The 55684-nt window shown below is 71.0% G+C and carries 58 protein-coding genes (2 of these 58 running past the window's edge); 33 read left to right on the forward strand and 25 right to left on the reverse strand.

Going from position 1 to position 55684, the window contains the following annotated elements; all coding sequences use genetic code 11:
• Together ACWEIJ_RS22575 and ACWEIJ_RS22580 are read right to left on the reverse strand one after the other, a co-directional pair.
• Positions 1–211, reverse strand: partial view of an acyl-CoA dehydrogenase family protein gene (locus tag ACWEIJ_RS22575; RefSeq protein ID WP_449839168.1) — the beginning only. The gene continues 683 nt to the left of window position 1, outside the view; the window shows 211 of its 894 coding nt (coding positions 1–211); the start codon lies at positions 209–211; the stop codon falls past the left edge of the window.
• Positions 212–223: 12 nt separating this feature from the next.
• The gene (locus tag ACWEIJ_RS22580; RefSeq protein WP_449839169.1) at positions 224–1384 is read right to left on the reverse strand and encodes an acyl-CoA dehydrogenase family protein; all 1161 of its coding nucleotides are present in this window, start codon (positions 1382–1384) and stop codon (positions 224–226) included.
• Between the two features lie 45 nt (positions 1385–1429).
• On the opposite strand from ACWEIJ_RS22580, the gene ACWEIJ_RS22585 reads away from it, so the two are divergent.
• The 6 genes from ACWEIJ_RS22585 (at position 1430) to ACWEIJ_RS22610 (ending at position 7469) form a co-directional block, all read left to right on the forward strand.
• Entirely contained in the window at positions 1430–1621 is a 192-nt protein-coding gene (locus ACWEIJ_RS22585; RefSeq protein WP_449839170.1) for a ferredoxin, read from the forward strand.
• A 78-nt stretch (positions 1622–1699) separates the two neighbouring features.
• Entirely contained in the window at positions 1700–2785 is a 1086-nt protein-coding gene (locus tag ACWEIJ_RS22590) for a Zn-dependent alcohol dehydrogenase (RefSeq protein ID WP_449839171.1), read from the forward strand.
• Positions 2786–2807: 22 nt separating this feature from the next.
• Positions 2808–3656 (forward strand): 3-oxoacyl-ACP reductase, encoded by an 849-nt coding sequence (locus ACWEIJ_RS22595; RefSeq protein WP_449839172.1) that lies wholly within the window; start codon positions 2808–2810, stop codon positions 3654–3656.
• 8 nt (positions 3657–3664) lie between these two features.
• Entirely contained in the window at positions 3665–5170 is a 1506-nt protein-coding gene (locus ACWEIJ_RS22600) for an aldehyde dehydrogenase family protein (RefSeq protein WP_449839173.1), read from the forward strand.
• Entirely contained in the window at positions 5171–5917 is a 747-nt protein-coding gene (locus ACWEIJ_RS22605) for a glucose 1-dehydrogenase (protein ID WP_449839174.1), read from the forward strand.
• A 64-nt stretch (positions 5918–5981) separates the two neighbouring features.
• On the forward strand, positions 5982–7469 hold the full coding sequence (locus ACWEIJ_RS22610; RefSeq protein WP_449839175.1) for an alpha/beta fold hydrolase: 1488 nt from the start codon (positions 5982–5984) through the stop codon (positions 7467–7469).
• A gap of 52 nt (positions 7470–7521) precedes the next feature.
• On the opposite strand, the gene coaD is transcribed toward ACWEIJ_RS22610, so the two are convergent.
• Together coaD and ACWEIJ_RS22620 are read right to left on the reverse strand one after the other, a co-directional pair.
• A complete protein-coding gene (gene coaD, locus ACWEIJ_RS22615) occupies positions 7522–7932 on the reverse strand; it encodes a pantetheine-phosphate adenylyltransferase (protein ID WP_449839176.1) in 411 nt (136 codons plus the stop codon).
• 11 nt (positions 7933–7943) lie between these two features.
• Entirely contained in the window at positions 7944–8894 is a 951-nt protein-coding gene (locus ACWEIJ_RS22620) for an EamA family transporter (protein WP_449839177.1), read from the reverse strand.
• Between the two features lie 77 nt (positions 8895–8971).
• Between ACWEIJ_RS22620 and ACWEIJ_RS22625 the strand changes: the two genes are divergently transcribed.
• Positions 8972–9526 carry a CGNR zinc finger domain-containing protein gene (locus ACWEIJ_RS22625; protein WP_449839178.1) on the forward strand — a complete coding sequence of 185 codons (555 nt, stop codon included), beginning with the start codon at positions 8972–8974 and terminating at the stop codon, positions 9524–9526.
• A gap of 185 nt (positions 9527–9711) precedes the next feature.
• Here ACWEIJ_RS22625 and ACWEIJ_RS22630 read toward each other — a convergent pair whose 3' ends face one another.
• The 9 genes from ACWEIJ_RS22630 to ACWEIJ_RS22670 all read right to left on the reverse strand — a co-directional run bounded on the left by ACWEIJ_RS22630 (position 9712) and on the right by ACWEIJ_RS22670 (position 18447).
• Complete coding sequence (locus ACWEIJ_RS22630) at positions 9712–10284, reverse strand: GTP-binding protein (RefSeq protein WP_449839179.1); 573 nt, start codon at positions 10282–10284, stop codon at positions 9712–9714.
• Positions 10268–10618, reverse strand: coding sequence for a DUF742 domain-containing protein (locus ACWEIJ_RS22635; protein ID WP_449839180.1), 351 nt, complete (start codon positions 10616–10618; stop codon positions 10268–10270). Before ACWEIJ_RS22635 ends, ACWEIJ_RS22630 begins: the two co-directional genes overlap by 17 nt.
• A 3-nt stretch (positions 10619–10621) precedes the next feature.
• Positions 10622–11059, reverse strand: coding sequence for a roadblock/LC7 domain-containing protein (locus ACWEIJ_RS22640; protein WP_355452464.1), 438 nt, complete (start codon positions 11057–11059; stop codon positions 10622–10624).
• The gene (locus tag ACWEIJ_RS22645; RefSeq protein ID WP_449839181.1) at positions 11056–13368 is read right to left on the reverse strand and encodes a nitrate- and nitrite sensing domain-containing protein; all 2313 of its coding nucleotides are present in this window, start codon (positions 13366–13368) and stop codon (positions 11056–11058) included. The genes ACWEIJ_RS22640 and ACWEIJ_RS22645 overlap by 4 nt, the downstream gene beginning before the upstream one ends.
• Complete coding sequence (locus ACWEIJ_RS22650; protein ID WP_449839182.1) at positions 13365–14138, reverse strand: ABC transporter ATP-binding protein; 774 nt, start codon at positions 14136–14138, stop codon at positions 13365–13367. The genes ACWEIJ_RS22645 and ACWEIJ_RS22650 overlap by 4 nt, the downstream gene beginning before the upstream one ends.
• Positions 14135–14992, reverse strand: a complete 858-nt coding sequence (locus ACWEIJ_RS22655; RefSeq protein ID WP_449839183.1) for an ABC transporter permease — start codon at positions 14990–14992, stop codon at positions 14135–14137. The genes ACWEIJ_RS22650 and ACWEIJ_RS22655 overlap by 4 nt, the downstream gene beginning before the upstream one ends.
• Positions 14989–15981, reverse strand: a complete 993-nt coding sequence (locus ACWEIJ_RS22660; protein ID WP_449839184.1) for an ABC transporter substrate-binding protein — start codon at positions 15979–15981, stop codon at positions 14989–14991. The genes ACWEIJ_RS22655 and ACWEIJ_RS22660 overlap by 4 nt, the downstream gene beginning before the upstream one ends.
• A gap of 441 nt (positions 15982–16422) precedes the next feature.
• Entirely contained in the window at positions 16423–17940 is a 1518-nt protein-coding gene (locus tag ACWEIJ_RS22665) for an FAD-dependent oxidoreductase (RefSeq protein ID WP_449839185.1), read from the reverse strand.
• Between the two features lie 111 nt (positions 17941–18051).
• Complete coding sequence (locus ACWEIJ_RS22670) at positions 18052–18447, reverse strand: helix-turn-helix domain-containing protein (RefSeq protein ID WP_449839186.1); 396 nt, start codon at positions 18445–18447, stop codon at positions 18052–18054.
• A 398-nt stretch (positions 18448–18845) separates the two neighbouring features.
• Here ACWEIJ_RS22670 and ACWEIJ_RS22675 point away from each other — a divergent pair, with 398 nt between their 5' ends.
• The 5 genes from ACWEIJ_RS22675 (at position 18846) to ACWEIJ_RS22695 (ending at position 23362) form a co-directional block, all read left to right on the forward strand.
• Entirely contained in the window at positions 18846–20021 is a 1176-nt protein-coding gene (locus tag ACWEIJ_RS22675; protein WP_449839187.1) for a hypothetical protein, read from the forward strand.
• Between the two features lies 1 nt (position 20022).
• Complete coding sequence (locus tag ACWEIJ_RS22680; protein WP_449839188.1) at positions 20023–22095, forward strand: tetratricopeptide repeat protein; 2073 nt, start codon at positions 20023–20025, stop codon at positions 22093–22095.
• 67 nt (positions 22096–22162) lie between these two features.
• Positions 22163–22447, forward strand: a complete 285-nt coding sequence (locus tag ACWEIJ_RS22685; protein WP_449839189.1) for an alcohol dehydrogenase catalytic domain-containing protein — start codon at positions 22163–22165, stop codon at positions 22445–22447.
• Positions 22444–22851, forward strand: a complete 408-nt coding sequence (locus ACWEIJ_RS22690; RefSeq protein ID WP_449839190.1) for a hypothetical protein — start codon at positions 22444–22446, stop codon at positions 22849–22851. The genes ACWEIJ_RS22685 and ACWEIJ_RS22690 overlap by 4 nt, the downstream gene beginning before the upstream one ends.
• A gap of 124 nt (positions 22852–22975) precedes the next feature.
• Positions 22976–23362, forward strand: a complete 387-nt coding sequence (locus ACWEIJ_RS22695; RefSeq protein WP_449839191.1) for an ATP-binding protein — start codon at positions 22976–22978, stop codon at positions 23360–23362.
• Positions 23363–23370: 8 nt separating this feature from the next.
• Here the strand turns inward: ACWEIJ_RS22695 and ACWEIJ_RS22700 are convergent, their stop codons facing one another.
• Together ACWEIJ_RS22700 and ACWEIJ_RS22705 are read right to left on the reverse strand one after the other, a co-directional pair.
• Positions 23371–23754 (reverse strand): STAS domain-containing protein, encoded by a 384-nt coding sequence (locus tag ACWEIJ_RS22700; RefSeq protein ID WP_449839192.1) that lies wholly within the window; start codon positions 23752–23754, stop codon positions 23371–23373.
• Positions 23755–23859: 105 nt separating this feature from the next.
• Positions 23860–25041 carry a cytochrome P450 gene (locus ACWEIJ_RS22705; protein WP_449839193.1) on the reverse strand — a complete coding sequence of 394 codons (1182 nt, stop codon included), beginning with the start codon at positions 25039–25041 and terminating at the stop codon, positions 23860–23862.
• A gap of 112 nt (positions 25042–25153) precedes the next feature.
• Here ACWEIJ_RS22705 and ACWEIJ_RS22710 point away from each other — a divergent pair, with 112 nt between their 5' ends.
• Genes ACWEIJ_RS22710 through ACWEIJ_RS22725 form a run of 4 tightly spaced genes read left to right on the forward strand, consistent with a single transcriptional unit; the run spans position 25154 to position 27989 of the window.
• The gene (locus tag ACWEIJ_RS22710; protein WP_449839194.1) at positions 25154–25480 is read left to right on the forward strand and encodes a lycopene cyclase domain-containing protein; all 327 of its coding nucleotides are present in this window, start codon (positions 25154–25156) and stop codon (positions 25478–25480) included.
• Complete coding sequence (locus tag ACWEIJ_RS22715) at positions 25473–25790, forward strand: lycopene cyclase domain-containing protein (RefSeq protein ID WP_449839195.1); 318 nt, start codon at positions 25473–25475, stop codon at positions 25788–25790. The genes ACWEIJ_RS22710 and ACWEIJ_RS22715 overlap by 8 nt, the downstream gene beginning before the upstream one ends.
• A complete protein-coding gene (locus ACWEIJ_RS22720) occupies positions 25777–26469 on the forward strand; it encodes a class I SAM-dependent methyltransferase (RefSeq protein WP_449839196.1) in 693 nt (230 codons plus the stop codon). The genes ACWEIJ_RS22715 and ACWEIJ_RS22720 overlap by 14 nt, the downstream gene beginning before the upstream one ends.
• On the forward strand, positions 26466–27989 hold the full coding sequence (locus tag ACWEIJ_RS22725; protein WP_449839197.1) for an FAD-dependent oxidoreductase: 1524 nt from the start codon (positions 26466–26468) through the stop codon (positions 27987–27989). The genes ACWEIJ_RS22720 and ACWEIJ_RS22725 overlap by 4 nt, the downstream gene beginning before the upstream one ends.
• 13 nt (positions 27990–28002) lie before the next feature.
• On the opposite strand, the gene ACWEIJ_RS22730 is transcribed toward ACWEIJ_RS22725, so the two are convergent.
• The 4 genes from ACWEIJ_RS22730 to ACWEIJ_RS22745 form a co-directional block, all read right to left on the reverse strand.
• Positions 28003–28851 carry a MerR family transcriptional regulator gene (locus tag ACWEIJ_RS22730; RefSeq protein WP_449839198.1) on the reverse strand — a complete coding sequence of 283 codons (849 nt, stop codon included), beginning with the start codon at positions 28849–28851 and terminating at the stop codon, positions 28003–28005.
• Positions 28848–29135, reverse strand: a complete 288-nt coding sequence (locus ACWEIJ_RS22735; RefSeq protein ID WP_449839199.1) for a WhiB family transcriptional regulator — start codon at positions 29133–29135, stop codon at positions 28848–28850. Before ACWEIJ_RS22735 ends, ACWEIJ_RS22730 begins: the two co-directional genes overlap by 4 nt.
• A gap of 82 nt (positions 29136–29217) precedes the next feature.
• Positions 29218–30177 (reverse strand): DUF5914 domain-containing protein, encoded by a 960-nt coding sequence (locus tag ACWEIJ_RS22740; RefSeq protein WP_449839200.1) that lies wholly within the window; start codon positions 30175–30177, stop codon positions 29218–29220.
• Positions 30178–30241: 64 nt separating this feature from the next.
• A complete protein-coding gene (locus ACWEIJ_RS22745; protein ID WP_449839201.1) occupies positions 30242–31168 on the reverse strand; it encodes a phytoene/squalene synthase family protein in 927 nt (308 codons plus the stop codon).
• A 113-nt stretch (positions 31169–31281) separates the two neighbouring features.
• Here ACWEIJ_RS22745 and ACWEIJ_RS22750 point away from each other — a divergent pair, with 113 nt between their 5' ends.
• The 3 genes from ACWEIJ_RS22750 (at position 31282) to ACWEIJ_RS22760 (ending at position 35497) form a co-directional block, all read left to right on the forward strand.
• Entirely contained in the window at positions 31282–32340 is a 1059-nt protein-coding gene (locus tag ACWEIJ_RS22750) for a polyprenyl synthetase family protein (protein ID WP_449839202.1), read from the forward strand.
• Between the two features lie 6 nt (positions 32341–32346).
• Complete coding sequence (gene crtI / locus ACWEIJ_RS22755) at positions 32347–33807, forward strand: phytoene desaturase family protein (RefSeq protein WP_449839237.1); 1461 nt, start codon at positions 32347–32349, stop codon at positions 33805–33807.
• Between the two features lie 211 nt (positions 33808–34018).
• Positions 34019–35497, forward strand: coding sequence for a non-reducing end alpha-L-arabinofuranosidase family hydrolase (locus ACWEIJ_RS22760; protein WP_449839203.1), 1479 nt, complete (start codon positions 34019–34021; stop codon positions 35495–35497).
• On the opposite strand, the gene ACWEIJ_RS22765 is transcribed toward ACWEIJ_RS22760, so the two are convergent.
• Positions 35494–36687, reverse strand: coding sequence for an MFS transporter (locus ACWEIJ_RS22765; protein WP_449839204.1), 1194 nt, complete (start codon positions 36685–36687; stop codon positions 35494–35496). The genes ACWEIJ_RS22760 and ACWEIJ_RS22765 overlap by 4 nt on opposite strands.
• A 73-nt stretch (positions 36688–36760) precedes the next feature.
• Between ACWEIJ_RS22765 and ACWEIJ_RS22770 the strand changes: the two genes are divergently transcribed.
• Together ACWEIJ_RS22770 and ACWEIJ_RS22775 are read left to right on the forward strand one after the other, a co-directional pair.
• Positions 36761–37078 (forward strand): ArsR/SmtB family transcription factor, encoded by a 318-nt coding sequence (locus ACWEIJ_RS22770; RefSeq protein ID WP_449839205.1) that lies wholly within the window; start codon positions 36761–36763, stop codon positions 37076–37078.
• Positions 37079–37179: 101 nt separating this feature from the next.
• Complete coding sequence (locus ACWEIJ_RS22775; RefSeq protein ID WP_449839206.1) at positions 37180–39216, forward strand: phosphocholine-specific phospholipase C; 2037 nt, start codon at positions 37180–37182, stop codon at positions 39214–39216.
• Here ACWEIJ_RS22775 and ACWEIJ_RS22780 read toward each other — a convergent pair.
• Positions 39188–40399 (reverse strand): MFS transporter, encoded by a 1212-nt coding sequence (locus ACWEIJ_RS22780; RefSeq protein ID WP_449839207.1) that lies wholly within the window; start codon positions 40397–40399, stop codon positions 39188–39190. The two genes, ACWEIJ_RS22775 and ACWEIJ_RS22780, sit on opposite strands and share 29 nt — an antisense overlap.
• A 47-nt stretch (positions 40400–40446) precedes the next feature.
• Positions 40447–40710, reverse strand: coding sequence for a phosphopantetheine-binding protein (locus ACWEIJ_RS22785; RefSeq protein ID WP_449839208.1), 264 nt, complete (start codon positions 40708–40710; stop codon positions 40447–40449).
• Between the two features lie 179 nt (positions 40711–40889).
• Here ACWEIJ_RS22785 and ACWEIJ_RS22790 point away from each other — a divergent pair, with 179 nt between their 5' ends.
• From ACWEIJ_RS22790 to ACWEIJ_RS22800, 3 genes are read left to right on the forward strand one after another with little or no spacing between them, the layout of a single operon-like run.
• A complete protein-coding gene (locus ACWEIJ_RS22790; protein ID WP_449839209.1) occupies positions 40890–41891 on the forward strand; it encodes an NAD-dependent epimerase/dehydratase family protein in 1002 nt (333 codons plus the stop codon).
• Positions 41885–43183, forward strand: a complete 1299-nt coding sequence (locus ACWEIJ_RS22795; RefSeq protein ID WP_449839210.1) for a DegT/DnrJ/EryC1/StrS family aminotransferase — start codon at positions 41885–41887, stop codon at positions 43181–43183. Before ACWEIJ_RS22790 ends, ACWEIJ_RS22795 begins: the two co-directional genes overlap by 7 nt.
• Complete coding sequence (locus tag ACWEIJ_RS22800; RefSeq protein WP_449839211.1) at positions 43180–44538, forward strand: serine hydrolase domain-containing protein; 1359 nt, start codon at positions 43180–43182, stop codon at positions 44536–44538. Before ACWEIJ_RS22795 ends, ACWEIJ_RS22800 begins: the two co-directional genes overlap by 4 nt.
• Before the next feature lie 18 nt (positions 44539–44556).
• On the opposite strand, the gene ACWEIJ_RS22805 is transcribed toward ACWEIJ_RS22800, so the two are convergent.
• From ACWEIJ_RS22805 to ACWEIJ_RS22815, 3 genes are read right to left on the reverse strand one after another with little or no spacing between them, the layout of a single operon-like run.
• The gene (locus tag ACWEIJ_RS22805; protein WP_449839212.1) at positions 44557–46092 is read right to left on the reverse strand and encodes an MFS transporter; all 1536 of its coding nucleotides are present in this window, start codon (positions 46090–46092) and stop codon (positions 44557–44559) included.
• Positions 46083–47048 carry a helix-turn-helix transcriptional regulator gene (locus ACWEIJ_RS22810; RefSeq protein ID WP_449839213.1) on the reverse strand — a complete coding sequence of 322 codons (966 nt, stop codon included), beginning with the start codon at positions 47046–47048 and terminating at the stop codon, positions 46083–46085. Before ACWEIJ_RS22810 ends, ACWEIJ_RS22805 begins: the two co-directional genes overlap by 10 nt.
• Positions 47049–47100: 52 nt before the next feature.
• On the reverse strand, positions 47101–47580 hold the full coding sequence (locus ACWEIJ_RS22815; RefSeq protein WP_449839214.1) for a flavin reductase family protein: 480 nt from the start codon (positions 47578–47580) through the stop codon (positions 47101–47103).
• A 189-nt stretch (positions 47581–47769) separates the two neighbouring features.
• Between ACWEIJ_RS22815 and ACWEIJ_RS22820 the strand changes: the two genes are divergently transcribed.
• The 9 genes in view from ACWEIJ_RS22820 to ACWEIJ_RS22860 are tightly spaced (at most 3 nt apart) and all read left to right on the forward strand, a layout consistent with a single transcriptional unit that may run on beyond the window.
• Complete coding sequence (locus ACWEIJ_RS22820) at positions 47770–48615, forward strand: hypothetical protein (RefSeq protein WP_449839215.1); 846 nt, start codon at positions 47770–47772, stop codon at positions 48613–48615.
• Positions 48612–48842 carry an acyl carrier protein gene (locus tag ACWEIJ_RS22825; protein ID WP_449839216.1) on the forward strand — a complete coding sequence of 77 codons (231 nt, stop codon included), beginning with the start codon at positions 48612–48614 and terminating at the stop codon, positions 48840–48842. The genes ACWEIJ_RS22820 and ACWEIJ_RS22825 overlap by 4 nt, the downstream gene beginning before the upstream one ends.
• A 3-nt stretch (positions 48843–48845) precedes the next feature.
• Entirely contained in the window at positions 48846–50315 is a 1470-nt protein-coding gene (locus ACWEIJ_RS22830) for a class I adenylate-forming enzyme family protein (RefSeq protein ID WP_449839217.1), read from the forward strand.
• Entirely contained in the window at positions 50308–51555 is a 1248-nt protein-coding gene (locus ACWEIJ_RS22835; protein ID WP_449839218.1) for a type III PLP-dependent enzyme, read from the forward strand. The genes ACWEIJ_RS22830 and ACWEIJ_RS22835 overlap by 8 nt, the downstream gene beginning before the upstream one ends.
• Complete coding sequence (locus ACWEIJ_RS22840; RefSeq protein WP_449839219.1) at positions 51552–52709, forward strand: acyl-CoA dehydrogenase family protein; 1158 nt, start codon at positions 51552–51554, stop codon at positions 52707–52709. The genes ACWEIJ_RS22835 and ACWEIJ_RS22840 overlap by 4 nt, the downstream gene beginning before the upstream one ends.
• Position 52710: 1 nt before the next feature.
• Positions 52711–53706, forward strand: a complete 996-nt coding sequence (locus ACWEIJ_RS22845; RefSeq protein ID WP_449839238.1) for an acyl-CoA dehydrogenase family protein — start codon at positions 52711–52713, stop codon at positions 53704–53706.
• A complete protein-coding gene (locus ACWEIJ_RS22850) occupies positions 53703–54185 on the forward strand; it encodes a 4'-phosphopantetheinyl transferase family protein (RefSeq protein WP_449839220.1) in 483 nt (160 codons plus the stop codon). The genes ACWEIJ_RS22845 and ACWEIJ_RS22850 overlap by 4 nt, the downstream gene beginning before the upstream one ends.
• Positions 54182–55543, forward strand: coding sequence for an AMP-binding protein (locus tag ACWEIJ_RS22855; protein ID WP_449839221.1), 1362 nt, complete (start codon positions 54182–54184; stop codon positions 55541–55543). Before ACWEIJ_RS22850 ends, ACWEIJ_RS22855 begins: the two co-directional genes overlap by 4 nt.
• Positions 55540–55684, forward strand: the 5' portion of a protein-coding gene (locus ACWEIJ_RS22860; RefSeq protein WP_449839222.1) for a glycosyltransferase. Its footprint extends 1019 nt past the window's final position; the window shows 145 of its 1164 coding nt (coding positions 1–145); the start codon lies at positions 55540–55542; the stop codon falls past the right edge of the window. The genes ACWEIJ_RS22855 and ACWEIJ_RS22860 overlap by 4 nt, the downstream gene beginning before the upstream one ends.

Raw genomic sequence — 55684 nt, forward strand, 5'->3', positions numbered from 1 at the left:
GGGCGAGCACGGTCGGCAGGTACGGGACGGCCGCGACGGCACGGCCCAGCTCGACCTGGACCGCGCAGTGCTCCAGGACGCCGAACTCGGCCGGGTCCTCCGGGACGACGCCCGACTTGACCAGGTCGGCCCACGGCGAGTCGGACGAGTCGAGGATCTTGCGGGTCAGCGCGGCCAGTTCCCGTTGCGCCTCGGTCAGCGTGAAGTCCACTTCGGCTCTCCCTTACCGCGGCACGGCGGGCAGCCCGAGACCGGCCCGCGCGATGATGTCCCGCTGGATCTCGTTGGTGCCGCCGCCGAACGTCAGGATCAGCGACGACCGGTGCATGCGCTCGACCCGGCCGTGCAGCAACGCGCCCGGCGATCCGGTGCGCACGATTCCGTTGGCGCCCAGCACTTCCATCAGCAGCCGGTAGCCCTCGGTCGCGAACTCGGTGCCGAACACCTTGGTGGCCGAGGCCTCCGCGGGTGAGGGCGCCTCGTCGGCACCGGAGGCGATCCGCCAGTTGATCAGCTTGAGGAACTCGGTCTTCGCGTGCACGCGGGCGAGGTGCAGCCGCACCCACTCCTGTTTCAGCGCACCGGTTTCCTCCGCCCATTGCCGAACTTCGCGCAGCGCGGTCTGCAGGGGCGCGGCCGAGCACAGTGCGACGCGTTCGTGGTTGAGCTGGTTGGTGATGAGCTTCCAGCCCTTGTGCTCCTCGCCGATGAGGTTCGCGGCCGGCACCCGGACGTTGTCGTAGAAGGTGGCGCTGGTGGTCGGCCCGGACATCGTCGGCACCGGCGTCCAGGAGAAACCGGGGGCGGTGGTCGGCACGATGATGATGCTCAAGCCCCGGTGCCGCTGCGACTCCTGGTCGGTGCGGCACGCCAGCCACACGTAGTCCGCGTACTGGATGAGGCTGGTCCACATCTTCTGGCCGTTGATCACGTAGTCGCCGCCGTCCCGGACGGCACGGGTGCGCAACGCGGCCAGGTCGGTGCCCGCTTCCGGTTCCGAGTAGCCGATCGCGAAGTGGATCTCCCCGGAGGCGATCTTCGGGAGGTAGCACGCTTTCTGCTCGGGCGTGCCGAACGCCATGATGGTCGGCCCGATCGAGTTCAGCGTCAGGAACGGCACCGGTGCGCCGGCGGCGGAGGCCTCGTCCAGGAAGATCAGCTGCTCGATCATCGGCCGGTCGCGGCCGCCGTACTCCTCGGGCCAGCCGATGGTGAGCCACCCGTCCGCGCCCATCTGGCGGACGGTGTCCTTGTACACCTCGGCGTCGCCGTAGTCGCTGCCACCGGCGAGACGCTCCCGGCGTTCCGGCGTCATGAGCGCGGCGAAGTACGCCCGCAGCTCCTGGCGCAACTGCTCCTGTTCGGGCGTGAAACCGATGCGCATGGCCGCTACTCTAGAACAAGTTCTACTTGATGTCAGGAGGCTGCGATGAAGGTCGAGGTCGACCCGGCCGTGTGTGAGGCGCACGGCGAGTGCGTGTCGATCCTGCCCGAGGTTTTCTCGCTCGACGACGATGAGGTGCTGCAGATCCGGGAGGGTGAGCTGGCCGAGGGCGAGGTGGCGCGCGCCGAACGTGCCGTCGCGTCGTGCCCGATGGGCGCGCTGCGGCTCTCACGCTGATGGACCTTGTCAAGAACAGGAACAGATTCTAGTGTCCGACGGGTATCTCGGCCGTGAGCTCAGCGAGGAGTGATACCGGTGAAGGCTGCCGTGCTCAACCAGGTAGGCGACGACAAGCTCGAGCTCCGCGACGACGTGACGACCACCGCGCCGGGGCCGCAGGAAGTGAAGATCAAGATCAAGGCGTGCGGGGTGTGCCACAGCGATCTGTCCGCGATGGACGGAACGCTGCCCGCCCTCGCACCCGGTGTCATCGGCCACGAGGGTGCCGGTGAGGTGATCGAGATCGGCAGTGCCGTGACCTCGCTGGCGGTCGGTGACCACGTGGCGATCACGTTCGTGCCGCCGTGCGGGAAGTGCGCGCAGTGCGTCACCGGTCAGGCGCATTTGTGCCTGGTGCACACCATTTCCGCGTTCACGTCACCGAGGTTCGTGGTCGGCGGCAACCCCGCGTTCGGCTACGCGGGTCTGGGCGCGTTCGCCGAGGAGATGGTCGTTCCGGCCGATGCCGCGATGAAGGTCGACGACGACGTGCCGTGGGAGATCGCGGCGCTGCTGTCGTGCGGCATCCTGACCGGCGTCGGTGCCGTGCTGAACACCGCGAAGGTCGAGGCGGGCTCCAGCGTCGCGGTGATCGGCTGCGGTGGCGTCGGGATCGCGGTGATCCAGGGTGCGCGGCTCGCCGCCGCGGCGCGGATCGTGGCCGTGGACCCGGTCGTCGAGAAGCACGAGGTGGCGCAGCGGTTCGGCGCGACGCACGCGACGACGCCGGACGGCCTCGCGGACCTGAACAACCAGCTGAACTTCGGCATGGGCTTCGACTACGTCTTCGACGTGGTCGGCATTCCCGCGACGATCCGGCAGGCGTGGGACCTGACCCGCCGCGGTGGCCGCACGGTCGTCGTCGGCGCCGGCCGGGCGGATGCGATGGTGTCCTTCAGCGCCCAGGAGCTGTTCCTGCACGACAAGACCTTGCACGGGTCGTTCTACGGGACGGCGAACTTCCGCCGCGACGTGCCGCGCATGATCGCGCTGTGGCGGCAGGGCCGCCTCGATCTCGAAGGCATGATCAGCAAGCGGATCCGGCTCGAGGACGTCAACGAGGGTCTGCAGGCCCTGCGCGGCGGCGGATCCCTGATCCGCCAGGTCATCCTCTTCGACTGACACACTTCTTGAGGAGTCTCAAGTGGACCTTGCGGGGAAGGTCGCCGTCGTCACCGGCGCGGGTGCCGGGCTCGGCCGCGCCGAAGCGCTGGAGCTCGCGAGGGCCGGCGCGTCGCTCGTGCTGAACGACCTGCCGGGTTCGGCGCAGGCCGTCGCGGCCGAGATCGAGGAGCTCGGCGCGAAGTGCGTGGTGGTCGAGGGTGACGTGGGGGAGCGCAGCACCGCCGACGCCCTCGTCAGCGCGGCACTGGAGCAGTTCGGCGGCCTGCACGTCGTCGTGAACAACGCCGGCGTGCTGCGCGACCGGATGCTGTTCAACATGTCCGACGAGGACTGGGACCTCGTGGTCAAGGTCCACCTGCGCGGCCACTTCCTGTTGTCGCGCAACGCGGTCTCGCTGTGGCGGCAGCAGTCGAAGTCCGCCGGTGAACCGGTCTACGGCCGGATCGTCAACACCGCGTCCGAGGCGTTCCTGCTCGGGTCGGAAGGCCAGGCCAACTACGCGGCGGCGAAGGCCGGGATCGCCGCGCTGACGGTCGCCACCGCACGAGGCACGTCGCGTTATGGCGTTCGTGCCAACGCCATCTGCCCGCGTGCCCGCACCGGCATGACCGCGCACGTGTTCGGTGAGGCGCCGGAAGGCGACGACGCGCTGGCACCCGAACACGTCGCGAAGTTCGTGACGCACCTGGCAGGCCCGTCCGGCGAGAAGATCAACGGACAGGTCTTCGTCGTGCACGGCGGCATGGTCGCGCTGATGGCGCCGCCCACCGTCGAGCAGAAGTTCGACTCGCTGAGCGATCTCGACGGCCACTTCGCCGACCGCGATCCGCAGAAGACGTTCTCGTGCACCGAAACGATGGCCCTGTAGGAGGAGTTGTGACGCTCACCGTCCAACCGCACCGCGAGACGCTGGGCCTGAAGGACGGCCGGCTCCTCATCGGCGGCGAGTTCCGCGAGACGGACGAGACCTGGACCCACCACCACCCCGCGACCGGCGAGGAGATCGGCCACTTCGCCGTCGCGTCGGCCGCGGACGTCGACGCCGCGGTGCGGGCCGCGCGCAAGGCGTTCGACGAGGGCACGTGGGGACGATCGAGGGCGGCCGACCGCATCAGGGTGCTGCGCCGCTACAGCGACCTGCTCCGGGAGCACTCCGACGAGCTGCGCGGCCTGCAGGCGCTGGACAACGGCGTGCCGCTGTCGTTCGGCCAGATCTACGCCACCTCGGTCGGCATCGCGGCCGACATCTTCGACCACCACGCGGGCTGGATCGACAAGGTCGGCGGCCAGACCCTGCCGCCGTACCAGGGCGGTGACCACCTGGCGATGACGTTCCGCGAACCGGTCGGCGTCGTCGCGGCGATCCTGCCGTGGAACGCGCCGTTCGTGCTGTTCGCCCAGAAGCTCGCACCCGCGCTCGCCGCCGGGTGCACGGTCGTCGTGAAACCCTCGGAGTACGCGTCGTTCTGCGTGATCCGCATGGTCGAGCTGCTGATCGAGGCCGGCCTGCCGGAAGGCGCGATCAACCTCGTCACCGGCCCCGGCGACCCGACCGGCGAAGCGCTGATCACCCACCCCGGCGTCGACAAGATCAGCTTCACCGGCAGCCGCGCGATCGGCCGCCGGATCGTCGAGGCCTCCGCGGGCACGATGAAGCGCGTTTCCCTGGAACTGGGCGGAAAGTCGCCCGCCATCGTGTTCGCGGACGCGCCGAACGTCGGCCTCGCCGCGATGACCTGCATGGGCATGGTCACGATGGGACTGTCCGGCCAGGCCTGCGTCGCGCACACGCGGGCGTTGGTCGCGCGCGAGGTGCAGGACGAGTTCGTCAACATGGCGTCGATGCTCGCGAGCGCCGTGACGTTCGGCGACCCGTTCGACCCGGCCGTGCTCGCCAGCCCGCTGATCAACCAGAAGCAGCTCGACCGCGTCCTCGGCTACATCGAGCGCGGTCAGTCCGACGGCGCTCGCCTGGTCACCGGCGGCACCCGGCTCGAAGGCGACCTCGCGTCCGGGAACTTCGTCGCCCCCACGATCTTCGCCGACGCCAGCAACGACATGGCCATCGCCCGTGACGAGATCTTCGGTCCGGTGCTCACCGTGGTGCCGTTCGACGACGAGGAAGAAGCGATCCGGCTCGCCAACGACACCGAGTACGGCCTGGGCGCGGGCGTCTACACCAACGACGTCCGGCGCGCGTTCCGCGTGTCGAAGAGGCTGCGCGTGGGCATGGTCGGCGTCAACGGGTTCCAGCTCGAACCGCACGTGCCGTTCGGCGGCTACAAGCAGTCCGGGCTGGGCCGCGAGGGCGGGCAGAGCGCCTACGAGGCCTACACCGAGCTCAAGACCGTGATGATGCCGCTGACCGACGAGCTGATGTAGATGCGGCTCGACGGCAAGGTCGCCCTGATCACCGGCGCGGCGCGTGGTCAGGGCGCGGCGGCGGCGCGCCGGTTCGTCGCCGAGGGCGCACGGGTGATGATCACCGACGTGCTCGACGACCAGGGCAAGGAACTGGCTGCCGAGCTGGGCGCGGAGTACTGCCACCTCGACGTCTCGAACGAGGACGAGTGGGCGGAGGCGGTCGCGTTCACGGTCGGCACGTTAGGCGACATCACGGTTCTCGTGAACAACGCGGGCGTTCTGCACTTCTCGGCGTTGGCGGACACCACCCTCGCCGACTACCAGCGGGTGATCGGCATCAACCAGGTCGGCACGTTCCTCGGCATGCGCTCCGTCGTGGAGTCGATGACACGTGCGGGTGGTGGATCCATTGTGAACGTGTCCTCTGTGGAGGGCCTGGGCGGCATGCCGTACCTGGTCGCCTACACGGCGAGCAAGTTCGCGATCCGCGGGATGACCAAGGTGGCCGCGATGGAGCTGGGCCAGCACGGGATCCGGGTCAACTCCGTGCATCCGGGCGCGATCGACACGCCGATGGTCGGCGAGGCGCTGGGCCGCCCGATCGACATCTCACCGATCGGCAAGAAGGTGGCGCTGCGGCGGGTCGGCCAGCCCGACGACGTCGCGAACGTCGTGCTGTTCCTCGCCAGTGACGACAGCGCGTACTGCACCGGCGCCGAGTTCGTCGTGGACGGAGGCGCCACCGCGACACATGCGTTGAGTTGAATGCAACCTCCCCTGTGCGCCTCGCGTCTTGCTTGATCGAGAGGTTCTGACTGGGGAGTGTTATTTGAGATCAATACTGGTCACGGCCGCGCTGCTGATCGGGCTGGCCCCGGCGGCGGGCGCGGCGGAGGACGCGGCGACACCCGTTCTGACCTGGCAGGACTGTCAGGACGGGTTCCAGTGCTCGACGGCGAAGGTACCGCTCGACTACGACAAGCCGTCCGGCACGAAGATCGACCTCGCGGTCATCCGGCTGCCCGCGACCGACCCGTCCAAGAAGATCGGCTCGCTGTTCGTGAACTTCGGCGGTCCCGGCGCGTCCGGCGTCGACCGGCTGCGGGGCCGCGGCAAGTGGGAGTGGCTGTTCTCGCCGGAACTGCGGGCGCGGTTCGACCTGGTGTCCTGGGATCCGCGCGGCATCGGGCGGTCCGCGACCGTGCGGTGCTTCGACACCGTTGAGGAGCAGCAGAACTACCTCAACGCGATCCCGGTCTACCCGGACACCGCCGCGCAGGAACCGGCGTTCTACAACGCCTACCGGGACTTCGCCCAGCGCTGCCAGGCGAAGTCCGGCGACCTGCTGAACCACGTCTCGTCCGCCAACACGGCGCGTGACCTCGACCTGCTGCGCAAGGCCGTCGGCGACAAGAAGCTGACGTACCACGGCATCTCGTACGGCACGCACCTCGGCGCGATCTACGCGAACATGTTCCCGGACAAGGTCCGCGCGATGGCGTTCGACGGCTCGCTCGACTTCGTCGGCAACGCCACCGGGCACGGCGACCAGGGCACGACCGTGCCGCTGGACACCCGCCAGGACGTGCCGCGCGGGATCGCCGAGACGTTCGAGCAGTTCCTGCGGCTGTGCGCGGCTCCGGGAGCGAAGTGCGCGTTCGCCGGTGGCGATCTGCACAAGAAGTGGGCGGACCTGGTGGCCAAGGTGGCGGCCTCGCCCGTCACCACGCCGGACGGCACTTTCGACCGCGTCACGCTGATCAGCACCGTGTCGGACGCGCTCGCGCAGCCGGAGACCTGGCAGGACACCGCCAGGATCATGCAGGGCGTGTGGGAGGCGCCGGCGTCGCTGCGTGCGGCGGCGTCCGAGCCCTACATCACCAACCGCACCGAGGCGTTCAACGCGATCCAGTGCGCGGACAGCGACTTCCCGCGCGACACGGCCGCGTACACCAAGTACGGCAAGAGCGAGGACGAGCGCGTGCCGTACTGGGGCCGTCTGGCGGTGTTCGACATGATGGGCTGCGCGTTCTGGCAGGCCCGTGACGAAGACCGCTTCACCGGCCCGTGGAACCGCTGGACGTCGGCGCCGATCCTGTTCATCAACAACAGGTACGACCCGTCGACGCCGTTGCACGGTGCGCACGACGGTGCGGCGGAGATGGCCCGCACCGGGTTCCTCACCGTCGAGGGCTACGGCCACAGCACCATGTTCGTGCACAGCACGTGCGCGGAGAAGGTGAAGCGGGACTACCTCTTCACCGGTGTGCTGCCGACGCAGAAGACGTGCGGGATCGACAAGAGCCCGTTCGCCTGAGGGTTGTGCTCGTGACGAGGGGTCTCACCCAGCCGGGTGGGCCCCTCGTGCGTTACCGACCGGTCGTCGCCGAGATGAGGGTCGAGGAGATGTGGGCCTGGTCGGGCCTGGTCGGGACGAAGAGCGTCTCGATGCCGCTCAAGCGCCGGTTCATCTGGGCCATCGGCAGCTCGTGCTTCAGGTCGTCGAGGCTGCGCAACCCGCGCACGACCACCTGGGCACCCGCTTCACGGCAGTAGTCGACCAGCAGCTTGCCCGTGCTGGCGTCCACCGTGACGTTGGCCAGGCCGCGGGTCAGGTCGGTCAGCAGCGCGAGCCGCTCGGTGACGGGGAGCCGGCCGGGTTTCTCGGGGTTGGTCAGGACGCACATGACGACCTCGTCGAACATGGCCGCGGCGCGGCGCACCACGTCGAGGTGTCCCTGTGTGGCCGGGTCGAAGGAGCCGGGGAAGACGGCGCGCACGGCTGGTGATGCTAGCGATCCGCGGCGAGGTGGGGAACGGCGATGGACGGTTCGGCCGGCTGTCGCTCGGCGCGGACCGCGGCGATGCCCGCCAGGATCAGCACGCCGCCGACGAGCTGCAGCGGGGCGAGCGCCTCACCCAGCAGGACCCACGCGAACAGGGACGCGGACACGACCTCCAGCAGCGCGATGAACGACGCGACCCTCGAACCGAGGACGCCGGAGGCGGTGATGCCGGTCGCGTAGGCGAGCGCCGTGCCGAAGACCGCGACCACGAGCAGCGGCACCCACCAGGGCGCGGTGGTGCCGAGCAGCGGCAGGTCGCCGAACGCGGCGGTCAACGGCAGCAGGCCGGTCAGCCCGACGAAGGCCAGGACGGGCACGGCGAGCAGCAGTCCGCCCGCGGCGAGCGCGACGGGCGGCAGGCCGTTGTTGGGTCGTGCGGCGATCACGAAGTACCCGGCGCAGCCGATGGCGGCACCGAAGGCCGCCGCCACGCCGATCGGGTCGACGGCCTGGATCGCGCCCGGTCCGATCACGAGCACCAGGCCGCCGGCCGCGAGCACCGAACCGAGCAGGACGACGGGGGCGGGCGTGCGTCTGGTGGTCGCCCAGGTGAAGCCCACCAGCAGCAGCGGCGCGAGGAACTCGATGAGCAGCGCGGTCGCCACCGGGATGCGCTGGATGGCCGCGAAGTAGAGGACCTGGGTGACCGCCACGCCGACCAGGCCCATGCCCAGCACCGGCCACCCGGCGTGCCGGAGCACGGACCACCGGCCGCGCAGTGACATCACGGCGAACGGGAGCAGCACGAGCCCGGCGGTGAGCGCGCGGGCCGTGACGGCGGCGGTGGGGGACCAGCCCGCCTCCAGCAGCGGTTTGACGAACGCTCCGGAGGTGCCGAACGAGGTGAACGACACCACGGCGGCTAACAGACCGGTCGACTTCGACGGGATCCCCATGCTCGCGCCTCCAGCCGTGTCATGGCCTAATGTGATTGACACCCCTGACGCTAGGCGGGTCGAGGTAAGGAGTCAATTTGCGTTTTGCCCCTGACACGGAGGAGTCGCTCGCCTTCGTCGTGGCGCTGTGCAACACCGATCCGTCGGCCTCGCGCAGCGGCGAGGACGAGCTCGCCACGGTCGAGGAGCTCAAGGCGTTGCTGGGCCGCTACCCCTACACGGGCCGCATCGACTACGACGAGGCCGAACTGCGCGAGGTTCATCGCACGCGTGCGCTGCTCAGGCACGTGTGGACTCTCGATCGCGATGACGCCGTGGATGTCGTGAACAAGATGCTGCGCGACGCCAAGGCGCTGCCGTATCTCGTGCGGCACGACGGGCTCGACTGGCACATCCACGCCACCGAGCCGGACTCGCCGCTGGCCGAGCGGATCCGGGTCGAGTCCGCGCTCGCCCTGATCGACGTGATCCGCATGAACGAGATGGACCGCCTGCGGATCTGCGCGGCTGACGACTGCGCCGGCCTGCTGCTCGACCTGTCCCGCAACGGACTCAAGCGGTTCTGCAGCGTGCGGTGCGGCAACCGGATGAACATGATCGCGTTCCGGGAGCGCCGCGCGGAACAGGGCTGAGGACCTGCCAGGCCATCCGGGGTTCGTCGCCGGTGAACGGCCCGTGATCTTCCGCAGTTCTGGCACCCGGACGTGATCGCGATCTGGAGACCGGTGAAGGCTCTGGTCGAGGAGCGCGTCCAGGTGCCGGCGACGGCCGCATCCGAACCGGACAACACCGCGTGAGGCGCAAGACGCCTGGAGTCCTAAGAGGACTTCACGCGGTCCAGTGTGGTGCGCAGGACGGTCAGCAGCGCGTCGCGGACCGACACCTTCACGCGGGCGTCGAAGGTGACCAGCGGGACGTGGTCACCGATCGCGAGCGCCCAGCGGATGTCCGCGACGGCATGGCTGAGCCTGCCTTCGAAGAGGTTGACGGCGACGACGAACGGCAGGCCCGCCTTCTCGAAGTAGTCCACGGCCGGATAACACTCGTCGATGCGGCGGGTGTCGACGATCACGAGCGCTCCCAACGCCCCCAGCGCCAGGTCGCGCCACATGAAGCCGAAGCGGTCCTGGCCCGGCGTGCCGAACAGGTACAGCTTGATGTCGTCGTCGATCGTGATGCAGCCGAAGTCCAGCGCCACCGTCGTGGTGGTCTTGTCCGGGATGAGTCCGGTGCGGTCCGCCTCCTCGGACGCCGTGGTGATGGCCGCCTCGGTGCGCAGCGGGGTGATCTCGGAGATGGACGACACCGCGGTCGTCTTGCCGACCCCGAAACCACCGGCGATGATGATCTTGACCGGCGTCGGGGTGCGGGGTTCAGCTGATGGCTTCAAGGCGGCGGATGATCCTCTCGATCATGGCGGGGTCACCGGTGAGCGCGGCGGGCGGCCGGTGGACGACGACGTACCCGAGCGCGGCGAGGTCCGCCACGAGGACCCGGGCCACTCCGAGGTGCAGCCCGAGCATCGCGGCGACCTCCGCCACCGACATCGTCCTGCGGCACAGGGCCACGATGTCGCGGCGCTCGAACGACAGGCTCGGGTGGGATGCCGCGCCGAGCTCACTGGTCTGAACCTGGGCCTCCAGCTCGAGGTTGCGGTCGATCGGCTCGGTCCGCCCGGACGTGAGCAGGTACGGCCGCAGCAGTGAGACGTCTCGGTCCCGCATGCCCTACCGCCCGACCGTGAACTTGAGTTCCTCGATCACCTGCGGGCTGAGGACGGCGCTGGCGCGGTTGGCGAACATCGCCATCTCGTAGCCGATCGTGCCGAGACTGGCCTGTTTGGACGCCAGCACGCCCAGCGCGCAGCCGACGCTGATGGTGCAGACGACCAGGTAACCATGTGCCAGCTCGACGATGACCTTGTCCGGCGCGCCGAGCGGGTGGCAGTCGGACACGCCGCCCGCGAGGCTCAGCACGGCCGAGGCGATCGCCGCCAGCCGGTCGGCGTTCTCCCGCACGAGATCCGACGACATCGCGATGAGCAGACCGTCGGAGGACACGGCGATCGCGGCCAGCGCGCCAGGGGTGCCTTGCGCGAAACGGGTCACGAGCCAGTTGAAGTTCTGTGCCTCGACGCTGGTCCGTGCTGCGGGGAGGGCGCTCATTCACTGTCCTCTTTCGTCGGTTGCGTGCCTGCTCCGGCGGCGGCGCCCAGCGCCACACCGTTCGCGAACGCGTCGAGCGACGCGCGTTCGGCGGCGGGGTCGCGCTGCTGCCAGGAGGCGGTGTTCTCGAGAGCGTGTTCCGCCGGCGGCGCGGGGGCCTCGGCGCGCAGGCTCGGCGCGAGGCTGGCGCCCGGCACCCGGCGGGTGAGTCCCGCGCGTCCTTCCCGTTCCGGCGCGATCGCCGACGGCGCAACAGGTTGGGGCAGGACCGCCACGCGCGCGATGGCCGACGTCACCAGCGTGATCTCCGTGGAGAGCTCGCCGGAGAGGTGGTCGGGCTCCGCGGGCACGCTCGCCAGCGTGATCGTGGGGTCGTCGTCGCCCATGAACCAGCCGAAGTCCGGTTCCCGCACCGGTTTCGGCGGCGCGGCCGGTGGTGGCGCGGTGAGGCTCTCCCGCGTCAGCAGGTCGGGCGGTACCGCCACCCGCGCGGTGACGCCGCCGCCCGTCGTCGGCAGCAGCTCGACGGTGAGCGAGTGCCTGCGCGCCAGCCGTCCCACCACGAACAGGCCGAGGACGCTGGTCGGCGTGATGTCCAGCCGCTCGCGCTCCACCAGGCGCAGGTTCTCCTCGGTGAGCTGGGCCTCGGTCATGCCGATGCCGTGGTCGACGATCGCCACGACGCAGGACCCGTCGGCCCCGCGGGCGAGGTCGACCTCCACCGCGGACGTCGGCGGCGAGAACGAGGTCGCGTTGTCCAGCAGCTCGGCGAACAGCTGGATCAGGTCCGCCCCGAGCGCGGGCGCCACCGCGACCTTGCCGACGGCGCCGAGCCGGACCCGTTGGTAGTCCTCGATCTCCGCGAGCGCCGAGCGCAGGGCGGTGCCGACCTCCATCGGGCCGGAGAGCCTGCTGTCCTCGCGCGTGCCCGCGATCACGAGCAGACTGTCCGCGGTGCGCCGCAACCGGGTGGAGAGGTGGTCGAGCTGGTACAGGCCGGCGAGCAGCTTCTCGTTCTGCTCGTCGCGCTCCAGCTCGTCGACGAGGGCGAGCTGCCGGCCGACGAGGCTGCGCGTGCGCTTGGCGACGTTGGCGAACATCAGGCTGACGTTGCGCCGCGTGATCGCCTGCCGTTCCACGAGCTGTGCCGCCGTGCCCTGCACGCGGTTGAACGCCTCGGCGAGCCGGCCCAGCTCGTCACCGGACGACACGTCGATCTCGCGCAGCCGCGGCACCTGGTCGTCGGCCACCTCGGTGTCGGTCACGCGCACCAGCTCCCGGCGGGCGAGGTCGGCCACCGCGCCCGCCGCGTCGGTGAGGCTGCGCAACGGGTGCGAGATCGAGCGGCGGACGGCGATCGCGAGCCACGCCACCAGCGCGAACAGCAGGGCGCCGCCGACACCGACGGCCCACGCGACGGCGTTGGCGTGACTCGCCCGTGCCGCGGCCTCCGCGGTGATCTCGGCGGAGACCTGGTCCTGCGCCGCCTTGCGCAGCTCGGCCTGCGCGCTGACCGCGGCCAGCGCCTCCGCCGCGAACGCCGGGCTCGGCTGGCCCGGCAGCCGGGCGGCGAGCTCGTTGACCCGGCGCGCCTCGGTGCCTTCCTCCACCGAGACGACGAGGGCCGCGTGGTCCGCGTCGGCCTGCTGCACGAACCGCTCGGTGAACGCGCGGGCCTGCATCACCGCGTCGTCCAGCAGGTCCTGCCCGGTCTGCCGCCGCGTCGCGGCGATGATCAGGCCGGTGTCGCGCAACGACTGCTCCTCGGTGGCGCGCAGCAGCGCTTCGAGCGCGGTGAGCTGTCTCGTGCCCTCCGCGTCGCCGGTCCGTTGCGGCACCAGCCGCAACGCGTCGATGATCCCGCTGACGGCGGCGTGGTAGGTCCGAGTGACGCTGTCGGACGAGGCGCTGCCGCGCAGGGCGTTCTGCCTGAGCCCGGTCAGCGAACCCAGGCGCACCAACGCGTTCGAGAGTTCGTCGGACCTGTCGGGCCCGAGCCCGGTGCGCACGCTCTGCGCCGCGGAGTCCACCTCGCTCTGCTGGTGCTTCAGGTCCGCACCGTCGTCGGCGGGAGACGCGAGGTGCGCGGCGGTGAGCACGCGTTCCCGTTGCAGCTCCCAGATCAGGTTGCCCAGCTCGCGCGCCTGCCGGGCGGACTCGGCGGTGGCCGCGGACGACCGCGCGTCCCCGGCCTGGCCGAGCAGGAAGGGCACCGCCACCAGCACCGCCGCGATCAGGCCCGGCACGATCAACAGGTTCAGCTTCCGGCCGATGGAGTGCCCGTGGAGCAGGCTTCGTCCCCGTCTCACCCGATCACCTCGCGGCGGTGCGATGCGCGGACCAGGTCCTCGATGGACGCGCGCAGCTCGTGGAACACCGGTGTCCGCTTGGTGGCGAGGTCCCGGTCGTGCGGGAGCGGGATCGAGGTCTCGGCGGCGACGCGACCGGGATCGCTCGCGAGCACGACGACCCTGGTGCCCAGGAACACCGCCTCCTCGACGTCGTGGGTGACCATGAGCACCGTGGTGCCGGTGTCGCGCCAGATCTGCCTGATCAAGAGCTGCATGTCCTCCTTGGTCTGCACGTCCAGCGCGCCGAACGGTTCGTCGAGCAGCAGCACGTCCGGCTCGCACACCAGCGCCCGCGCGATCGCGACGCGCTGCCGCTGGCCACCGGAGAGCTGGCGCGGCAGTGACCGCCGCACGGCCGCGAGACCGGTCTCCGCGAGGTACCAGTCGACCCGGCGGCGGCGTTCTGCGGTGTCGAGCGCGAGCAGTTCGAGTCCAAAAGCGACATTGCGCTCGACAGTGCGCCACGGGTAGAGCGACCCGGTCTGGAAGACCAGGCCGCGATCCGGTCCCGGGCCGGTGATCGGGTGGCCCTCGACGGTGACCTCGCCGCTCGTCGGTGTCGTGAGGCCGGCGACGAGTGACAGCAGGGTGGACTTCCCGGAGCCGCTCGCGCCGACCACGCAGAGGAACTCGTGCGGGGACACCGTGAGGCTCACGCCGTCGAGCGCGCGCTTGCGCTGCCCGCGCACGAGGTAGTCCTTGCAGACCTCGACCAGTTCCAGCGTCATGCGGCCCACCGCCCCACCAGGGCCCGCACCAGCCGCAGTGCCACGTCGATCGTCACGCCGATGAGGCCGATCACGACGAGCACCGCGAAGATCTTGTCCGTCTGCAGGAAGCGTTGTGCGCGAACGATCCGGTAGCCGAGCCCGGCCGTGGAGTTGACGAGCTCCGCCACCACCACGAAGTTCCACGCCGCCGCGGCGTTGACCCGCACCGCGTCGATGACGCCCGGCACCGAGTGCGGCACCACCACCTTGCGCAGCACCTCGCCGCGGCGTGCGCCGAGCGTGTAGGAGACGTCGATGAGCGAGCGCGGCACGCCGCGGACGACGTCGGCGGTCATCAGCGTGTTGAAGAAGACCGTGCCCAGGAACAGGATCGCGATCTTGGACGGCTCGCCCAGCCCGAGCCAGATGATCAGCAACGGGATGAACGCGCTCGCGGGCAGGTACCGCAGCAGCCCGATCACCGGCTCGAACACCGCCTGCCCCGCGTGGAACGTGCCCATCAGGATCCCGAGCGGCACGGACACCAGCACCGCGAGGCCGAACCCCTCCAGCACCCGCCGGGTGGTCGTCCCGACGTCGACCGCGAGCTCACCCGAACGCGCCATGTCCCAGCCGGCGGCCAGCACGGCGCTCGGCGACGGGAGGAACGTGGCGGGCACGGCACCGCTCGCGCTGAGCACGACCCAGCAGGCGAACGGCACGGCCAGCGATCCGGCGGCGAGCGCGGTCGCGGCCCGGCGGGAGATCGGCGTGCGGATGGTGAGCGCGGTGCGGTGCGGGCGGGTGCGGCGGGGCAGCGGTGGCCACGCGGTGCGCGCGCCCGGCGCGCGGTCGGCCAGCGCGGCCCTCATCGTTGCACCGCCTTGACGAACTTGTCGTCGAACAGCCCGTCCAGCGACGGTCGTTTCGGCGTGAGACCGGTGCTCGTCATGAAGTCCGCGATCTGGCCGGCCTGGTGGTTGAGGTGCGTCGGCGTGACGCCCGGCGTGAACGCGTCGATGTTCTGCCGCAACGTGAAGATCGTGGTGCCGGCGTCGTAGGTCCGGTAGTCGCCCGCGCTCACCCCGCCGCGCCTGGCCATGATCTCGACGGCCTGGTCGTGGTTCTGCTTGATCCAGTCGAGCGTGTCGAACCACGTGTTCACCAACGCCTGCGCCGCCTCCGGGCGGTTCTTCGCGAACGCGCCGGACACGACGAGGTGGTCGGGGATGGCGCCGGGGAACTCGGCGGAGGTCGCGATCGCACGGCTGCCGGCGCGCTGCAGGGCGGTTGTCGTGAACGGCGCGAAAGCTCCGACCGCGTCGACCTTGCCCGCGACGAAGGCCGCCGCCGCCGCGTCGGTGGCGAGCGGCACCAGCTCGACGTCCTTCTGCGACAGACCGGCCTCGGTCAGCGCGAGCAACAGCAGGTAGTGGTCGACGGTGCCCTGCTCGACCGCGACCTTCCTGCCCTTCAGGTCGCCGACACCGGAGATGCCCTCACGGGCTATCACCTGGTCGTTGCCCGTGGAGTTGTCGTTGACCAGGATGACCGTCTGCTGCGCGCCACCGCTGACCGAGGCGAGGGTGTCGTTGAGCGTCTGGCTGTTGGCGTCGATGGCACCGCTCGACAACGCGTTGAGGCTGTCGGTGTAGCTGTCGAAGTACTTCAGCTCGACGTCGATGCCGTTGTGCCGGAAGAACCCCTGGTCCTGCGCGACCTGCCACGGGAACCAGCCGGGCCACGCGCTGAACCCCAGCGTGATCCGGCCGGTGCCGGTAGGGGAGGAGGTGCACGCCGTGCCGCACAGCAACAACAACACGAGTGCGACCAGAAAACGGTTGATGCGGCGGGAGAACAAACCGAACTCCTGTGAGTTTCCGTTGTGGGGAAGGGGTTGACGACCCTCAGATCGGAGGCAGCCCGGGTTCGACAACGGAGCGTTTGCCGCTGGCCTCGGTCATCGGGTGTGAACACTTCCTGTGCGCATTTTGACGTACCTAAATGCGGAGGTCCCCGGTGACTCCGTGTCTTTTGTCATGCACCTGGATGAAATGGTTCGTGAATCCCAGGTGCAATCGAGGTCGCCAAGCCTAACTGTGCGCGCAACCCCTTCCGGGTGCATCGGGTGATATCGGATGGAGCAACGACGCCAGGTATTCCACTCCCGCCGGGTGGAAGGTGTCGTCGTGGCCTGCGGCGTTGGGGCTCAAGTGGTCCGGACCAATCGTGCCCCGGTTCGCCGAACTACGATGTTTGGGTCCAATTGGGTGATTTCACTGAGCCATGCGAAGAATCGTTCTCAGGCAGTTGAACTATTTTCGCGTTCACGCCGGAACCACCAGCGGACGGCCTGTTCGAACGATTCCAGGTCGGGTGTGCGCTCGCCCGCCCAGGCGACGACGCCGTCTGGCCGGATCAGCACGGCGCCGAATCCGAGATCGTCGACGGCCCGGCCGCCCGCGTAGCGCAGCTCGTGCTCCCAGCCCGCGGCCGCACCCGCCAGGCGCCGGTCGGCGCTGAAGTCGAGCACGACCCCGCGTCCGTCCTGCATCAGCTCGCCGAGGTGCGTGCCGTCCTCGAGACGCCAGCGCGGGGCGTTGCGCCCGACCAGCGGCTCGTCGCTGCCGAGGTCGTACCTGGTGGACAACCCCGTGATCTTCCCGAGCACGAGGTTCGTCCCGGTCGTGCTCGCGAGCAGCTCCCTGACCACCGCCTGGATCGCCTGGCCGTGCGGATCCGGTCGCATGACCGCCACCTGGGCGCGGGTCCAGTCGAGCGCCAGGGCGCCGACCGGACGGCGTTCGCTGTCATAGGTGTCGAGAAGACCCTCTGGTGCGTTGCCTCGCACGGTCGCGGCGAGTTTCCAGCCCAGGTTCACGGCGTCGCCGATCCCCGTGTTGAGGCCCTGTCCGCCCAACGGGGACATGATGTGCGCCGCGTCGCCCGCGAGCAGGACGCGGCCACGCCGGTAGGTCGTCGCCTGCTTCGCGCGGTCGGTGAAGCTGGAGGCGAGCCGGACGTCGGTCAGCGTCACGCCGGTGCCGGACACCCGGCGCAGCACGGCCTGCAGGTGGTCGCGGGTCAGGTCCTGCGAGCGGTCGAACGCGCCGCCGTCGAAGTCCATCATCCCGATGTGCCCGGTGGCGGGCATCTGGAGGTACATGCCGGTCGGCGTGAGGTTGAAGCCCGGCTTGAGCAGCTCGGGCTCCGCGACGGTGGCGAGCATGGCGTACCCGGTGAAGTCCGGCTCGGTGCCGGCGAAGTCGAAGCCCGCGAGCCTGCGCACCGCGCTGCGCCCGCCGTCGCAACCCACGGCCCACCGTGCCGGGTACTCGTGCCGGCCGTCGCTGACGACCACGGACCCGTCGTCCTGGGCGATGCCGGAAACCGCGACGCCGTAACGGATCTCGACGCCGAGCTTGACGGCTCGCTCGGACAGCACCTCCTCGACCGCCGCGAGTGTCGTCATCACGATCTCCGGCGTTGGGCTCGGCAGCAGGAACGGCAGCGCGTCGAGATCGACGTTCGCCGGGTCGAGCAGGATGCCGGCGAAATGGCCCGCGCCGCGCGGCCTGCCCGGACTCTCCGTCCCGAAGTCGGCGTGGCCGCGGTCGAGCAGCGGGTCCAGCACTCCGCGACGGTGGAACACGTCGACGGAGGTGGTGGACAGGCCCCGCATGCCCAGGGGTGCGGCCCGCCACGGGGAACCGGGGTCGGGCTCGCGTTCGAGCACGAGGACGGAACAGCCCCTGAGGCCGAGCTCGCAGGCGAGCAGCAGACCGACCGGACCCGCGCCCACGATCACCACGTCATGCATCTGAAATCCCTTTCCGGAGCCGAATCTCGGCGACACCGCGAGATTGGTCCGGGCCGCTGGCACGGTGCGCATGAGGCGCTGACACCGTGCGCACAGGGGCTGACAGAGTGCTCAAGTGATGGCGGCGCAGAGCTTGCGCGTGAGTTCCTCCAATGCGCGCACGACGCCGTTCAGCGCCGCGATCTGCTCTGCGTACTGCCGGGCCACCCGTTCCAGGTCGACGGCGCCCGGCTGGGCTTCGGCAGGCGCCGAACTGTGGATTCGTTGTTGTGCCCGATCGGCCATGGCGGATTCGTACAATTGCGTCAGATGGTCGCCGTCCGGCTGCAGGACCTGCACGTAGGAGGACATCAGATCCGGCGGCGGAATTCGGATTCCCCGCTCGTAGTCCACCATCCCGCTGTGCGCGGTCATTCCGAGCTGCCGGGCGAGCTTGCGCAGTGACAGTCCGCGTTCGAGCCGCAGGCGGAGCAATTCCTGACCGAGCAGTTTGTAGGCGCCCCCCAATTTCTTTCTCCCTCCCCGTTCGCCGCGCCTGATCCTGACAGCGGCCCGGAGAACGACGCATCAGCCGAACGGGCTACGAGGTAGCAGGATCTCCTATGGGTACTGTTCAGCGGTCGTATCGAGGTGTTCTCCTGCTGTTCTGAACTTGTTCTGTTGCCGCAGAACGCGGTCGGCGGCGTGTTAGGAATTTGGGGCGGCCCAATTCCCGCCGCGCGAATTCTCAGGGAGGAAAATCGTGAAGACGACGACCAAGATGAAGAAGATCACCGTCCGCCGGACCGGCGACGTGCGCCTGACCACGGCGACCTGCAAGTGTCCGTACAGCGTCGAGGCCTGATCGGCTGAGCCGGCCGGGGACCGCGCCTTCGGGCGCGGTCCCCGGCTACCAGGAGGCGTCAATGAGCGGCGACACGCCGGTGCTTTTCCACGATCTCAGCTTCGTTCCCGAAGGCGACGAGACGGTCGTCGGCCGTCTGGACACCGGGTCCTACGCGGTGCTGCCCGCCGACGGCGCCGCACTGCTGGGCAGGATGGCCGACGGCATGTCGCCGGAGCGCGCCGCCCAGTGGTACGAGTCGGAGTTCGGCGAGCCGATCGACATCGAGGACTTCCTGGAGACGTTGCGGGACCTGGGTTTCGTGCGGACCGGCGAGCCGGTCGCGCAGACCGGCCCGGTCCGGTTCCAGCGGCTCGGCGCGGCGGCGTTCTCGCCGGTGGCCTGGCTCGCCTACCTCGCGATCACAGTGGCGTGGCTGCTGCTCGGCGCCCGGCACGACGACCTGCTGCCCGACCCGAGCCAGTTCTTCTTCGTGAAGTCCGCGCTCGTGGTGCAGCTGGTGATCACCTTCGGCCAGCTGCCGCTGATCTTCCTGCACGAGGGCTTCCACACCCTGGCGGGACGGCGGCTCGGCCTGCCCAGCAAGCTCGGCATGAGCAACCGGTTCATGTACGTGGTGTTCGAGACGCGGATGAACGGCCTGTTCAGCGTCCCGAGCGGGAAGCGGTACCTGCCGTTCCTGTCGGGCATGCTCGCCGACGTCGTGGTGCTCGGCCTGCTGGGGCTGCTCGCGCACGCGACCCGTGACGCGAGCGGCGCGCTGTCGCTGACCGGCAGGGTCGCCATCGCGCTGGGGTTCACCGTGGTGATGCGCCTGGTCTGGCAGTTCCAGCTCTACCTGCGCACCGACCTCTACTACGTGTTCGCGACCGCGTTGCACTGCCACGACCTGCACGACGCCAGCGTCACGTTGCTGCGCAACAGGATGTGGCGCGCGCTGGGCCGTCAGGAACGGGTGGTGGACGAAGGGCAGTGGACCGAGCACGACCGCAAGGCCGGTCGCTGGTACGGGCCGTTCGTCGTGGTGGGCATCGCGGTGATGCTGGCGCTGGCGGTGTTCGGCTCGCTGCCGATCGTCGTGCAGTACGTCGAGATCGTCGGTCGCAACCTCTCCAGCGGACGGCTGGACCTCTACTTCTGGGACGCGGTGGTCTCCCTGGTGATCAACGTCGGCCAGCTCGCGCTGGTCGCCCATCTCGCCCGGCGCAAGCGCCGGATCGGAAGAGAAGTGAGCTGACATGCCTTCACCACAACGGCATCTGCGCCTGCGCGGCGGCCGGCGCGCCGACCGTCAGCGGTACCTCGCGGCACTGCCCGGCGACGCCCGCGTGCTCACCGCGCTCTGCCACCACCGCCTGCGCGGCCCGTACACGGGCGTGGACACGATCCTGCGCGAGCTGCTGCCGGACGCCCAGCAGCGCCACCCCGAGCTGGTCGCCCGCCACCAGGTGGAGCTGCTGTACGGAATCCCGGAGCTGGCGGAGCTGATCGGGCCCGCGCCCTCGACGCTCGCGTCGGCCGGCCCGTTCGCCCAGCGCACCCGGTTCTACGGCGCGCAGATGATCCGGTGCATGAGCCAGGGCGTGGTCACGTTCCTGATCGAGCTGGCCCGCAGCCGGTCCGCGGCAGGGGAAGCGCCGCTGTGCCTGGTGTTCGAGGACATGCACGCCGCCGAGCCGACCACGAGCGAGTTCGTCGCGCTGCTCGCCCGGCGCTGCGACCCCGCCACCCTGCGGGTTGTCGTGTCCACCGCGGACGACGTCGCGGCGGAGCTGGCCGAGGTGCTGGACCGCGTCGCCGACGACGAGTTCTGCGACGCCGAGCCGGAGCACGACGACCGCAGCCAGGAACAGCTGGTCGCCGCGTACGTCCGGTCCGACGGGACCAGCGACAGCCAGGCGGAGATCGACGCCTACGGTGCGGCCGATCCCGTTGTGCTGCAACGCCTGCACGACGAGCGCGCGGACGAGCTGGAGCCCGGTGCCGACTGGGGCACGCTGATCGGTGCGGTCACCTACCACCGCGAACGGGGCGCGGACCCGCACGGCCGCGGCCGGGACGCGCTGGACCGGGCGTTCCAGTTCTGCGTGGAGACCGGGTTCTCCGCCGCCGTGGTGGACCTCGGCCTGCGCGGCCGCGCGGTCATCGACCCGGTCGAGGAGCGGAAGCTGTTCCTGCGGTTCACCCAGCACGCGGCCTCCGCGCTGGTGGCGCTGGACCGGTTGACCGAGTCTCTTGAGCTGTACATGGACCTGCGCGCCCGGTATGCCGACGCCAAGGTGCACATGACGGCGAGCTACAGCATCGCCATGCTGCACACCAGGTTCTTCGTCCCGCGCGACCACGAGGCCGCGGTCGGCTGGCAGAACAACGCCTACACGCTGGCGTCGTTGCTGCCGGACCCCGACGAGCGGCGCACGTACGAGGTGTTCCAGGCCAACGGGCTGGCACTGGTCGAGATGCACCGCGGCAACCTGGCGCGGGCGCTGGAGCTCGTCGACGGCGGCATCGCCCGGCTCAACGAGGAGCTCGACGACCAGGAGTGGGTGCTGCACCGCTCGCAGCTGTTCTACAACCGCGCGCGCCTGCACGCCGCGCTCGGCCGCGCCGACGAGGCCTACGCCGAGTTCACCGAGCTCATCGAGCTCGACCCGCTCTACACCGACTACCTGAGCGAGCGGGCGAAGATCTCCCGCAAACGCGGTGACCTCGAAGCCGCGCTCGCGGACTACGACCGCGCCGTGCAGATCGGCCCGCCGTTCCCGGAGCTGTACTACAACAGGGGAACCGCGCGGCTCGCGGTCGACGACGTCGAGGGCGCGTTCGCCGACTTCGACTACGTGCTGGAGATGGAACCCGGCGACGTCGACACCCGCCTGACCCGCGCGGAACTGCTGCTCGCCAGTGGTGACGTGGCGGCGGCGCACGCGGACGTCGTGGCGGGGCTCCAGCTCGCCCCCGACGAACCGCGGCTGCTCGCCATGCTCGGCACCATCGAGCTCGAACAGGACCAGCCGGAACAGGCACTGCCGCACCTGGACGCCGCACTCGCCGGTGACCCGCGCTATCCAGCCGCGCTGGTCAACCGCGCGGTCGCGCACTTCCGGCTGGGCAACGCCGCGACCGCCGTCGACGACCTCACTGTGGCGCTGGACGTGGTGGGCGCCGATCCGGACGTCCTGCTCAACCGCGGCATGGCCTATCTCGCGTGCGCGCAGGCGGAGCTGGCGATCCGGGACTTCGACGCGGCGCTCGCGCTGCCCGGCGCGGACGTCGACGAACTGAGGCATCAGCTCGAACTCTGCCGTTAGCCCGAGTTTTGCTTCTCCTCGTGCGGGAACTCGGCCCGCAAGACCGCAACCGACGAGGGGAAGCGTTGTGAAGGCAGTCGTGTGGCACGGAATCGGTGACATCCGCGGCGAGTCCGTGCCCGACCCGAAGATCCCCGAGCCGTCCGACGCGATCGTGCGGATCACCCGCAGCGCGATCTGCGGTACGGACCTGCACCTGGTGCGGGGCACGATGCCCGGCATGGTGGAGGGCACCGTGCTCGGGCACGAGGCCGTGGGTGTCGTGGAGGAGGTGGGACCCGCGGTGCGCGGGTTCACGCCGGGCGACCGGGTGGTGGTGACCTCCACGGTCGGCTGCGGTAGCTCCGAATGAACGGTGACAACGCCCAAGATCGGCGAGAGCAGGACCTGGTCGACCGCGACCGCGCGGCGGACGTCCGCGACCGCGCGGCGGACGAGCGGGAGCGGCTCGCCGACGTACGCGAGCAGACCGCTGACGAGCGGGACGACCGAGCGGACGTCCGCGAGCAGTGGCTGACCGACCGGCAGACCGAACTGGACGAACGGGGGAGTCGGCTGCGCCGGAGCACGGATCGTCACCTCGACGGGAGCGCGAAGACCCTGGATCTCGCCCGCGCCGCGATTCGCCGGTCCCAGCTGCGGCTGGAGCGGGCCGATGCCGCGCTGCGGCGTGCAGAGTGCCGCACCGATCGTGAACAGGCCGAGATCGACCGCGAGACCGAGTGGACCGTTCGCCAGGCACGCGACGAGGAGTGATGTTGCTCCGTTTGCCCGCCTGTGCACCGGGTACCCGGTGGCTTCCTCCATCTGCGGCGAACAGCGGGGCGGGGCATTGGACACGTGTGAGTCAGGTGAGAAGAAGCCGTCGGGAGCAGGTGAGATGACGAGCCACGGTCTCCCGGACGTGTCGCCGCCGCTCGTGCAGATCAGGAGGTGGCTGCGGGCGAAGCTCGTGAGCTTTCCGGACGACCTCCTCGGCGACATCCTGCTCGTGTGCACGGAGCTCGTCAGCAACGCCTACGACCACGCCCGCGGTCCACGTGACGTCCGGGTCGAGCTGGAGGCGGGCGGCCGGGTGGTCCGCGTGGAGGTCGACGACGGCAGTCCGCAGGCGCTGCCCGCACCGGGCAGGTCGTCGGCCGGGCCGTTTCGCGGTCGCGGCCTGACGCTGGTGGAGGGCATCGCGAGCCGCTGGGGTGTGCTGAACCGCGGTGACCACAAGACCGTCTGGGCCGAGTTCTCGTTCGACACGCCGCACCCGGCCTGACGCGTCCCTCAGCCGGCGGTTCTGGCGCTCCGAGCCGCGTGCAGGGCCTGCTCCACGTCCGGGTACAGCTCCAGCGTCTGGTCGAGCCCGGACGCCGTGATCGGGCGCAGCACCGTCCGATGTGCCGCCGCGATCCGCAGCGGAATCCGCGCCTCGGCGGCCCGGCGCTGGTGCGTCAGGAGCTCGTTGAGCCCGGCCGACCCGAAGAACGTGACCCCGGTGAGGTCGACGACGACCGGGAACGGTGAGGTCGCCATCGCGAGGGCGGTGCGCAGTTCGAGCCGCAGCGCGGGCGCGGTGTCCTGGTCCAGGTCACCGGCGGCGCGCACGACGACGGCGAGCCCGTGCACTTCGCGTTGCACGTGCAGGGGGAGATGGGAGGTGTTCGGCATGGTTGAGCCCCTCACGACGTACGTCGGAAGCAGAACACAGCTGCAGGCTCAACTGCTCACCCTGAACTTTAGCCGTTCAAACGACAATCGCAACCCGGGAACGGCTCACCACCCGACCGGCATGCGCTGGGCGCCGCGCACCGGCATCTCGATCTTCCACATCACGTCCCCCTCGACGTGCAGGCCGGGCAGGCCGCCGAGCAGCGCCCGCAGGCCCTCCTGCAGCTCGATCCTGGACAGCTGCGAACCGAGGCAGTGGTGCACGCCGTGCCCGAAGCCGAGGTGCGGGTTCTCGCCCCGGTCGAAGCGCAGCGCGTCCGGGTCGGCGAACTGCCGGGGGTCCCGGTTGGCCGCGGCGAAGTCGACCACCACGGGCTCGCCCGCGCGCACCAGCACGCCGCCGACCTCGACGTCCTCGGTGGCGTAACGCGGAAAGCCGGGTCCGTAGCTCAGCGGCGTGAACCGCATGAGCTCCTCCACCGCGGCCGGCATCAGGCCGAGGTCGGCGCGCAGCTCGGCCAGCCGGTCGGGGTGGGTGAGCAGCACCACGACGAAGTTGGGCAGGTGCGAGGCGGTGGTCTCGTGCCCGGCGACCAGCAGCCCGTTGCACATGTCGACCAGTTCCAGCTCGGACAGCCGGTCGTGCTCGTCACGAGCCTCGATCAACGCGGTCATCAGGTCGTCGCGGGGCACGGCGCGCCGCGCGGCGATGAGCCCGCTCATGTACTCGCGGAAGCCCTTCTGGTCGGCCGCGAACTGCTCCGCGGTGGTCTTGTTGGTGGACAGGAACGCGTCGCTCCACGCCCGGAACAGCGGCCGGTCGGCCACCGGCACGCCGAGCAGCTCGCAGATCACCACGACCGGCAGCGACAACGCGAAGTGCTCCACCAGGTCCACCGGCCGGCCTCTGGCCACCATCGCGGCCACGAGGTCCTCGGCCAGCTGACGGATCCGCGGCCGCAACCGCTCCACCCGGCGCACGGTGAACGCCTTCACCACCAGCCTGCGCAGCCGCGTGTGGTCCGGCGGGTCCATCACGATCATCCCGCTGTCGAGCTTGCCCGGCGTCATCCTGGGCACGTCGGCCGCGACGGCCATCGCCCGGCTGAACCTCCGGTCGCCCAGCACGAACCGGACGTCGTCGTAGCGGACGGCCAGCCACGCCGGTTCGCCGTAGGGGAGCTGGATCCGCATCATCCCGGGCGCGTCGCGCGCCTCCGCGCAGGCCGGGTGGACCTCCAGCCCCGCCGCCGAGCCGAACGGGTAGGTGTGCGTCGAAGCGCTCACCTTTTGTTTGTAGCGAGGTGTTTCCCGGGAGAACACCGCTGATCGGGGTCGTGCCGCGCTGCCGTTGTGCAGACCCGCCGCCCCGCCCATACGGTCAATGCGGGAGGTGGAGATGCGAAGCCAGTACGAGTACCTCGCCGTGTTGGCGGTGTGCCTGCTCATCACGGTGCCGCTGGAGTGGCTGGGCAGCGGCGTCTACCGGCGGGCCGGGGAGCTGGTGCGCGCTGTCGCTCCGGTGGTCGCCGTCCTCGTGGTGTGGGACGTCATCGCGATCTTGCGCGGGCACTGGAGTTTTCACCCCGAGGCCGTCACAGGGGTCGCGATCGGGGGAGTGCTGCCGGTGGAGGAAGTCCTGTTCTTCGTTGCCATTCCGGTCTGCGCGGTGCTGACCTACGAGGCCGTGCGCGGACGTTCGGCGCGTTGGTCGCGCGATGGTTGAGGAGTATCTGGTCGCGGCGTGCGCGGCGGTGCTGCTCGTGGTCGTGCTGGAGTTGCGGGTGTTGCGCACCGGGCTGTTCCGGCGGCCCGCGTACTGGATCACGATGGCGATCGTGCTGGCGTTCCAGGTGCCGGTGGACGGGTGGCTGACCAAGCTCGAAGCACCGGTCGTGGTGTACGCGGACTGGGCGATCAGCGGCGTGCGGGTGCCGTGGGACATTCCGGTCGAGGACTTCCTCTACGGCTTCGCGATGGTCACCGCCGTGCTGTTGCTGTGGGAGCGGGGAAGGACGGCACGTGCACAAGCTTGAGGTGCCGGGGGAGTTCGACCGGGCCGCGCGCGGCTACGACCTGCTCGTCGGGCTGAATCCGGGCTATCACGAGGCTTTGCGCCGTTCTGCCCGCGCGCTCCGGCTCCGGCCGGGCATGCGGGTGCTCGACCTCGGCTGCGGAACGGGCGCGTCGACCGCGGCCCTGGTCGCGGCCGCGCCGGGCGTGGAGATCGTCGCCGTGGACGCGTCGGAGGGCATGCTCGCGCGGGCGCGGGAGAAGCGCTGGCCCGGCACCGTGCGGTTCGTGCACAGCCGTGCCGAGGACGTAGAGGAAGGGGAGTTCGACGCGGTGTTCGCCGCCTACCTGGTGCGCAACCTGCCCGAGCCGGACGGCACGTTGCGGCGCGTCCGCGACCTGTTGAAGCCCGGTGGACCGTTGGTGCTGCACGAGTATTCGGTGCGTGACTCGCTGGTGAGCACAGCACTGTGGACGGTGCTGTGCGGGTTCATCGTGCCGGCGGGGTGGCTCGTCACCGGTGACCGTTCGCTCTACACCTACCTGTGGCGCAGCGTGATGGAGTTCGACGGTGCCACCGCGTTGCGCGACCGGTTGCGGCGCAACGGTTTTGTGGGCGTGCGCAGCGCACCGGTGCCGGGCCTGCAGCTCGGCGTCGTGCACACCTTCGTCGGCCGCAGGCCGGAACAGGAGCAGCGGTGAGGGATCGCAGGGCGGTGCGGATTCCCGCGCCGCAGGGACGGGCGCAGTTCAGCGGCGAGGCGCCCGCGGTGGTCGTGGTGGGCGGCGGGATCGCGGGCCTGGCGGCGGCGACGCTGCTGGCCGAGCGCGGCGCGCGGGTCGTGCTGTGCGAGCGGGAGAAGTACCTCGGCGGCCGGGTCGGGGGCTGGCGCACCCGGCTCGCGGACGGCAGCGAAGTCACGATGACGCGCGGCTTTCACGCGTTCTTCCGCCAGTACTACAACCTGAGGGCGCTGCTGCGGCGGGTCGATCCGGCCGGCCGCGCGCTCGTCGGCCTGCCGGACTACCCGCTGCTGCACGCCTCCGGGCACCGGGACGGTTTCGCCGGGTTGCCGGTCTCCGTGCCGTGGAACGCGCTCGCGTTCCTGCGCGACAGCCCGACGTTCCGGTGGCGCGACCTGCCCGGCGTGGACGCGCGGGCGGCACTGTCGTTGCTGGACGTGTCGGTGCCGCGGATCTACGAGGAGCTGGACCACCTCGACGCCGCCTCCTACCTGGAACGGCTGCGCTTTCCCCGCCCGGCGCACGCGCTGGCGTTCGAGGTGTTCTCGCGCAGCTTCTTCGCACACCCCAGCCGGATGTCGGCGGCGGAGCTCGCGGTGATGTTCCACATCTACTTCCTCGGATCGAGCGAGGGCCTGCTGTTCGACGTGGCGGCGGACCCGTTCCCGCACGGCCTGTGGGAGCCGCTCGGCCGCCACCTCGCCTCGCTGGGCGCGGCGGTGTGCACCGGCGTGGACGTCCGGTCCGTGCGGCCGGGTGAGCGGAAGCGGTTCGCGGTGACCATCGGCGGCGGCTCGATCGAGGCGGACGCCGTCGTGCTCGCCACCGACGTGTCCGGCCTGCGCGCGATCGTCGGCGCCTCACCCGCACTGGGGGACGAGCGGTGGTGCGCGCAGGTCGCCGAACTGCGCACGGCACCGCGGTTCCTGGTGTCGCGGTACTGGCTGGACCGGCCGGTGGACCCGGACCGGCCGGGGTTCCTCGGCACCAGCGGGCACGACCTGCTCGACAACATCAGCGTGCTCGACCACTACGAGCACGAGGCACGGGCGTGGGCGGCGCGCACCGGTGGCGCGGTGGTGGAGCTGCACGGATATGCGCTCCCGTCCGACGTGAGTGAAACAGAGGCCCGTGCCCGGCTGTGGGAACAGCTCACCGAGGTGTACCCGGAGACCAAGCAGGCCGAGGTGGTCGACGAACGGCACGAGCTGCGCGAGGACTGCCCGCTCTTCCCCGCGGGCGGGTACCGCGGCCGGCCGGGCCTGCGCACCCCGGACGACTTCCTGGTCCTCGCCGGCGACCTGGTGCGCGTGGAACTACCGGTCGCGCTGATGGAACGGGCCGCCACCACGGGTTTCATGGCGGCCAACCGGCTGCTGCAGCGCTGGGGCGTGGCGGGCGCGGACCTGTGGACCGTGCCGAGGCACGGGCGCGTGCCGTTGTTGCGTGCCGTTGCCCGCCGTTGGCGAACGTTGTGATCGTGCTGGAGTCCTAGCGGCGGGAGAGCACCAGGTCGATCGCCTCGGCCAGCGTGCCGGGCCTGCGCACCGACGGCGGCACCGGCACGCTCGTCCAGCCGGGTCCGGCGACCGCGATCAGGGCGTCGGACGTCTCGGTGAGCTCGCGCAACGGCACCTGGCCGGCGAGATCAGCACGATGTGCCCAGATCAACGCGACCGAGGGGCGCAACCGGGCCACGGCGTCGCACAGCGCCTGCGCGGGCACGCGGGCACCGAGGTTGCGCCACGCAACGTCCTTTTCGGACAGTGCGGCGCCGAGTGCCTCCAGCGCCAGCACGTGCTGCTCTTCCGGTGCACAGGACAGCAACGCGGCCAGCACGCCCGGCGTGCTCGTACGCGGCACGCCGCGCAACGCGTGCAGCAGGCTCGAACTCGCGAGGTGCTCGATCTCCACGCCACGACCGGGTTCGCCGAGCTCGGTCAGGCACGGCACGAAGACCGACTCCCACGCGGCGGCCACGCCGTGATCGGTGATCAGCTTGGCGGCGAGGTCGAGCATCAGCGGTTCGTCGAGCCGCCTGGCCGCGGTGAGGAAGCCCCTGCGGGCCGTGTCCGCCGCCTCGTCGCCGAGCAACGAACGAGAACTCACCGACCGCGGCACCGGTTCTCGGCGCGCCAGCTCGGCCGCGGCGGCCGGTGCGACCCCCTGCCCGGTCAGGGCGACCATCCTGCGCAGCACCTCGACGTCGGTGTCCCGGTACCGGCGGTGGCCGCCCTCGGTGCGGTCCGACGGCCCCAGCCCGTAGCGCTGGTCCCACGTTCTGAGCGTGACGGGGGAGACGCCGAGCATCGCGGCGACGGCGCGCGGCGGGTAGGTCACCCGCGGCGGGCGCGCTCGGAGAGGATGGCGCGCAGCTCGCTCTCGCCGAGCCCTCCCCAGATGCCGAAGGTCTCGTGCACCTCCAGCGCGTGCGCCCGGCACTGCTGCATCACCGGGCACCGCCGGCAGATCGCCTTGGCGGCGGCCTCGCGCTCGTCGCGCGCGGCACCGCGTTCGTTGGGCGTGTGGAAGAAGTAGGTGCTGTCCATGCCTCGGCACAGACCGGCGAGCTGCCAGTCCCAGGCCTCGGTGACGGGCTTGGGCAGGCGGGAGAGTTCGGGCATGGCGCACGTCCCTTGCTGTGTACGACCCGTGCTGACACCCCTACCCTAAAATCGATTCAAAATCGGTGCAACTTGAGCGCGCTCAGTCGGGGAACCGACCGTCCCGCCGCAGCGCGTACCGGCGTTCGGCGTAGGCGAGGTCGTCGCGCCACAACCTCGCCGCGGCCCAGCGCATCACCGGCCGCAACGCTCCGGCAGCGGGCCTGACCAGCGCGAACCCCCGCCGGTCCGAATGCGCGATGGTCGCCTCCACCACGGCGGTGCGGCCCTCGCGGATCGGCGTCGCGTGGGTTTCGACGACGCTGCCCTCACCCTCGCCTTCGACGATGTGCATCACGACGGTTCGCGGCTCCGGGCAGGTGAACGCGGCGACGACCGGCACGCCGACCCGCCCGGCGAGCCGGAAGGTGACCTCGACCAGGAAGCGGTCCAGCTCCTCGGCCGGCGTCTCCAGCACGCGCAGGTTGGCGAACGAGTACGGGTGGAACCACGCCCCGTGCCACGGGTCGAGCCGGTTCGCGACGACGTCCTCGGGATCGCAACGGCCGACGAGCGTGGCAACGGCGTCGATCGCCCCGTCCGGTCGCGGCGGCAGCACGGGCGCGGGCAGCGGCTCCTCGCCGCCGACGTGGTCGAGCCTCACCCACACCAGCACGCCGTCGTCGTGCGCCGGATAGGGCGTCCACGCGCCGAACCGCGTGCCGTCGAGCGCGAGCCCGTGCCAGCGGCAGATCAGCTTCCCGCCCGCCACCGCGCCGTCGCACAGCGGCGCGCCGAGGTGCGGACACGACCCCGAGCCCGCCATCAGGACGTTGTGGGGACCGCGCCACAGCACGACCTCGTGGCCCGCGATCGTGCGACCGCACGCCTTGCCGTGCACGACGTCACGGCTGGCGCCTGCGACGAACCAGTTGCCGGACGGTCGGGCGGTGGCGCGCTTGAGGGCGGCCTCGATCAGGGCGGGTTTGGCGTCCTGCCACGTGGGGTGCTGGTCGCGCCACGGCGGGCTGGAGTAGATCCGCAGCGGAAGGCGGTCACGCATGGAGCTCCTCTCGTCGGACCGCGTGGTGTTGGTGTGCTTTCGGCGGCGGGCGGCTTGCGGCTCGTCAGGCCGCACGAGCGAACATCGCCCTCGCCAACGCCGGCAGCGCCACCGCGAGCCGCCTGCCGTTCGACACCACCACCCGCCGCGACAACACGTCGCAGTCGGCGTCCTCCACGAGGTCGAGGATGTGTCCGTAGAGCCGGTAAGCGGTCAGCACGCACGGCCGCGAGCGCGGTGCGAGCATCGCGATACCCGGCCGCGCCCGCGTGTACACCTCCCGCGCCCGGCGCACCTGGTCGCGCAGCGCGGCACGGACCTTCTCGTCCGCCCGGCCACACGCGCGGGCGTGCAGCAACCGCTCCCGGTCGACGCCGAACGCGGCGAGTTCGTTCGCGGGCAGGTAGACCCGGCCGCGGTCGAGGTCCTCGCCGACGTCGCGGATGAAGTTGGTGAGCTGGAAGGCGATGCCGAGCGCGGCGGCGGCGGGTTCGGCCTCCTCGCGCGGGACCGTCGTGCCGAGCACCGGCAGCACCTGCAGTCCGATCACGGCGGCGGAGCCGTGCACGTACACCATTAGATCGTCGTAGGTGGGGTAGTCAGTGACGGTCAGGTCCATGCGCATGGACGCCATGAAGTCGCGGAAGTGGTCGTGTGGAATCGAGTAGCGTTGCGCGGTGTCCAGCAGGGCTGACATCACCGGATCGCTGGAGGTGTTGTTGCTCAACGCAAAAGCCAAGTTGCGCGAGGCTTCACCGAGCGCGGCCTCCTTGGTCCCGAGTCCACTGTGGACGTCGTCCACGATGTCGTCGACCCAGCGCGCGAAGCCGTACAGCGCGTGGACGGCGGGACGTTGCTCGGGACTGAGCAACCGTGTCGCGAGGTAGTAGGTGCGGCCGTGCTCCGCGTTGAGCGCACGGCAGCGCCGGTACGCCTCACGCAGGGCTGGTGCGGTGATGCCGGCGGCGTCGAGCTCCCGGTCTGCGGACATGTCCTCACGCTAGGTGCGGCTGTGGCGCCGTGCACAACGACCGCGCTCATCATGCGGACCCGCTCGCGCGCTGTTTAGCTCGATCCGTGGACCGACCGCCGAGAGGGGCGACGATGTCGTTGCTGACGAGCACCCGCGGGTCACGGGTGGACGACTTCCCCGCCCTGTTCGACGTGGCGCTGGGCGAGTTCCTGGGACGGAATCCGGAAGCGCCGGAGCTGGCCGCCGAGGTGCGGGAGCTGATCTTGGCCGGTGGCAAGAGGATCAGGCCGCGGTTCGCGTGGGAGGGCTGGCGTGCTGCCGGTGGTGGTGGCGACCAAGACGCCGTGGTGCGCGCGCTGGTCGCGTTGGAATTGCTGCAGTGTTGCGCGTTGGTGCATGACGACGTGATGGACCGGTCGCCGGTGCGGCGAGGTCGGCCGTCGGTGCACGAGCTGTTCGCGTTGCGGCACCGGCGGTCGCGCTGGGCGGGAAGTGCGCGCCAGTACGGCGATTCGGCCGCGGTGCTGGTGGGTGATCTCGCACTGGCGTGGGCGGACGACGCTCTGGTGACCGCGGGTCTGTCCGCGGCGGCGCTGCAACGCGCGTGGGTGCCGTGGCAGGCCATGCGCACCGAGATGATGGCTGGTCAGCACCTCGACCTGCTGGGCGTGGCGCGCGGGGACGAGTCGCTGGAACAGGCGTTGCGCGTGGCGGCGCTCAAGACCGCTTCGTACACCGTGGAACGGCCGTTGCACCTCGGTGCAGCGATCGCGGGCGCGGGTCCGGACGTGGTGGCGTGCCTGCGCGAGTTCGGCCGTGACGTCGGGGTGGCGTTCCAGCTGCGGGACGACCTGATCGGCGTGTTCGGCGACCCGGAAGTGACCGGCAAGCCGATCGGCGAGGACCTGCGGGAGGGCAAGCGGACGGCGTTGATGGCGATCGCGTTGTCCCGTGCCACGAACGGATCCGCGGCCCTGCTGCGACGAACCCTCGAAGGGCCGGTGAACGACGAACTGGTGGACGAGGTCTGCGCGCTGCTGGTCCGGCTCGGCGCGGTCGCCGCGGTGGAGGAGCACATCGACGTGCTGGTGGCGAACGGACTCGCGGCACTGGACCGCGCCGCGCTCGATCCCGGTGCGAAACGCGAGCTGATCCGGTTGGCCGGCAAGGCCACCGCGCGGAAGGCGTGAGCCGTGGTGCATGTGGTGAAGGGCCGCACCGACCGGATGGTCGTCGTCGGCGCCGGGCTCTCCGGTCTGTCCGCCGCTCTGCACCTGCGCGGTGCGGGGCACGAGGTGACCGTCCTGGAACGGCACCCGCATCCCGGCGGCCTGGCCGGAAGGCTCGACCTCGGCGGGCACCGGATCGACACCGGCCCGACCGTGCTCACGATGCCGGAGCTGCTCGACGACGCCTTCGCCGCCGTGGGGGAGCGCCGCGAAGACCACCTCGAACTCCTCCCGTTGCACCCGGCCTACCGTGCGACGTTCGCCGACGGCACGGCGCTCGACGTGCACACCGACGCCGAACGGATGGAGGAAGCCGTCCGCGAGTTCGCGGGGGCGCGGGAGGCGCAGGGTTATCGCGAACTCCGGGCGTGGCTGACGAAGTTGTACGAGGTCGAGCGCGACAGGTTCATCGGCGCGAGCTTCGACTCCCCGCTCGACCTCGTCGGACCGGAGCTGCTGACGCTCACGAGGCTCGGCGGCTTCGGCTCGCTCGCCCGCGCCGTGGGCAGGTTCCTGCGCGACGAACGGCTGCGCCGGGTCTTCACCTTCCAGTCGCTCTACGCCGGGGTCGCACCGCGAGACGCGCTGGCCGCCTACGCGGTGATCGCTTACATGGACACCGTTGCGGGGGTGTGGTTTCCGCGCGGCGGCATGCGCGCGGTGCCGCAGGCCCTCGCCGATGCGGCGGCCCGCGCGGGTGTGCGATTCCACTACGGCATGGAGGTCGACGAGCTCGAACGCACCGGGCACCGGGTGACGGCCGTGCGCACCGCCGACGCGCGAATTCCTTGCGACGCGGTCGTTCTCGCCACCGGACCGGCCCAGAGCACCCGGCTGCTGCGCGGCGAACCGCGCCGGATCAGGCCGCTGCGCTGGTCGCCGTCCGCCGTCGTCGTGCACCTGAGCGCCCGCCGCGTGGCGGACGACCTCGCGCACCACACGATCTCGTTCGGCGAGGAGTGGGACGGCACCTTCGACGAGATCATCCGGCGCGGACGGCTGATGAGCGACCCGTCGTTGCTGCTCACCACGCCGACGCTGACCGATCCCGCGCTCGCGCCGCGCGGCAGGCACCTGCAGTACCTCCTCGCGCCGTGCCCGAACCTCGACCGCGCCCCGCTCCGCTGGGACGTCCTGGCCGACCGGTACGCCGAGGAGCTGATCGCGGAGATGACCGCCCGCAAGCTCCTCGTGGACGCGGAACCGCTCGCGGTCGTCACGCCGGACGACTGGGCGCGCGACGGCCAGGCCGCGGGCACGCCGTTCTCCGCCGCGCACACGTTCGGTCAGACCGGCCCGTTCCGTCCGGGCAACCTGCCGTTCCGCGACGGCAACGTCGTGCTCGCGGGCAGCGGCACGACACCGGGCGTCGGCATTCCGCCGGTGCTGGTCTCCGGCCGGCTCGCGGCCGACCGCTTCCGGCACTGACCGTTCTCCTTTCGGAAACATCGGCGTCACATCTTGACGTGTCCGTTGTTATCGTTCACAGTCCCTTCTTGCGTGTTAAGTAGTGCCGCCAGTTAGTTGTTCAAGACCCTGTCCTGGCATCTGTGTGCCCTGATCGTTGTTAGAGATTGTTAGCGCTAACACAATGTCGTGTCTCATTTCGCCGGGCTCCAGTGGTGAAAGGAAAAGTGCTATGTCGGTTGGGTTCGAGTTGACCACGAGATGGCGTCGTCGGTGGCGCTCCGCATCGGCCGCGGCGGTGGCCGCGGCGGTCGTGGGCGGGGTGCTCGCGGTGGTTCCCGTCTCTGCGTCGGCGGCCACGGTGGACACCTCCGCCTGGTACGTGCTGGTGAACCGCAACAGCGGCAAGGCCCTCGACGTCAACGGCGCGTCCACCGCCGACGGAGCCGGTCTCATCCAGTGGGCCCGCAGCAACGCCACCAACCAGCAGTTCCAGTTCGTGGACGCCGGCAGCGGCTACTACAAGCTGCGCGCCCGGCACTCCGGCAAGCTCGCCGACGTGCAGGGCGCCTCGACCGCCGACGGCGCCGCGCTGGTGCAGTGGACCGACAACGGCGGCGCCAACCAGCAGTTCAGCCTGGCCGACTCCACGAACGGATATGTGCGGCTGGTCAACCGCAACAGCGGCAAGGTCGTCGAGGTGCAGGGCGGCTCGACCGCCGATGGCGCCAACGTGGTGCAGCGCACCGACTCGAACAGCAACAACCAGCAATGGCAGCTCGTCCAGGTCGCCGGAGGTGGCGGCAGCTGCAGCCTGCCGTCGACGTACCGCTGGACGTCGACAGGCCCGCTGGCGACCCCGAAGTCGGGCTGGGTCGCGCTGAAGGACTTCACCAACGTCGTCTACAACGGCAAGCACGTCGTCTACGCCACGACGCACGACACCGGATCGGCCTGGCAGTCGACGAGCTTCAGCCCGTTCACGAACTGGTCCGACATGGCCACCGCCACCCAGAGCACGATGTCGTTCAACGCCGTCGCGCCGACGCTGTTCTACTTCGCCCCGAAGAACATCTGGGTGCTCGCCTACCAGTGGGGCGGACCGACCTTCTCCTACCGGACGTCGAGCGACCCGACCAACCCCAACAGCTGGTCGGCGCCGCAGACGCTGTTCACGGGCACCCTTCCCGTCGGGGCACCCCTCGACCAGACGATCATCGGCGACGACACGAACATGTACCTGTTCTTCGCCGACGACAAGGGCAACATCTACCGCGCCTCGATGCCGATCGGGAACTTCCCCGGCAGCTTCGGCTCCAGCTTCACGAAGATCATGAGCGACACCGAGGAGAACCTGTTCGAGGCGGTCGAGGTCTACAAGGTCAAGGACCAGAACCAGTACCTCATGATCGTCGAGGCGAGGGGCGCCAAGGGCCGCTTCTTCCGCTCGTTCACGGCCACCAGCCTGAACGGTTCGTGGACGCCGCAGGCGGCGACCGAGAGCAACCCGTTCGCCGGCAAGGCCAACAGCGGCGCGACCTGGACCAACGACATCAGCCACGGTGACCTGGTCCGCACCAACCCCGACCAGACCAAGACGATCGACCCCTGCAACCTGCAGTTCCTCTACCAGGGACGTGATCCCAGCTCCGACGGGATCGACTACGGCCTGCTGCCGTACCGGCCGGGCGTGCTGACCCTGCAGCGCTAGCCGGCGGTGCGACCTCGGGCGGGCTCGGCGAAAGGCCGGGCCCGCTCCGGCATCTGCGCCGACTTCGGTTGGGCGATGAGCAGTCCGAGAGCTCCCAAGGCGACCACGGCGGCGATCGGCGGCAGGGCGAGCAGCCCGGCGTTGCTGATCACCAGACCGCCGAACACTCCCGACAGACCAACGCCGAGGTAGATCGCGGAAGCGTTGACGGACAACAGGAGCCCGCTCGACTCGCCGGGGGCGAGCTCGATCAGCCAGTTCTGGATCGGCGGGTTCACCGACCACGTGAACAGGCCCCACACGAACAGCGCCACGCCCGCGGTCGCCGCCGTCGTCGCGGTGAGCGGCAACGTGGCCAGCACCACGGCGAACACCGTGAAGATCACGAGCAACGGCAGCCGGCTGCCCCAGCGGTCGGTGATGCGGCCGCCCAGCGAGTTGCCGATCGCGCCGCCCACGCCGTAGACGAGCAGCAGCACGCTGATCGTCCACCCGTGCACGTGCGCGAGAGAGGTCAGGATCGGCGCGATGTAGGTGAACACGCTGAACGCGGCGAGGCAGCCCAGCACGGTCATGCCGAGCACCAGCAGCACGCGACGGTCGCGCGCGGCGGCGAACCGCTCGCGCAGGCCCGCGAACGGCGGTGCGGCCACCCTCGGCACGCCGAGCCCGATGGCCAGCGCGCCGAGCAGCGAGATGACCGCGACGGAGGCGAACACGCCCTGGTAGCCGAGTCGCTCGCCGATGACGTTGCCCAGCGGCACGCCGAGGATGAGCGCGAAGGTGAGACCTCCGAACACCGTCGCGAGCGCGCGGCCGCGGTGGTGCGGCGGGGCGAGCACGGTGGCGACGGCGGTGGCGACCGGGGTGAACACCGCGGCGCCGAGCGCGCTGATCACGCGGGCGCCGAGGAGCAGCTCGAACGTCGGCGCGACGGCCGCCAGCGCGTTGCCCGCAGCGCTCGTGACCAGCGCCGCGATCAGGAGTTTCCGTCGCTCCCACCGTCCGGTGAGCACGGCCAGCACGGGCGAGGCGAGCGCATAGGCGATGGCGAACGCGGTGACGAGCTGCCCGGCGGCGGCAGGGGAGACGTGCAGCTCGCGGCTGACCGCGGGCAGGACTCCGGTGACGATGTAACCGCTGGTGCCGACGGCGAACGCGCCGGCGGCGAGCAGGTGGATGCGAGACAAGGTTCCCCCTTGGACGACTAGTACGACAGACACCGTACTACGAAACTCGCCGTACTACGATGAATTTCGTACTATGGACGTCATGAGCGACGAGTTGTCCCACCCCGGCCGCGCCGACATCCGGATCGAGGCGGTGCTGCACGCGCTCGCCGACCCCGTGCGGCTGCACTACGTCAGGGAGATGGACCGGATCGGCACCGGGGTGGCGTGCGGCTCGATCGAGCTGCCCGTGACCAAGTCGACCCGCACGCACCACCTGCGGACGTTGCGGGAGGCCGGCGTGATCTGGGTGCGCAAGGAGGGCACGGCCCGCATCGCGACCATCCGGCGGGACGACCTCGACGCGCGGTTCCCCGGCCTGCTCGCCGCCATCCTGTCCGCCGAGAACTGAAGGTCACCCCGAATTCGTACGGCGGTGTCCTGACGATCGCCGGACGTTCTCCGGCGGCGGGTGACATCTGACTCCTCGATCCGCTGCCGAGGGAGTCAGCCATGTCCGGGGTCAACCGCCGCCAGTTCCTGCGACTGGGCGCCGCGACGACGGCGCTCAGCGCGTTGTCCGGCAGCATCGCGCGGGCCGCCGAGATCGCGCCCGCCACGAGGACCGGCACCGTGCAGGACGTCGAGCACGTCGTCGTGCTGATGCAGGAGAACAGGTCGTTCGACCACTACTTCGGCACGCTGCGCGGCGTGCGCGGCTTCGGCGACCCTCGGCCGGTGACGTTGCCGAGCGGCAAGAGCGTGTGGCATCAGTCCGACGGCGTGCGGGACGTGCTGCCGTTCCACCCCACCGCCGACGACCTGGGCATGCAGTTCCTCCAGGACCTCGACCACGACTGGAACGGCGGCCACCTCGCGTTCAACGGCGGCCGGTACGACAAGTGGGTGCCCGCGAAGACGGCGACCACGATGGCGCACCTGAACCGGCGGGACATCCCGTTCCACTACGCGCTCGCCGACGCGTTCACCATCTGCGACGCCTACCACTGCTCGTTCATCGGCGCGACCGACCCGAACCGGTACTACCTGTGGACCGGGTTCACCGGCAACGACGGCACCGGCGGCGGGCCGGTGCTCGGCAACGACGAGAAGGGCTACGGCTGGACCACCTACCCCGAGCGGCTGGAGCAGGCCGGCGTCTCGTGGAAGATCTACCAGGACGTCGGGGACGGGCTGGACGCCGGTGGTGGCTGGGGCTGGATCCAGGACGCGTATCGCGGCAACTACGGCGACAACTCGTTGCTGTACTTCAACAACTACCGCAACGCAAAGCCGGGCGACGCGCTGTACGAGAAGGCGCGCACCGGTACGAACGTCAAGGCGGGCGGCACGTTGTTCGATCAGCTCGCCGCCGACGTCAGGAACGACCGGCTGCCGCGGGTGTCCTGGATCGCCGCGCCCGAGGCGTACACCGAGCACCCGAACTGGCCGGCGAACTACGGCGCCTGGTACATCGCGAAGGTCCTCGACGCCCTCACGGCCAACCCCGCGGTGTGGGCCAAGACCGTCCTGTTCATCACCTACGACGAGAACGACGGCTTCTTCGACCACGTGGTCCCGCCGTACCCGCCGTCGTCGAACGCGCAGGGACTGTCCACAACGGACGTCCGCACGGAGCTGCACCCCGGTGGCGGCGGCTACGTGCCCGGACCGTACGGCCTGGGCCAGCGGGTGCCGATGCTCGTGGTCTCCCCGTGGAGCACCGGCGGTTACACGTGCTCGGAGGTGTTCGACCACACATCGATCATCCGGTTCCTGGAGACGCGGTTCGGCGTGCACGAGCCGAACATCTCGCCGTGGCGGCGCGCGATCTGCGGCGACCTGACGTCGGCGTTCGACTTCACGGGCGAGAACACGCCGTCCCCGGCCCTGCCCGACACCACCGGCTACGCGCCGCGCGACCGCGACCGCCACCCCGACTACGTGCCGGCGCCGCCGCTGACCCCGTCGATGCCCGTGCAGGAACGCGGATCGCGCCGGACCCGGCCGCTGCGGTACGCGCCTGTCGTCGACGCCGCGGTGAACGGCGGCAAGATCACGCTCACCTTCACCGGCGGTGCCGACGCGGGGGCGCAGTTCTACATCACGTCGCCGAACCGCACCGACGGACCGTGGACCTACACGACCGCGGCGGGCAAGCAGCTCGCGGATACCTGGAACACGGCGTACTCGCTCGGTGTCCACGACCTGACCGTGCACGGCCCCAACGGTTTCCTGCGCTCGTTCCGCGGGGGCCCCGCCGCCGCGGAGGTGACCGCGCGGTACTCGGGCTGCGAGCTGGTGCTGCGGTTCACCAACGCTGCCAACGCCGTTCGGCATCTCAAGGTCACCAACGCCTACGGCGGCACGTTCACCGTGACGGTCCGTCCAGGCTCGACCGTGACGCGCACGATCGACCTGACGGCGTCGAAGCGGTGGTACGACGTGTCGGTGGTGTCCGCTGAGGACAGCGGCTGGCTGCGGCGCTTCGCCGGGCACGTCGAGACCGGTGCACCCGGCGTCAGCGACCCGGCGATTCGGACGGAGTGATCTCTTCGGCGCCCCGCAGCGTCAGCGCACCGACCGCCGTGGCGAGCACGTGACACGCCGCGACGCCGAGAACGAGCGGAACGCCGTGGGCGAACCCGCCCGCCACCACCGCGCCGAGTGCCGCCGCGGCGCTCTTCAACCCGGCGCCGATGGTGAACACCTGGGTGCGCACCTCGGCCGGTGCCTCGTGCTCGCGGACCGCCAGCAGGGCGCTGAACGTCGGTCCGGTGAAGAAGCCGGCCACGGCGAACAGGACCGCGGCGGGCACGGTGCCCGGCATCAGCGCCACCGCGGCGAACGGCAGGGCGGTGGCGAAGAGGCCCGTCAGGACGACCCGCACCGGACGTGCCGCGCCCACCGGCTTCTTCGCGTACGCGAGTGAGCCGGCCAGCGCACCTGCGGCGAAGGCGGAGATGAGCGCTCCGCCCGCGGCCGCGTTCCCGTTGTGGTGGACGGCCAGCGCGGTGGCGGCCAGCGGCAGTGCGCCGATGCCGATCTGCCCCACGCTGCTGGCGAACGTGACCGCCCGCAGGGGTTTGCTGCGCCACAACGCGGTGACGCCACCGGTGAGGTCCGGCCGCTTCGGTGTCGCGCCCTGCCGGTCGGCCAGCGGCAGCGCCCCGAGCAGCAGGCCCGAGAGCACGGCGGCCACCGCGAGCGACACCGTGGCGACGACCGCGCCTGACACCACCGCGATGGCGGAGACCAGGGCGGGACCGCAGATGCCCGCGAGGTTGTACGTGGTGGAGTCGAGCGCGAACGCCCGCTGCAGTCCCGTGGGGTCGACGATCTCGCCCAGCAGCGACGTCAGCCCTCCGGTGACCAGCGGCGCGACGCAGCCGCCGAGCACCGCCACCAGCAGCGGAACGACGGCCGGCGCGTGGCCCACCAGGAGCGCGCAGGCCGCCAGCGTGATCCCGTACAGCACAAGCGCGCCCGCGTGGAACAGCCGCCTGCGCCGCACGCGGTCCGCCAGCGCGCCGGCCAGCGGCGCCGCGACGACGTGCGGCACCATCAGTGCCGCGACGAGCTGACCACCCAGTGCCGGGCTCGCGACCTTCTCCAGCGCCAGCAGCACGAGAGCGACCCGTGCGCCCTCGTCGGCGAGCCTGACCAGCACAGCGCCCGCGAGATAGCGGTGCAGCGCGGTGCCTGCCTTCGTTCCCGATGCTGATCGTTCCACCGCCTACCACCATGGCGACCGCGGACGATCAGCGCAACCGGGCGAGGTCACGAGGCCAGCGCCTCCGGTTCGGCACCGGCCGCGCGCACCGCCTCGAACAGCGAACGCGGGGTGGCGAACGCCTCGGCGGTGAGGGCGTCGTCGGTGAGCATGACCTCGTACGCGTCCTCCAGGTCGAACAGCAGCTCGACGGACTGCATGGAGTCCAGTCCGAGCTCCCGCAGCGAGGCGTCCGGCGCCAGCTCCTGCCCGTCCTCGGCGAACCTGAGGTGCCGCAACAGAATCGAGTTGAACCGCGATGTCGGCATCATCGTCCCTTCTCGGTGTTCTCCTTCTACTGCAAGAGAAGTCGTCACCGTCCGCACCCGACAACCTCCAGGCAGCTACCTGCCAGTGCCGTCACTGGCACGAAGTGGGCCGCTCGTTGCCGCGACCTGCCGCGAGGCCCGACGGTGGAGATCGTGGACACAAGAGCTGAAGGGGGAGCTGGATGAACGGGAACGAGTGGCTCGGCCGGTACCGCAAGGTCGCGGTGACCGGCGGGCTCGGTTTCGTCGGCGGTCACCTCACCTCCGTGCTGACCGGCATGGGCAAGGAGGTGATCGTCCTCGACGTCGCTTCCGGGCAGGAGAAGAGGACGGGGCCGACCGAGGTCAGGTGCGTGGACCTGCGGGACGGTGAGGCCACCCGCGACGCGTTGCACGACGCGGACCTGGTCTTCCACCTCGCGGGCAACTCCAGTGGCACCGTGTCGGTCGACCGGCCGCGGTTCGACTTCGAGTCGAACGCGCTGACGACGTTCAACGTCGCCGAAGCGTTGGCGGGCAGGCGGACCAGGCTGGTGTACCTGTCGACCGCGATGGTCTACGGGCAGCCGCGGAGCTGTCCCGTGCCGGAAACCCACGCGCTGGCACCGTTTCTGCCGTACGGGGCGTCCAAGCTGTCCGGTGAGATGCTCATCCGGGCGCTCACCGGGACGCACGGGCTGTCGTCGGTGATCGCCCGCGCGTTCACCGTGTACGGGCCGGGCGAGAACCCGCGCCTCGCGGGTGGCGAGGTGTCGCAGTACCTGCGCTGGCACCTCAACGGCCTGCCGATCCGGGTGACCGGCGACCTCGACCGCAAGACCAGGGACTTCGTGCACGTGCGGGATCTGGTGCGCGGCCTGGTGGTCGCGGCCGGCCGGGGCGAGCAGGGCGAGGTCTACAACATCGGTTCCGGGCGCGAGTACTCGCTGCGCACGCTGATCGACGTCATCGGCCGTGCGTCCGGCCGCACCCCGGTGGTCGACGTGCGGGACGAGATCAGCGAGGACAGCTACCGGATGGTGGCCGACACCGCCCGGTTGCGCGCACTCGGCTACCGGCCGGAGATCGAGCTGCCGGACGGCGTCCGCGCGCTCGCCGCGCAGCTGGGGCCGAACCCCGAACTTCCCGAGGTGGACACGATTTTCCGCAGCGACCAGCGTGCGGAGGAGGAGGTGCCGTGTTAGCGATCGACGGAGGTACGCCGGTCGTCGCGGAGGGCGAGATCAACGGCTGGCCGGAGGTCAACGACGACGACCGCGCGGCGGTGCTGCGCGCGCTCGACCGGTCGACACCCTGGCGCTGGCCGTTACCGGACGTGCAGGAGCTGGAAGAGGCGTGGCAACGGCACACCGGGATGAAGTACGCGGTGGCGGCCAACTCCGGCACCGGCGCCCTGCACATGGCGATCGCGGCCGCGGACATCGGCCCCGGCGACGAGGTGCTCGTACCGGCCGACACGTTCCTCGCCTCGGCGACCTGCGTGTTGCAGGCCAACGCCGTTCCGGTGTTCGTGGACACCGATCCGACGACCTACTGCCTCGACCCCGCGCAGATCTCCCGGCACATCACCGACCGCACCCGCGCGATCGTCGCGGTCGACCTGCACGGCCTGCCCGCCGACTACGACGCGTTGCGGGCGGTGGCGCGGGAACACGACCTGGTCCTCATCGAGGACGGCGCTCAGGCGCACGGCGCGACCTACCGGGGCACCCCGGTCGGTGCGCTGGGCGACATGGCCGGGTGCAGTCTCAACGGGTCGAAGACGCTGTCCGCGTTGTCGGAAGGCGGTCTGTTCACGACGAACGACCCGCGGTGGCACGAGAACGCGTTGCGCGTGCTGATGTTCGGCGACGAGATCCGCGGCATGACCCGCGAGTACAACGCGCGGATCATGGGGTGGAACTACCGGATGCACTCGCTCGGCGCGGCCTTCGCGCGCTCGCAGCTGAGCAGGTTGCCCGAGATGACGGCGGCCAGGGAGGCCAACGGCGCCCGGCTGGGCAAGGCGTTGCAGGACCTGCCCGGCGTGCGCCCACCATACGTCCCGGACGACCGCACGCACGTGTACTTCTTCTTCCCGATCATGGTCGAACCGGAGTCGGCGGGCCTGGACGTGGACGTGGTCGCGTTCCGCCGGGCGCTCAAAGCCGCGTTGCGGGCCGAGGGCGTGCCGGTGGACGAGTGGCAGCGCGTGCCGGTGCCGGGCCAGACCCTGTTCCAGGAGCAGCGCGGCTACGGCGGCGGCTGCCCGTGGACGTGCGGGCCCGGCCGTTCCGGCATCCGCTACCACCCGGAGGACTTCCCTGTGGCGCAGGACGTCTGCCGCCGCCGGCTGGTGCTCGGGTCGAGCACGAGCGCGTTCGGGCCGGGCAACACCGAGCTGATGGACGGGTTCGCCGAGGCGTTCCACAAGGTGCTGGTCGAGCACCAGGACGATCTCGTCGCGCTCGCCGGACGGTACGCGGAGGAGGCATGAACGAACTGGACACCGAGGAGCTGAGCCGGTTCGTGCGGCGGGAGATGGCCGCGCGGGGAGTGCCGGGCCTCGCGCTCGCCGTGGTCGCCCCGGACCGTCCGATGTGGACGGCCGGGTTCGGGACGACCGCGGTGGGCGAGGGCGCACCGGTCACCGGCCGGACGTTGTTCCGGATCGCGTCGGTGACCAAGGTGTTCACCGGCGTGGCGCTGCTGCGCCTGGTCGAGCAGGGCGTGCTCTCCCTCGACGCCCCGGTCGTCGACCACGTGCCGGAACTGAGGCTGCGCACGCCGGGAACGGCGGAGCGGATCACGTTGCGGATGCTGCTCAGCCACACCTCCGGGCTCCCGGAAGGCTCGATCGAGCGGCCGTGGCGGGTGGAACGGCGCGGCGAGGACGGGCTGGCGGCGTTCGTCGCCGAGGACCTGCCGCGCTTCCCTGCGGTGGCCGAGCCGGGCGAGCTCTACTTCTACAGCAACCTCGGGGTGAACCTGGCGGGCTACGTGGCCCAGCGCGCCACCGGCGTGCCTTTTGGCCGGTTGCTGGACGAACTGGTGCTGGACCCGCTGGGGCTGGAGCGGACCACGCTGGACCCGACGGTGGCGATGACCTTTCCCTTGGCGCAGCGGCACGTTGTCGAGGACGGCCGTCTGCGCGTGCGGCACGACGGTGGCGACAACACCGCGTTCTACCCGTCCGGGCAGCTGTTCTCGACGGCGGAGGACCTCGGGGTGTTGCTGCAGAGCGACCTGCTCAGCCCGTCGACGAGGGCGTTGAGGGAGCGGCCGCACGCCGACGTCGGGCTGGCCCGCGGCCTGTCCGCCGGCCTGGCGTGCATGGTCGAGCCGGACTACAAGGGCATCACCAGGATCGGCCACGAGGGCGTGCTGCGCGGGTACTGCGCGAAGCTCGCCTGGGCCCGCGGCGTCGGTGTCGCGATCGTCTACAACCACGAGTACAACGAGCATCCGCGCTTCTTCACCGCGCGCGACCGGATCGTGGACCGCGTGTTCGACGAGCTGCTGGACCTGCCGCCGGGCCCGGTGGTGCCTCGCGTGACGGCCGTGCCGGCCACGGAGGGGGAGCGGCTGACCGGCCGGTACGCCAAGGTGCTCAGCCCGTCGGTGGTGGAGGTGCGACCGGGCCCCGAGCTGCTGCTGGAGGGCGTCAGGTTGCCCTTGTCGTCGGCGGGACGCGGTGTGTTCGTCAGTCCGAGGACGGACCGCGACCTCGCCGAACTGCCGTGGCCGCGCACCCCGCACGTGATCGACGACCACGTCTCGGTCAGGGCCCCGGAGGACGGCCCGGTGCGGGTGATCACCGTGAACGGCCAGCCCTACCGGAGGGTGGACTGACGGGTGGGGTGCGGATGGTCATCGGTCAGCCTGGCCGGAGGGGCGGCTGATGAGCACCGCCGCGGCGGTGAGGCAGGCCAGCACCGCCGCGGCGGCGAACGCCGTGCGCTGCCCGGCCTCCGCCGCCGCGGTGAGCAGCACCGCGAGCCCGATCGCGACCCCGATCTCGCTGGAGGTGTTGACCAGCCCGCCCGTCGCACCGCCGTGCTCCTCACTCGTGTCGGCGGTGGCAGCCGAGGTGGACCCGACCGACGCCAGCCCGGTCCCGGCACCCATCACCGCGAACCCGGCGAGCGCGGGCAGCAACCAGCCCTCCGCCCGCAACGCCACCAGCACCAGCGCACTCACCGCGATGCACGCCATCCCGGTCACCATCAGCCCGGTGGTGCTCAACCTGGTCCGCGGCGCCAGCAACGCCCCCAGCACGACCGCGAGGTTGAACGGCACGAACAGCAACCCGCTCGCCGCCGACCCCAGACCCGCCGTGCCCTGCAGGAACAACGCGCACAACGTCAGCACCGGCGTGGTCACCGCGGTGATGAGCCCCGCTACGACGATGCCGCTGACGACCTGCCGCCCGCGCACGGCGGCGAACGGCAGCAGCGGGTCGGTCGCTCGTTTCTCGACCAGCACGAACGCGGCCAGCACCGCCGCGCCCAGTGCGGTGAGGGCCAGGCCGGAGCCGCGGTGGGCCGCCTCGCCCAGCCGGGCGAGGCCGAGGACCAGGAGGAACAGGCCCGCGGTGGCGAGCACGCCGCCCAGCACGTCGACCCGGCCCGCGCGGCTTGCCCGCGCCGTTCCACCCGTCCGGTCCGCCTGATCGGGCTGGCCTGCCTGGGCCGCCTGGCCCTCCCGGCCTGACCGGCCAGCCTGGACCACCCGCGCCGTTCCGTCCGCGTGGCCCGCTCGATCCGCGTGGCCCGCCCGACCTGCCTGGTCCGCCCCGTCCGCTGCCCCCACTCGGCTCAACCGACCAGCCCGCGCCCCATCGCCCGCCCGCACCAGACGCACCGCCACCACCGCGGCGACCACCGCAACCGGCACGTTCGCCAGGAACACCCACCGCCACCCGACGGTCTGCCCGGCGAGCCCCCCGAGCAGCCACCCGGCCGCACCCCCCGACGCCTGCGCCGCCGACCACCACCCCAGCGCCCTGCGCCGGGCCGAACCCGCGGGAAACGCCGCGATCAGCACGGCCAGCGCCGACGCGGCGAGCGCGGCGGCGCCGAGGCCCTGCACGGCGCGCGCGGCGAGCAGGACCCAGGCCTGGCCGGCCAGGCCGCAGCCGAGTGAACCCGCCGCGAACACGAGAAGGCCGCCGGCGAACACAGGGCGGTGTCCGCGCAGGTCGGCCAGCCGGCCCGCGGCGAGCAGGGTGCCGGCGAACACCAGCGTGTACGCGGACACGACCCAGCTCAGGTCGGCCTGCCGCACGGCGAGTTCGCGCTGCACGGCGGGGAGGACGATGGTCACGAGCGTGATGTTCGCGACGACCATGAACTGGGCGACGCACACGAGAGCCAGCAGCGGCCACGCGCCGCGGTTCACAGCCATCCGCGCCGCACGGCGAGCACGCCGGCCTGGAACCGGCTGGTGGCGTCGAGCTGCTCCAGCAGGTGGGAGATCTTGCGGCGCACGGTCCGCACGGACATCCCCAGCTTGCGCGCGACGTGCTCGTCCTTGGCGCCCTCCGCGAGGAACTGCAGCAGCACGAGCTCCTCCCCGCTCGGCCCGTGACCCTCCGAAGTGGACGATGCGGCTCTGCTCATCGCCCACCAGGTCTCGAAGAACGCGTGCAGGACCCGGACGAGCTCGGTGCCGTGCACGACGAACGACACCTCCTGGTCGGTGCTGTCGAGCACGACCACCTTGCGGTCGAAGACGTGCAGGCCGGCCGGTGGGCTGCTCACCACCCGCAGCACCACGCCGTCACGGGTCTCCGACACCGGCGCGCTCAGGCCGAGCAGCGCGGACGACGGGTAGATGACCCGGACGTCGACCTCGGGCCGGACCGAGTTGAACTCACCCCCGACGTCGGTGAGCGAGTCCGGGGTGGCGTACATGCGCAGCAGCTCACGCCGGGTGTGCCCGGCCAGCGCCAGCACGCGGTTGCGGATCGCCGGCTTGCTGACCAGCACCTCGACCGGTGGTTCGGCGCCGTCGGAGCCGCTCAGCAGGCCCTCGCCGACCACCTGGGTCAGCCGGCCGTGCAGGGTCGCGGCCTCCTTGCGCTTCTGGTTGTACTCGGTCTCGATGCCCGCGCGCAGCTGTTCCAGCACGATCTCCGGGCCCGCCGGGTTCGCGAGCAGCACGTCGTCCTCACCCGCGACGAGCAATCCCTTGGCGCACAACACCTCACAGGACCGCATCACGGTGCTCGAAGACATCCCGAGCGCCTCCGCGACCTCAGCGGCTGTGCAGCGCAGGTGACGCGCGACGTACCGGTACACAGCCAAATCCTGATCACGTAAGCCGATCGAGTCGAACACGAGAAACTCCCCCAGTGACACCCCGTTCCCCCTGACGGAAATCGGCTACCCGACGGCGGTCGCACGCAAACCGTCACCGGTACTCGCCGCGGAAGAACACCAGCGGTTCCTCGCCGGCCGAGGCACCGGCGTCGAGCACGCGCCCGACCAGCACGCGGTGGTCGCCGAGGTCGATCGTCTGCTCCAGCCCGCAGTCCAGGTAGGCGAGCGCGGAGCGCAGGATGGGCGCCCCGGACACGCCGCACCGCACCGGCAGTCCGTCGAACCGCCGGTCGGCGGGCCCGCAGAACTGCTGGGAAAGCGCTTCCTGCTCGCGGCACAGCACGTTCACGGCGAACGTGCCGGTGCGCTCTATGTCCTGGCCGGTCGCCGAGCCGTGCTTGGCGCACACGAGCACGAGCGGCGGTGACAGCGACACGCTCGTGAACGAGTTGACCGTCATGCCGACGTGTCCCGACTCGCCGGCGGAGGTCACCACGGCGACGCCCGTCGCGAAGTGTCCCAGCACGTCGCGCAGCTGCCGCGAGTCGATGTTCTGCCGAGTTGAACCCATGATCTGCTCCGATCCCCGCTCGTCCGTTCTCCACCGTGCGGCGGGTGATCACGGGTGTGCCATTCGCCCGCCGGTTCCTGCCAGCCGGGCCACTGGCAGCAAGGTGTCGTGGCGTTGAGCCCCACCGGCCGAGTGCGGTTCCGTCGAAGACAAGCGAAGAAGTGTTGGTGTGGAAGGAGTCCGGCCGAGATGGAGCGATCGCTGCAGGACGTCGCCGCCGGTGTGGCGGTGACGGAACTGGACTGCGTGCAGGTGAACCTGGCCGTACTCGCGGACCTGCACCACGGCCGGAACGCCCACCTCGCGCTCGGCGAGCCGCTCCGGTTCGAGCCGAGGCACGACGAGGAGACCGGCCTGCCGACGGTCGAACCGACGACCGAGGCGCGGTTCGCGGACGCGCGAGCGCTGCTGGGCGTCGCGCTGGAACCGGCGGACGACCTGATCGACCCGGTGTCGCCGGTGTTCGTGCTCGCCGACGCCCACGACCTGCCGTGGACTCCGTACCACCACCGGCAGCACATGGAGCACAGCTTCCTCGTGGTGGCGGGACCTCGTGGGGTGACCGCGGTCGACGCCTACCACAACGACACCCCGTGGGGCCCGGCTCGCCCGGGCGAGTGGCCGTTGCCGGTGCTGGACAAGGCGCGGCTGAGCGCTTTCCGGACCCGGCCCCGCACCCCCTCGGCGCCGGACGCCCCGCGGGCGACCTCGGACATCGGCCGCTACGTGGCGGCCTACCGCGACCACGAGGACCAACGCCTCGCGGTCACGAGACTCACGCTGGAGACCTGGTTGCTCGCGCGGTCGAGGTCGCTGCACGCGCGGTGGCTCGCGCAGCGGGGACACGCTGCCGAGTTCGCCGAGCACGCGGCGCGGTGGCGGCAGTTCGCCGAACAGGTCTTCATCGCACTGCGCCGCGTCGAACGCGGCCGTGCGCTGCCGGGCGGACTTCACGACCAGCTCGAAACGCTGCTGCACGCCGACCGGACCAGCGAGGAGGAACAGTGGATGCTGATCGAATCGAAGCGCTCGTGAGGGAAACGGCAGCCGAGGTGCTGGCCGTCGACCCCGCGACCCTCGCCCCGGACGCGGACCTGGCCGCCCTGCCGGCGTTCAGCTCGTTCCGCGTCGTCACGATCCTCGAACGGGTGGAGGACGCGCTCGGCGTCGAGGTCGACGCCGACGACCTGACCCCGGAGAACCTGCACCGGCTCGACACGTTCAGCGCGCTCTTCGTGCGTGCTCGGAAGAAGGTGGCGTGAACCATGACCGCACTCCTGCACGACCTGCTGGACCAGGCCGCCGCCCGTGATCCGGACGCGCCCGCCGTCAGCGGCAACGGCCTGCGGTACACCTACGGCCAACTGAGGTCGCTCAGCCTCGGCGTGGCCGCCGGACTGGTGCGGCGCGGGCTGCGCAGAGGTGACCGCGTGGTCGCCGTGACGCCGAACGACCCGCGGCTGGCCGCACTCGTGTTCGGCGCTTCCCGGGCCGGCACACCGGTTTCGGTGGTGCACGAGGAGACCGGGGCACGCACCCTGGCGCACATCCTCGGCGACTGCGAACCGCGACTGCTCGTCGCCCCCACGCGTGCCGACACGGACATACCGGTGGTGTCGCTGGAAGAACTCGCCGTGGAGTCCGATGTGGACGTCGAGCTGCCGGCTCCGCTCGAAGTCGACCCCGCGCTGCTGATCTACACCTCCGGCACCACCGCGATGCCGAAGGCCGTGGTGTCCACGCACGCCCAGGTCGTGTTCGCCGCCAGGGCGGTCCAGTCGCAGCTGAACTACCGGGCGGACGACGTCGTGTACAGCCCGCTGCCGCTGTCGTTCGACTACGGGCTCTACCAGCTGTTCCTGGGCGCGTTGAGCGGCGCGAGCGTGGTGCTCGGTGCCGCCGCCGAGGCCGGACCAGGCCTGTTGCCCCACCTGCGCCAGGCGGGGGCGACCGTGCTGCCCGCGGTGCCGCCGGTGGCCGCTGCGTTGCTGCGGTTGCTGCGCCGGGATCCGCTCGACACGCCTCCGTTGCGCCTGCTGACCAACACCGGCGCCGCGATGCCGCGCGAGGTGCTGGCGGGTCTGCGCGACCTGCTGCCGGACCTGCGGGTGCAGCTGATGTTCGGGCTCACCGAGTGCAAGCGCGTGTCGATCATGGAACCGGACGAGGACCTGCGGCGCCCGGACGCGGTCGGCAGGCCGTTGCCCGGCACCGAGGTCTTCGCCGTCGACGAGGAGGGCGAGCGGCTGCCCACCGGCGAGATCGGCGAACTGGTGGTCCGCGGCCCGCACGTCATGGCCGGGTACTGGCGGCGGCCGGAGCTCAACGCCCAGCGGTTCCCCCGCGCGGAAGGGCTGTTCCCGGCGCTGCGCAGCGGTGATCACGGCTGGGTCGACGACGACGGCTACCTGCACTTCCTCGGCCGCCGCGACGACATCTACAAGCAGCAGGGATTCCGGGTGAGCGCGGTCGAGGTGGAGGCGGCGGCACGCCGGATCGAGGGCGTGGACGCGGCCGCCGTGCTGCCGCCCGCACCCGACCGCGAGGAGGCCGTGCTGTTCGTGGCCGGGTCGGTCACCGACGGCGGCCAGGTGCTGCGACTGCTCCTCGGCGAGGTCGAGCGGTTCAAGGTGCCCGGCCGGTGCGTGGTCGTGCCACGGCTTCCGGTCAACGCCAACGGGAAGACGGACAAGAAGGCGCTCGGCGCCGTGCTGAAGGAGGGCGTCGATGTCTGAGCTCGACCTGGCCGCGCTCGACACACCGGCCTACGTCTACGACCTGTCCGCCGTGCGGGAGGCCCACGGCCTGCTCAGGTCGTTCCTGCCGGAGCCGAGCACGCTGTACTACTCGGTGAAGGCGAACCCGCACCCCGCGGTGCTGACGTGCCTGCGGCAGCAGGGATGCCGCTGCGAGGTCAGCTCGGTCGGCGAGCTGCAGTCCGCGCTGTCGGCGGGGTTCCGCGCGGGCGAGATCCTCTACACCGCGCCCGCCAAACGCGACGACGACGTGCGGTTCGCGGTCGCGAGCGGGGTCAGGGAGTTCTCCGCGGACTCACCGCGCTCCCTCGACCAGCTCGACCGCATCGCGGCCGGCCACGGCGTGCGGTTGCGCGTGCTGGTGCGCGTCAACGCCGGTCAGCCGGTGCCGGGGGTGGGGCTGCCGATGACCGGTGTGCCGTCACCGTTCGGCGCGGACGCCGACTGGATCGCGGCGAGCCCGGAGGAGTTCCTCGGGCGCGACCACGTGGACCTCACCGGGCTGCACCTGTACCTGGCCACGAACATCGGCGACGAGGACCACCTGGTCGAGCAGTTCGGCATCTCCGTGCGCGCCGCGGCCGCCTTGCAGGAACGGCTCGGCTTCCCGTTGCGGGTGCTCGACCTCGGCGGCGGTTTCGGCGCGCCGTTCGCGCACGCGGGCGAACTGCCCAGGTTCCCGGCCCTGGCCGGGCGGGTGGAAGCGCTGCTGGACGAGCACTTCCCGCTGTGGCGGCACGGCAGCCCGCGGATCGCGTTCGAGTCGGGCCGCTACCTGACCGCCACCTGCGGCCGGCTCGTGACCAAGGCGCTGGAGGTGAAGTGGTCGCAGGGCAGGCGGGTCGTGGTGTTCGAGTCGGGCATCAACCACCTGGGCGGGATGTCCGGGCTGCGGCGGGTCCCGGTGATCGCACCGGACCTGGTCGCGGGCGACGCGGTCGACGACGCGGTGCACGAGGACGCGGTCGCGGTCGGCCCGCTCTGCACCCCGCTGGACAGCTGGACCCGTTCCGCCGCCCTGCCGGACTTCCAGCCCGGTGACGTGGCGGTGGTGCCCAACGTCGGCGCGTACGGGCTTTCCGCCAGCCTGGCGTTGTTCCTGAGCCATCCGATGCCGGCCGAGGTGATCGCGGACGGCGAGCGGCTGGTGGAGAGCAGCAGGCTGAGCGTCAGCCGGGAACGGCTGGCCGTGCCGGTGATGGCGGGTGATCGCCGATGACCGCGCAGCTGACCAGGCCGCTGGACGAGTGCGTGACCGAGGTGCGCTCGGTGATCGCCGAGCACTGCGCCGCCACCGATCGGGAGGCGCGGTTTCCGGTCGAGGCGTTGCAGGCCATGCGGGACACCGGTCTGCTCGGCCTCGTGGTGCCGCAGCCCGACGGACTCGGCGGTGGGCTCGCGGAGACCGTGCTGGTGAGCGAGGCGTTGTCCCGCGAGTGCATGTCGGCCGGGATGGTGTTCGCGATGCACTGCCAGCAGGTCGCGACCCTCGTGCGGCACACGGGCGAGGACTTCGCGGACGGCCTGCTGGGACGGGTCGCGCGCGGCGAGGTGTACCTGGCGTCGGTGACGACGGAGGCGGGCAAGGGCGGCCATCTGATGTCGTCGGAGTCGGCTCTGCGCGACGACGACGGCGTGCTGCGCGTCGACAGGTTCGCCCCGGTGGTCACCGGGGGCGCGCACGCCGACGGGTTCCTGATCACCATGCAGAGCCCGGGCGCGACGACCCCCGGTCAGGTCTCGCTGGTGTACGCCGACCGCGACCAGCTCGACCTGGAGGTCGCGGGGGACTGGGACCCGCTGGGCATGCGGGCCACGCACAGCGTGCCGATGCGGATCACCGGCGAGGTGCCCGGAGCGCAGGTCGTGGGAGAGCACGGGAAGTTCCCGGACATGGCGGTGACGGTGTTCGCGCCGTACGCGCACCTCGGCTGGTCGGCGTGCTGGCTCGGCGCGGCCTCCGGCGCGTTGTCCCGGGTCGTGCGCGAGCTGAGGGCCGACCGCAAACGCCGCGACCTCGGCTCGGACCTGTTGCTGCACCGGCTTTCCCGCGTGCGCGAACGGCTCGACGGGGTGCACGCGCTGATCCAGCACGCCGTAGGTGTGCTCGACGGCGGCGCGGACCCACGCGCGAACTCGGTGCAGCTGCTGTTGAACGCGGTCAAGCTGACGGCGTCCGAGCAGTGCCTGGCCGCGGTGGACGACCTGGTCGAGCTGATGGGCCTGCGGCACGGCTATCTCAAGAACTCGCCGCTGGCACTGGAACGAACGCTGCGGGACCTGCGTTCGGCGTCGCTCAACTACGCCAACGACCGGCTGCGCGCCGCGGACGGAGCGATGGTCCTGATGGATCCGGAGGTGCGCTTTGTCTGACGTGTGGCACACCCTCGGCCGGCAGGGCGCGTTGCGGGACCTGTTCGGCGACGGCGGTGAACTCGACATCGGCCGTGCCCGCGAGCTGCTGACCGCCGTGGACGAACGGTTCCCGCTCGGCGTCACCCTGGGCGTCTGCGTCCAGATCTCCTCGGTGCTGCCCGCGGTGGTGGCCGAGCAGGCCGACGCGGTGCGCAAGGCCGCCGAGGCGGCGCTGCGGGGCGAGGCGGTCATCGCGCTGGCCGCGACCGACGAGGGCGCGCCTGGCTCCGACCTCTCCGCGCTGACCACGACGATCTCGTTCGACGGGGACGCGGTCGAGATCACCGGCGGCAAGCGGTGGATCGTCAACGCGACCGGCGCCGACCACTTCCTGGTGCTCGGCAGGCACCGCGAGGGACGGCACTTCACCAGCTTCACCACGGTGCTGGTGCCCGCCGACGGCGTCAGCGTGCGCCCAGCGGACACCCGGTTGTTCGACGGCTCCGGGGTCGGGCACGTCCGGTTCGACGGCGTGCGGGTGGACCGCGGCCATCTCGTCGGAAGGCCCGGCCAGGGCATGCGGTGCTTCGTGCGCGGGATGGTCGCGGAACGGGTCGTGGGAGCCGCGTGGGCGGCCGCACTGCTGCGGCGGGTGCTGCGCGACGTGCACCGCGACCTGCTCGCCTCACGCCGGGGTGCCGCGCCGTTGTGGGAGAGCGAGGTCGTGCGGCACCGCTTCGCCCGCTGCCTGCTGGTGCAACGCCGGTTGGACGCGTTGTGCCGCGACGACTCTTCCGCGGCCCACGCGCTGGTGGTGAAGGCGGCGGCCGCGGAGGCCGTGGACGAGGTGCTGGGGGAGTGCGCCGCGCTCGCCGGTGCGGACGCGTTCGAGGAGGGCGGGTTGCACGAGCTGCGTGCGGCCGCGTCGATGTGGGGCGTGGCAGGCGGAACGACCGGCACGATGCTGGCTTCGGTGGCGGATCACGCCCGCGAGCTGCTGGAACCGTTGTCGTGACGGTGCTCTGGGCGGTCGCGCGGTCGTCCGAAGTGGACGCGCGTGGGTTGCTGCGCCGGTTGCTGGGTGTGGACGTGGTGATCGCCGCGGAACCGGGAGGACGGCCGTACCTGCCCGAGCGCCCGCACGTCGGGATCTCGCTGTCGCACTCCGGTGAGCTGGTGGCCGCCGCGGTGGGGTACGGCCGCGCGGTGGGCGTCGACGTCGAGGAGACCGTCGAGTTCGACCCGGCGATGGCCCGCAGGTGTGGCGCACCGGAGCTGGTGTCGCTGCCGGCCGACCGCCGGGCCCGCGAGCTCACCCGGATCTGGACGGTGCAGGAGGCGTGCGTGAAGGCGCTCGGCCTGGGCCTGCGCGGGCGGCCGTGGACGGTGCCGGTCGAGCGCGGCGGCTGGCGCGGACTGAGGTGGATCAGCGGACAGGGCCGGGGTTTCGCGGTGTCGTGCGCGTTCGGCCCGGTGGAGAGCGAGGAGACATGACGACGTTCGAGATGTTCGAGGCCGCGGCCCGGCGGCACCCGGCGGAGATCGCCCTGGAGGCCGGCGGAGTGACGTTGACCTACGACGAGCTGCGCCGGGCGGCGGAGGAGCTCGCGGTCGCGTTGTCCGGCGCGCACCGGGTGGGGCTGGAGGCCAACCGCGACGCGCGGACCTGCATCGGCTACCTCGCCGCGTTGCGGGCCGGTGCGGCGGTCGTGCCGCTCAACCCCGCGTTCCCGCAGGCGCGCAACGACCGGATCTGCCGGCTGGCGGGCGTCGAGGTGATCATCGGCCGCGAGCTGCGGCCGGGACCCGGCGGCGCACCCCACGAGCCGGAGACCGCGTACATCCTGTTCACGTCCGGTACCACCGGTACCCCGAAGGGCGTGCCGATCACGCACGCGAACCTGGCCGCGTTCCTGGAGCACAACCTCGACCGGTACGAGCCGGGGCCGGGCTGCCGGTTCTCCCAGACGTTCGACCTCACCTTCGACCCGTCGGTGTTCGACATGTTCATGGCGTGGACCTCGGGCGCGACGCTCGTGGTGCCGAGCCGGGCGGAGCTGGGCGATCCGGTCGGGTTCGTCACGGGCAGGGAGATCACGCACTGGTTCTCGGTGCCGTCGGTGGTGTCGCTGGCCCGCCGGATGCGCAGGCTGCCCGCCGGTGCGATGCCCGGCCTGCGGCTGAGCCTCTTCGCCGGCGAGCAGCTCACCGTGCAGCAGGCACGCGCGTGGCACCGGGCCGCGCCCGGCAGCGTGATCGAGAACCTGTACGGCCCGACCGAGCTCACCATCACCTGCACCGGCTACCGGCTGCCGGCCCGCGAGGAGGACTGGCCGGACACGGCCAACCAGACCGTGCCGATCGGGATCGTGTACCCGCATCTGGAACACCAGGTGGTGGACGGCGAACTGTGCGTGCGCGGGCCGCAGCGCTTCCGCGGTTATCTGGACGCGGCCGACAACGACGGCCGGTTCCTGCCCTCCGGCGAGGTGACCCCGCAGCACTGGTACCGCACGGGTGACCGCGTTCAGCTCGAACCGGGCTGGGGGTTCGTGCACCTCGGCCGGCTCGACCACCAGGTGAAGATCCACGGCTACCGCGTCGAGCTCGGGGAGATCGAGGCGGCCCTGCGCGACCACCCGGCCGTGCAGGACGCGGTGGCCTACCTCGACGAGGACAACCTGCGCGTCGCGTACACCGGCACGCGGACCACCCCCGCGACCTTCACCGAACTGCTCGGCGCGCGCCTGCCCCGGTACATGGTGCCGGACACCTACGCGTGGCTGAGCGAACTCCCGTTGAACCCCAACGGGAAGATCGACCGAGCCCGCGTCCAGGCGGTGGCCCGATGAGGATCCTGCTCGAACCGCTCGCCGGCGCCATCGGCCTCGGCGCCATCACCCGCTGCCTCGCCGTGGCCGAACAGGCCGTGCTGCGCGGCCACACCGTCGCGTTCCACGCTCAGCCGTACCCGCTCGTCGAACGGCACCCGT

This window comes from Lentzea sp. NPDC004789, assembly GCF_053601075.1.

Coding starts and splice junctions, on each gene's coding strand:
- ACWEIJ_RS22815 (WP_449839214.1), bottom strand. CDS start 47,580: ATGGGTTCAACTCGGCAGAACATCGACTCGCGGCAGCTGCGCGACGTG.
- ACWEIJ_RS22585 (WP_449839170.1), top strand. CDS start 1,430: ATGAAGGTCGAGGTCGACCCGGCCGTGTGTGAGGCGCACGGCGAGTGC.
- ACWEIJ_RS22800 (WP_449839211.1), top strand. CDS start 43,180: ATGAACGAACTGGACACCGAGGAGCTGAGCCGGTTCGTGCGGCGGGAG.
- ACWEIJ_RS22805 (WP_449839212.1), bottom strand. CDS start 46,092: ATGGCTGTGAACCGCGGCGCGTGGCCGCTGCTGGCTCTCGTGTGCGTC.
- ACWEIJ_RS22650 (WP_449839182.1), bottom strand. CDS start 14,138: ATGACGCTGGAACTGGTCGAGGTCTGCAAGGACTACCTCGTGCGCGGG.
- ACWEIJ_RS22620 (WP_449839177.1), bottom strand. CDS start 8,894: ATGGGGATCCCGTCGAAGTCGACCGGTCTGTTAGCCGCCGTGGTGTCG.
- ACWEIJ_RS22770 (WP_449839205.1), top strand. CDS start 36,761: ATGGACGTCATGAGCGACGAGTTGTCCCACCCCGGCCGCGCCGACATC.
- ACWEIJ_RS22710 (WP_449839194.1), top strand. CDS start 25,154: ATGCGAAGCCAGTACGAGTACCTCGCCGTGTTGGCGGTGTGCCTGCTC.
- ACWEIJ_RS22760 (WP_449839203.1), top strand. CDS start 34,019: ATGTCGGTTGGGTTCGAGTTGACCACGAGATGGCGTCGTCGGTGGCGC.
- ACWEIJ_RS22740 (WP_449839200.1), bottom strand. CDS start 30,177: ATGCGTGACCGCCTTCCGCTGCGGATCTACTCCAGCCCGCCGTGGCGC.
- ACWEIJ_RS22655 (WP_449839183.1), bottom strand. CDS start 14,992: ATGAGGGCCGCGCTGGCCGACCGCGCGCCGGGCGCGCGCACCGCGTGG.
- ACWEIJ_RS22785 (WP_449839208.1), bottom strand. CDS start 40,710: ATGATGCCGACATCGCGGTTCAACTCGATTCTGTTGCGGCACCTCAGG.
- ACWEIJ_RS22665 (WP_449839185.1), bottom strand. CDS start 17,940: ATGCATGACGTGGTGATCGTGGGCGCGGGTCCGGTCGGTCTGCTGCTC.
- ACWEIJ_RS22635 (WP_449839180.1), bottom strand. CDS start 10,618: ATGCGGGACCGAGACGTCTCACTGCTGCGGCCGTACCTGCTCACGTCC.
- ACWEIJ_RS22700 (WP_449839192.1), bottom strand. CDS start 23,754: ATGCCGAACACCTCCCATCTCCCCCTGCACGTGCAACGCGAAGTGCAC.
- ACWEIJ_RS22745 (WP_449839201.1), bottom strand. CDS start 31,168: ATGTCCGCAGACCGGGAGCTCGACGCCGCCGGCATCACCGCACCAGCC.
- ACWEIJ_RS22820 (WP_449839215.1), top strand. CDS start 47,770: ATGGAGCGATCGCTGCAGGACGTCGCCGCCGGTGTGGCGGTGACGGAA.
- ACWEIJ_RS22855 (WP_449839221.1), top strand. CDS start 54,182: ATGACGACGTTCGAGATGTTCGAGGCCGCGGCCCGGCGGCACCCGGCG.
- ACWEIJ_RS22835 (WP_449839218.1), top strand. CDS start 50,308: ATGTCTGAGCTCGACCTGGCCGCGCTCGACACACCGGCCTACGTCTAC.
- ACWEIJ_RS22640 (WP_355452464.1), bottom strand. CDS start 11,059: ATGAGCGCCCTCCCCGCAGCACGGACCAGCGTCGAGGCACAGAACTTC.
- ACWEIJ_RS22695 (WP_449839191.1), top strand. CDS start 22,976: ATGACGAGCCACGGTCTCCCGGACGTGTCGCCGCCGCTCGTGCAGATC.
- ACWEIJ_RS22605 (WP_449839174.1), top strand. CDS start 5,171: ATGCGGCTCGACGGCAAGGTCGCCCTGATCACCGGCGCGGCGCGTGGT.
- ACWEIJ_RS22680 (WP_449839188.1), top strand. CDS start 20,023: ATGCCTTCACCACAACGGCATCTGCGCCTGCGCGGCGGCCGGCGCGCC.
- ACWEIJ_RS22790 (WP_449839209.1), top strand. CDS start 40,890: ATGAACGGGAACGAGTGGCTCGGCCGGTACCGCAAGGTCGCGGTGACC.
- ACWEIJ_RS22830 (WP_449839217.1), top strand. CDS start 48,846: ATGACCGCACTCCTGCACGACCTGCTGGACCAGGCCGCCGCCCGTGAT.
- ACWEIJ_RS22715 (WP_449839195.1), top strand. CDS start 25,473: ATGGTTGAGGAGTATCTGGTCGCGGCGTGCGCGGCGGTGCTGCTCGTG.
- ACWEIJ_RS22840 (WP_449839219.1), top strand. CDS start 51,552: ATGACCGCGCAGCTGACCAGGCCGCTGGACGAGTGCGTGACCGAGGTG.
- ACWEIJ_RS22775 (WP_449839206.1), top strand. CDS start 37,180: ATGTCCGGGGTCAACCGCCGCCAGTTCCTGCGACTGGGCGCCGCGACG.
- ACWEIJ_RS22675 (WP_449839187.1), top strand. CDS start 18,846: ATGAGCGGCGACACGCCGGTGCTTTTCCACGATCTCAGCTTCGTTCCC.
- ACWEIJ_RS22690 (WP_449839190.1), top strand. CDS start 22,444: ATGAACGGTGACAACGCCCAAGATCGGCGAGAGCAGGACCTGGTCGAC.
- ACWEIJ_RS22735 (WP_449839199.1), bottom strand. CDS start 29,135: ATGCCCGAACTCTCCCGCCTGCCCAAGCCCGTCACCGAGGCCTGGGAC.
- ACWEIJ_RS22750 (WP_449839202.1), top strand. CDS start 31,282: ATGTCGTTGCTGACGAGCACCCGCGGGTCACGGGTGGACGACTTCCCC.
- ACWEIJ_RS22580 (WP_449839169.1), bottom strand. CDS start 1,384: ATGCGCATCGGTTTCACGCCCGAACAGGAGCAGTTGCGCCAGGAGCTG.